Annotated in this window: 50 protein-coding genes, 1 tRNA gene and 2 pseudogenes; 25 read left to right on the top strand and 28 right to left on the bottom strand. The window is 73.0% G+C overall.

The window, feature by feature from the left end:
• Nucleotides 1-330: 330 nt before the first annotated feature.
• Entirely contained in the window at nt 331-1530 is a 1200-nt protein-coding gene (locus AB0C22_RS21655; RefSeq protein ID WP_219462295.1) for an RtcB family protein, read from the top strand.
• Between the two features lie 31 nt (nt 1531-1561).
• Nucleotides 1562-1634, top strand: a tRNA-Arg gene (locus AB0C22_RS21650).
• Between the two features lie 84 nt (nt 1635-1718).
• Here the strand turns inward: AB0C22_RS21650 and AB0C22_RS21645 are convergent.
• From AB0C22_RS21645 to AB0C22_RS21605, 9 genes are all read right to left on the bottom strand, one after another.
• The gene (locus AB0C22_RS21645) at nt 1719-3209 is read right to left on the bottom strand and encodes an MFS transporter (protein ID WP_219462292.1); all 1491 of its coding nucleotides are present in this window, start codon (nt 3207-3209) and stop codon (nt 1719-1721) included.
• 204 nt (nt 3210-3413) lie between these two features.
• Nucleotides 3414-4382, bottom strand: coding sequence for a Gmad2 immunoglobulin-like domain-containing protein (locus AB0C22_RS21640; protein WP_357536667.1), 969 nt, complete (start codon nt 4380-4382; stop codon nt 3414-3416).
• Nucleotides 4379-5779: an ATP-binding protein gene (locus tag AB0C22_RS21635; RefSeq protein ID WP_357536665.1), complete on the bottom strand. Its 1401-nt coding sequence runs from the start codon at nt 5777-5779 to the stop codon at nt 4379-4381. The genes AB0C22_RS21640 and AB0C22_RS21635 overlap by 4 nt, the downstream gene beginning before the upstream one ends.
• Nucleotides 5780-5791: 12 nt before the next feature.
• Complete coding sequence (locus AB0C22_RS21630) at nt 5792-6472, bottom strand: response regulator transcription factor (RefSeq protein WP_219462286.1); 681 nt, start codon at nt 6470-6472, stop codon at nt 5792-5794.
• A gap of 134 nt (nt 6473-6606) precedes the next feature.
• Nucleotides 6607-7275: a hypothetical protein gene (locus AB0C22_RS21625; RefSeq protein ID WP_357536663.1), complete on the bottom strand. Its 669-nt coding sequence runs from the start codon at nt 7273-7275 to the stop codon at nt 6607-6609.
• A gap of 26 nt (nt 7276-7301) precedes the next feature.
• A complete protein-coding gene (locus AB0C22_RS21620; protein ID WP_357536661.1) occupies nt 7302-7823 on the bottom strand; it encodes a hypothetical protein in 522 nt (173 codons plus the stop codon).
• A gap of 59 nt (nt 7824-7882) precedes the next feature.
• On the bottom strand, nt 7883-9046 hold the full coding sequence (locus AB0C22_RS21615) for a helix-turn-helix transcriptional regulator (RefSeq protein WP_357536659.1): 1164 nt from the start codon (nt 9044-9046) through the stop codon (nt 7883-7885).
• 50 nt (nt 9047-9096) lie between these two features.
• Nucleotides 9097-9243 (bottom strand): hypothetical protein, encoded by a 147-nt coding sequence (locus AB0C22_RS21610; RefSeq protein WP_219462280.1) that lies wholly within the window; start codon nt 9241-9243, stop codon nt 9097-9099.
• 232 nt (nt 9244-9475) lie between these two features.
• Nucleotides 9476-10267: a GntR family transcriptional regulator gene (locus tag AB0C22_RS21605; protein WP_357536657.1), complete on the bottom strand. Its 792-nt coding sequence runs from the start codon at nt 10265-10267 to the stop codon at nt 9476-9478.
• Between the two features lie 818 nt (nt 10268-11085).
• Here AB0C22_RS21605 and AB0C22_RS21600 point away from each other — a divergent pair.
• Both AB0C22_RS21600 and AB0C22_RS21595 read left to right on the top strand, forming a co-directional pair.
• Nucleotides 11086-11640, top strand: a complete 555-nt coding sequence (locus AB0C22_RS21600; RefSeq protein WP_219462275.1) for a hypothetical protein — start codon at nt 11086-11088, stop codon at nt 11638-11640.
• Between the two features lie 9 nt (nt 11641-11649).
• A pseudogene (locus tag AB0C22_RS21595) lies at nt 11650-12118 on the top strand (HD domain-containing protein); the annotation flags it as partial.
• Nucleotides 12119-12127: 9 nt separating this feature from the next.
• Here the strand turns inward: AB0C22_RS21595 and AB0C22_RS21590 are convergent.
• Nucleotides 12128-12574: an ArsI/CadI family heavy metal resistance metalloenzyme gene (locus AB0C22_RS21590; protein WP_357536654.1), complete on the bottom strand. Its 447-nt coding sequence runs from the start codon at nt 12572-12574 to the stop codon at nt 12128-12130.
• A gap of 130 nt (nt 12575-12704) precedes the next feature.
• On the opposite strand from AB0C22_RS21590, the gene AB0C22_RS21585 reads away from it, so the two are divergent.
• The 5 genes and pseudogenes from AB0C22_RS21585 to AB0C22_RS21565 all read left to right on the top strand — a co-directional run bounded on the left by AB0C22_RS21585 (nt 12705) and on the right by AB0C22_RS21565 (nt 16415).
• Nucleotides 12705-13031 carry a metalloregulator ArsR/SmtB family transcription factor gene (locus AB0C22_RS21585; RefSeq protein WP_219469989.1) on the top strand — a complete coding sequence of 109 codons (327 nt, stop codon included), beginning with the start codon at nt 12705-12707 and terminating at the stop codon, nt 13029-13031.
• A pseudogene (locus tag AB0C22_RS21580) lies at nt 13028-13711 on the top strand (aquaporin); the annotation flags it as partial. The gene AB0C22_RS21585 and the pseudogene AB0C22_RS21580, both read left to right, overlap by 4 nt.
• Before the next feature lie 104 nt (nt 13712-13815).
• Nucleotides 13816-14295, top strand: a complete 480-nt coding sequence (locus AB0C22_RS21575; RefSeq protein ID WP_219462270.1) for a GNAT family N-acetyltransferase — start codon at nt 13816-13818, stop codon at nt 14293-14295.
• 31 nt (nt 14296-14326) lie between these two features.
• Entirely contained in the window at nt 14327-14761 is a 435-nt protein-coding gene (locus AB0C22_RS21570) for an arsenate reductase ArsC (RefSeq protein WP_219462268.1), read from the top strand.
• Nucleotides 14762-14912: 151 nt separating this feature from the next.
• Nucleotides 14913-16415 (top strand): carboxylesterase family protein, encoded by a 1503-nt coding sequence (locus tag AB0C22_RS21565; RefSeq protein ID WP_357536652.1) that lies wholly within the window; start codon nt 14913-14915, stop codon nt 16413-16415.
• Here the strand turns inward: AB0C22_RS21565 and AB0C22_RS21560 are convergent.
• Entirely contained in the window at nt 16362-17429 is a 1068-nt protein-coding gene (locus AB0C22_RS21560; protein ID WP_357536650.1) for a WYL domain-containing protein, read from the bottom strand. The two genes, AB0C22_RS21565 and AB0C22_RS21560, sit on opposite strands and share 54 nt — an antisense overlap.
• 110 nt (nt 17430-17539) lie before the next feature.
• Between AB0C22_RS21560 and AB0C22_RS21555 the strand changes: the two genes are divergently transcribed.
• Nucleotides 17540-18001 carry a VOC family protein gene (locus AB0C22_RS21555; protein WP_219462260.1) on the top strand — a complete coding sequence of 154 codons (462 nt, stop codon included), beginning with the start codon at nt 17540-17542 and terminating at the stop codon, nt 17999-18001.
• A 50-nt stretch (nt 18002-18051) separates the two neighbouring features.
• Here the strand turns inward: AB0C22_RS21555 and AB0C22_RS21550 are convergent, their stop codons facing one another.
• From AB0C22_RS21550 to AB0C22_RS21540, 3 genes are read right to left on the bottom strand one after another with little or no spacing between them, the layout of a single operon-like run.
• Nucleotides 18052-20331: an ABC transporter permease gene (locus AB0C22_RS21550; protein ID WP_357536647.1), complete on the bottom strand. Its 2280-nt coding sequence runs from the start codon at nt 20329-20331 to the stop codon at nt 18052-18054.
• Entirely contained in the window at nt 20328-21008 is a 681-nt protein-coding gene (locus tag AB0C22_RS21545; RefSeq protein ID WP_219462254.1) for an ABC transporter ATP-binding protein, read from the bottom strand. Before AB0C22_RS21545 ends, AB0C22_RS21550 begins: the two co-directional genes overlap by 4 nt.
• Nucleotides 21005-21529, bottom strand: coding sequence for a PadR family transcriptional regulator (locus AB0C22_RS21540; protein WP_208570643.1), 525 nt, complete (start codon nt 21527-21529; stop codon nt 21005-21007). The genes AB0C22_RS21545 and AB0C22_RS21540 overlap by 4 nt, the downstream gene beginning before the upstream one ends.
• Before the next feature lie 277 nt (nt 21530-21806).
• Here AB0C22_RS21540 and AB0C22_RS21535 point away from each other — a divergent pair, with 277 nt between their 5' ends.
• Both AB0C22_RS21535 and AB0C22_RS21530 read left to right on the top strand, forming a co-directional pair.
• On the top strand, nt 21807-23543 hold the full coding sequence (locus AB0C22_RS21535) for a M28 family peptidase (RefSeq protein ID WP_357536645.1): 1737 nt from the start codon (nt 21807-21809) through the stop codon (nt 23541-23543).
• Between the two features lie 85 nt (nt 23544-23628).
• The gene (locus tag AB0C22_RS21530; protein WP_219462250.1) at nt 23629-24042 is read left to right on the top strand and encodes a type II toxin-antitoxin system Phd/YefM family antitoxin; all 414 of its coding nucleotides are present in this window, start codon (nt 23629-23631) and stop codon (nt 24040-24042) included.
• Between the two features lie 265 nt (nt 24043-24307).
• On the opposite strand, the gene AB0C22_RS21525 is transcribed toward AB0C22_RS21530, so the two are convergent.
• Together AB0C22_RS21525 and AB0C22_RS21520 are read right to left on the bottom strand one after the other, a co-directional pair.
• Nucleotides 24308-25570, bottom strand: coding sequence for an MFS transporter (locus AB0C22_RS21525; protein WP_308290757.1), 1263 nt, complete (start codon nt 25568-25570; stop codon nt 24308-24310).
• Nucleotides 25567-26139, bottom strand: a complete 573-nt coding sequence (locus AB0C22_RS21520; protein WP_219462249.1) for a helix-turn-helix domain-containing protein — start codon at nt 26137-26139, stop codon at nt 25567-25569. Before AB0C22_RS21520 ends, AB0C22_RS21525 begins: the two co-directional genes overlap by 4 nt.
• Before the next feature lie 211 nt (nt 26140-26350).
• Between AB0C22_RS21520 and AB0C22_RS21515 the strand changes: the two genes are divergently transcribed.
• Nucleotides 26351-27205, top strand: a complete 855-nt coding sequence (locus AB0C22_RS21515; RefSeq protein WP_357536642.1) for a hypothetical protein — start codon at nt 26351-26353, stop codon at nt 27203-27205.
• Between the two features lie 25 nt (nt 27206-27230).
• On the opposite strand, the gene smpB is transcribed toward AB0C22_RS21515, so the two are convergent.
• Nucleotides 27231-27734, bottom strand: coding sequence for an SsrA-binding protein SmpB (gene smpB / locus AB0C22_RS21510; RefSeq protein WP_219462247.1), 504 nt, complete (start codon nt 27732-27734; stop codon nt 27231-27233).
• Between the two features lie 83 nt (nt 27735-27817).
• On the opposite strand from smpB, the gene AB0C22_RS21505 reads away from it, so the two are divergent.
• The 5 genes from AB0C22_RS21505 (at nt 27818) to AB0C22_RS21485 (ending at nt 34115) form a co-directional block, all read left to right on the top strand.
• On the top strand, nt 27818-28357 hold the full coding sequence (locus AB0C22_RS21505; RefSeq protein ID WP_219462239.1) for a DinB family protein: 540 nt from the start codon (nt 27818-27820) through the stop codon (nt 28355-28357).
• Nucleotides 28358-28459: 102 nt separating this feature from the next.
• On the top strand, nt 28460-29122 hold the full coding sequence (locus AB0C22_RS21500; RefSeq protein ID WP_357536639.1) for a class I SAM-dependent methyltransferase: 663 nt from the start codon (nt 28460-28462) through the stop codon (nt 29120-29122).
• 64 nt (nt 29123-29186) lie between these two features.
• Entirely contained in the window at nt 29187-31088 is a 1902-nt protein-coding gene (htpG, locus tag AB0C22_RS21495; protein ID WP_357536637.1) for a molecular chaperone HtpG, read from the top strand.
• A gap of 297 nt (nt 31089-31385) precedes the next feature.
• The gene (gene nhaA / locus AB0C22_RS21490; RefSeq protein ID WP_219462234.1) at nt 31386-32714 is read left to right on the top strand and encodes a Na+/H+ antiporter NhaA; all 1329 of its coding nucleotides are present in this window, start codon (nt 31386-31388) and stop codon (nt 32712-32714) included.
• A gap of 90 nt (nt 32715-32804) precedes the next feature.
• Nucleotides 32805-34115, top strand: a complete 1311-nt coding sequence (locus tag AB0C22_RS21485; protein ID WP_357536635.1) for a cation:proton antiporter — start codon at nt 32805-32807, stop codon at nt 34113-34115.
• On the opposite strand, the gene AB0C22_RS21480 is transcribed toward AB0C22_RS21485, so the two are convergent.
• From AB0C22_RS21480 to AB0C22_RS21450, 7 genes are all read right to left on the bottom strand, one after another.
• Nucleotides 34097-35395, bottom strand: coding sequence for an ArsB/NhaD family transporter (locus AB0C22_RS21480; RefSeq protein ID WP_357536633.1), 1299 nt, complete (start codon nt 35393-35395; stop codon nt 34097-34099). The two genes, AB0C22_RS21485 and AB0C22_RS21480, sit on opposite strands and share 19 nt — an antisense overlap.
• Nucleotides 35392-35841 (bottom strand): CBS domain-containing protein, encoded by a 450-nt coding sequence (locus tag AB0C22_RS21475; RefSeq protein ID WP_357536631.1) that lies wholly within the window; start codon nt 35839-35841, stop codon nt 35392-35394. Before AB0C22_RS21475 ends, AB0C22_RS21480 begins: the two co-directional genes overlap by 4 nt.
• Nucleotides 35842-36062: 221 nt before the next feature.
• The gene (locus tag AB0C22_RS21470; protein WP_357536629.1) at nt 36063-37124 is read right to left on the bottom strand and encodes an ABC transporter ATP-binding protein; all 1062 of its coding nucleotides are present in this window, start codon (nt 37122-37124) and stop codon (nt 36063-36065) included.
• Nucleotides 37121-37930, bottom strand: a complete 810-nt coding sequence (gene modB, locus AB0C22_RS21465; protein WP_219462226.1) for a molybdate ABC transporter permease subunit — start codon at nt 37928-37930, stop codon at nt 37121-37123. Before modB ends, AB0C22_RS21470 begins: the two co-directional genes overlap by 4 nt.
• Nucleotides 37927-38661, bottom strand: coding sequence for a molybdate ABC transporter substrate-binding protein (gene modA / locus AB0C22_RS21460; RefSeq protein ID WP_357536815.1), 735 nt, complete (start codon nt 38659-38661; stop codon nt 37927-37929). The genes modB and modA overlap by 4 nt, the downstream gene beginning before the upstream one ends.
• Nucleotides 38662-38852: 191 nt before the next feature.
• A complete protein-coding gene (locus tag AB0C22_RS21455; protein WP_219462217.1) occupies nt 38853-39278 on the bottom strand; it encodes a helix-turn-helix domain-containing protein in 426 nt (141 codons plus the stop codon).
• A gap of 353 nt (nt 39279-39631) precedes the next feature.
• Complete coding sequence (locus tag AB0C22_RS21450) at nt 39632-41695, bottom strand: M4 family metallopeptidase (RefSeq protein ID WP_357536626.1); 2064 nt, start codon at nt 41693-41695, stop codon at nt 39632-39634.
• A gap of 450 nt (nt 41696-42145) precedes the next feature.
• On the opposite strand from AB0C22_RS21450, the gene AB0C22_RS21445 reads away from it, so the two are divergent.
• The 6 genes from AB0C22_RS21445 (at nt 42146) to fxsT (ending at nt 51566) form a co-directional block, all read left to right on the top strand.
• On the top strand, nt 42146-43048 hold the full coding sequence (locus AB0C22_RS21445; RefSeq protein WP_357536624.1) for a DUF4231 domain-containing protein: 903 nt from the start codon (nt 42146-42148) through the stop codon (nt 43046-43048).
• 96 nt (nt 43049-43144) lie between these two features.
• The gene (locus AB0C22_RS21440; protein ID WP_219462215.1) at nt 43145-43318 is read left to right on the top strand and encodes a hypothetical protein; all 174 of its coding nucleotides are present in this window, start codon (nt 43145-43147) and stop codon (nt 43316-43318) included.
• Between the two features lie 16 nt (nt 43319-43334).
• Entirely contained in the window at nt 43335-45614 is a 2280-nt protein-coding gene (locus AB0C22_RS21435; RefSeq protein WP_357536622.1) for an FxsB family cyclophane-forming radical SAM/SPASM peptide maturase, read from the top strand.
• A 213-nt stretch (nt 45615-45827) separates the two neighbouring features.
• Nucleotides 45828-46508: a TIR-like protein FxsC gene (locus tag AB0C22_RS21430; RefSeq protein WP_208570628.1), complete on the top strand. Its 681-nt coding sequence runs from the start codon at nt 45828-45830 to the stop codon at nt 46506-46508.
• Complete coding sequence (locus AB0C22_RS21425; protein ID WP_219462212.1) at nt 46495-47655, top strand: TIR-like protein FxsC; 1161 nt, start codon at nt 46495-46497, stop codon at nt 47653-47655. Before AB0C22_RS21430 ends, AB0C22_RS21425 begins: the two co-directional genes overlap by 14 nt.
• 2 nt (nt 47656-47657) lie before the next feature.
• A complete protein-coding gene (gene fxsT / locus AB0C22_RS21420; protein WP_357536620.1) occupies nt 47658-51566 on the top strand; it encodes an FxSxx-COOH system tetratricopeptide repeat protein in 3909 nt (1302 codons plus the stop codon).
• Here fxsT and AB0C22_RS21415 read toward each other — a convergent pair.
• Nucleotides 51560-52510, bottom strand: a complete 951-nt coding sequence (locus AB0C22_RS21415) for an alpha/beta hydrolase (protein WP_219462208.1) — start codon at nt 52508-52510, stop codon at nt 51560-51562. The genes fxsT and AB0C22_RS21415 overlap by 7 nt on opposite strands.
• A 237-nt stretch (nt 52511-52747) precedes the next feature.
• Entirely contained in the window at nt 52748-53719 is a 972-nt protein-coding gene (locus tag AB0C22_RS21410) for a helix-turn-helix transcriptional regulator (RefSeq protein ID WP_219462206.1), read from the bottom strand.
• A gap of 107 nt (nt 53720-53826) precedes the next feature.
• Here AB0C22_RS21410 and AB0C22_RS21405 point away from each other — a divergent pair, with 107 nt between their 5' ends.
• A complete protein-coding gene (locus tag AB0C22_RS21405) occupies nt 53827-54606 on the top strand; it encodes a nucleotidyltransferase domain-containing protein (protein WP_357536618.1) in 780 nt (259 codons plus the stop codon).
• Nucleotides 54607-54665: 59 nt separating this feature from the next.
• Here AB0C22_RS21405 and AB0C22_RS21400 read toward each other — a convergent pair whose 3' ends face one another.
• Nucleotides 54666-55412, bottom strand: coding sequence for a class I SAM-dependent methyltransferase (locus AB0C22_RS21400; protein ID WP_219462201.1), 747 nt, complete (start codon nt 55410-55412; stop codon nt 54666-54668).
• A 239-nt stretch (nt 55413-55651) separates the two neighbouring features.
• Entirely contained in the window at nt 55652-57001 is a 1350-nt protein-coding gene (locus AB0C22_RS21395; RefSeq protein WP_219462199.1) for a DivIVA domain-containing protein, read from the bottom strand.
• Between the last annotated feature and the right edge of the window lie 670 nt (nt 57002-57671).

The following is a 57671-nucleotide window of genomic DNA, read 5'->3' as shown; positions in this document are numbered from 1 at the left end:
AGGTTCGACGTCGACGCCACACCGACCAACCGGGGAGCACACCGTGTCGCCGTACCTCAGCACCGAGACCACGCGGTCCCAGCCGCGCGGCGGCGTGCTGTTGACAGCCGGCGAACGAGCCCGGGGTTGTCGGTGGCGATCGGGGTGGCGGCGCGGATAGCGCCAGCGCGACCTGCGCAGCCGCCCACCCCACCAGGGGAACGGGCGGCTTTTTCGATCCCCGACACCCGCCGAGGGGTGTAGCTCAACGGGTAGCGCACCGGATTCCACACCCGACGGTCGCAGGTGCGAATCCTGTCACCCCTGCTCCCAGGAACGAGGAGAACGATCATGGCATTCACCCCGCTGCCGGGCACGAAGGCGCCGGTACGGGTCTGGACCGACCCGTACGGCATCGAGCCGCAGGCGGCGCAGCAGTTGCGCAACATCGGCGCGCTGCCCTGGGTGCAGGGCGTCGCCGTGATGCCCGACGTGCACTACGGCAAGGGCGCCACCGTCGGCTCGGTGATCGCGATGCGGCAGGCCGTCTCGCCGGCCGCCGTCGGCGTGGACATCGGCTGCGGGATGAGCGCGGTCCGGACCTCGCTCACCGCCGCCGACCTGCCCGACAACCTGGCACCGCTGCGTAGCGCGATCGAGGCGGTGGTGCCGGTCGGCTTCGCCAAGCGGGACGACCCGGTCGACCCGCGCCGGGTCCGGGGCCTGGAGCAGCGTGGCTGGGACGACTTCTGGGGCCGGTTCTCGACCCTGGACCGGAAGGTGGCGCAGCTGGAGAGCCGGGCCCGGCACCAGCTCGGCACCCTCGGTGGGGGCAACCACTTCATCGAGGTCTGCGTCGAGCAGGACGGTCCGGACGCCGGGCAGGTCTGGTTGATGCTGCACTCCGGTTCCCGCAACATCGGTAAGGAGTTGGCCGAGCGGCACATCGGGGTGGCCCGTGCCCTGCCGCACAACGCCGACCTGCCCGACCGGGACCTGGCGGTGTTCCTCGCCGGCACCCCGGAGATGGACGCCTACCGGCGGGACCTGTGGTGGGCGCAGGAGTACGCGCGGCGCAACCGGGCGGTCATGCTGGCCCTGCTCTGCGGCGTGGTGCGGGACACGTTCCCGCAGGTCAGCTACGGGGAGCCGATCTCCTGCCACCACAACTACGTGGCCGAGGAGCACTACGACGGGGTGGACGTGCTGGTGACCCGCAAGGGGGCGATCCGGGCCGGCCGGGGGGACCTGGGCATCATCCCGGGGTCGATGGGCACCGGGTCGTACATCGTGCGGGGGCGGGGGAACGAGGACGCGTACTGCTCGGCGTCGCACGGGGCCGGGCGGCGGATGTCGCGGGGGCAGGCGAAGCGGACGTTCACCGTTGACGACCTGGCGGTGCAGACCGCCGGGGTGGAGTGCCGCAAGGACACCGGGGTGGTCGACGAGATCCCCGGCGCGTACAAGGACATCACCGAGGTGATGGCGCAGCAGGACGACCTGGTCGAGGTGGTGGCCCACCTCAAGCAGGTGGTGTGTGTGAAGGGTTAGACCGGCCGACGCCCCCGGGCGTCGGTCGTGAGCCCCGGTGGCGCAGCGGACAGCGCGCCGGTCTACGAAACCGGAGAGCCCAGGTTCGAATCCTGGTCGGGGCACGGTCTGCGGGGCCCGTCCGCGCCGCACGGTCTGCGGTGCACGGTCTGCGGTGCACGGGCCGGCGCTGCGCGGTCTGCGAGGGCTCAGCCCAGGTGCGTCATGCCCCCGGAGCCCAGGTCGTGGCGGCGTACCCTGATCAGCAGCAGGGTGCTGATCCCGGACAGCAGGATCAGCCCGGCACCCCAGGCGAAGGCGACGGTGTAGCCGTGCACCAACGCCCGGACCTGGGTGACCGGGTCCGGCACCCGGGTCGCCAGGTACGCGGTGACCGCGCTTGTGTACATGGTGTTGAGCAGGGCGGTGCCCAGTGACCCGCCGATCTGCTGGGTGGCGTTCAGGGTGGCGCTGGCCGCCCCGGCGTCGTGTTCCGGCACGCCGAAGAGGGCCAGGCTGGACAGGGGCACGAAGGTGAAGCCCAGGCCCAGGCCCATGACCACCTGCGCGGGCAGCAGGTGGGTGACGAAGGACGTGTCAACGTCGATCCGGGTGAGCAGCAGCATGCCGCCGGCGGCGAGGGCGGCCCCGGCCAGCATCAGCGGCTTCGCGCCGAGGCGGGGCAGCAGTTGGCTGGCCGCCCCGGCGGCGATCAGCACGCCCCCGGTGACCGGCAGCGACGCCAGGCCGGCCTCGACCGGGGTGTAGCGCAGCACCACCTGGAAATAGAAGGTCAGGAAGAGGAACGCGCCGAACAGGCCCGCGCCGATCAGGGTGGAGGCGAGGTAGGCGCCACCCCGGTTGCGGTCGAGCAGGATGCGCAGCGGCAGCAGCGGGTGGCGGGAGCGCCTCTCGATCACCACGAAGATCGCCAGCAGGACCACCCCCACGGCGATGAAACCGATGGTGGCGGGGGCGTCCCAACCGTCCTCGGCGGCCTTGGTGAAGCCGTAGACCAGGCTGACCAGCCCGGCGGTGACCGCGATGGCGCCGGGGACGTCGTACCGGGTGTCGCCGTGCGCCCGGCTCTCCGGCACCAGCGGGATCGTGGCGGCGAGGGCGACGGCGGCGATCGGGATGTTCACCAGCAGGCACCAGCGCCAGTCGGCGTACTCGGTGAGCACCCCGCCGAGGACCAGACCCACGGCCGCGCCGCCACCGGAGATGGCGCCGTAGACGGCGAACGCCTTGGCCCGCTCCGTCGTCTCGGTGAAGATCACCGTGAGCAGCGCCAACGCGGCGGGGGCGAGCAGCGCGCCGAAGACGCCCTGGAGGGCACGGGCGGCGAAGAGCAGGGTGCCGGTGGTGGCCAGGCCACCGATGGCGGAGGCGAGCGCAAAGCCCACCATGCCGGTGGCGAAGGTGCGCTTACGCCCCCAGAAGTCGGCGATCCGGCCGCCGAGCAGCAGCAGCCCGCCGAAGGTCAGGGTGTAGGCGGTGACGACCCACTGCCGGTCGGCGTCGGAGATGCCGAGTTCGGCCTGGGCCTGCGGGAGGGCGATGTTGACGATGGTGGCGTCGAGGACGACCATCAGCTGGGCGACGGCGATGACCGCCAGCACCAGCCAGCGTCGCGGGTGCGCCGCAGTCGACGCCCCGGCGTCGGATGCGCCCGGCCTGGCCGAGGAGGAACCGGGCATGACGCGCCTTCCGTGACGGTGGGAACCTGCCCGAGGTGGGGAAACCCGAGCCGATCTCGGCCTCACGTTATCGACGGGGTCGGTGACCCACAGCCGGATCTGGAGCCGGTCGCACTTTCGGGGCAACGACGCCGACGGCGCGGGGCCGGCCGGAGAACCTGGGTGCGGAGCCCCGGGCGGGCCCGGTGTGCCGGCGTCGGTGACTCAGGCGGCGGCGAGCCGGACGGGGATCCGGACCACGTGCTCCGGGACCCCGTCGCGCGGGGACACCTGGTAGACCTCGACCGCGCCGACGCCGTCCTCGGTCAGTCGGTAGCCGACGGTGCTCCGGTAGTCGCCGCGACAACCGGTGCCGCAGTCGGCCGTGGTGAAGCCGGTGCCGAGGATCCGCCCGGCGGCGTCGAGGATCCGCACGGTCACTGTCGCCTCGTACACGTCGGCGGTGCCGGCGACGGTGACCGGTGAGCTGACCCGCCGGCCGACGGTCGGCTCGGTGACCACGATCGGCGGCAGCAGGTCTGCCAGGTCCGCCCGGGTGAGCACCACGGCGTCGGCACCGGTGAAGACGACCCGGCGGACGGTGGGGAACTGGGTAAGCGTCCAGACCACCTGGGCGCGGCGCAGCCGCAGCAGCGGGGCGTCGGCGGCGGCGAAGGCGGTGGGCGTGACGACGGTCGCGGTGCCGCCGTCGATCCGGGTGACCGCCACCCCGGCCGGAACCCCGGTGCGCAGGCCGACGGCGGCCTCCTCGGCGGTGGGACCGGTCGCCAACTCGGCCAGTGCCAGCCGGGAGGTGGCGGGCGTCGCCGGGCGGGTCCGCCGGGTCGGCGTCAACGTCCCGTCCCTGGTGAACCACAGCTCGACGGTGACGGTCCCGGTCGGTTCCCCGCCGGTGGGGCCGGCCGGGGGCACCGGTGCCGGCCCGGTGTCGTCGGGAGCGGTCGGCCGGCCGGTCGGAGCCGACGGCAGGGGTGCGGCCGTGCCGGGGGCCGTGGCGGTGTGGGCCGGTGCGACGGCGGTGGGGGCCGGCCCGAGGGTGCCGGACCGGGCGTCGGCACAGCTGCCGGTCAGCACCGCGAGCGCGACGAACAGGACGACCGCCCGGCGGTGCCGGGGCCACCGCGCCCGGTGACGGTGACCCCGGCACCGCCCCCGCAGGTGACGGCCGTTCACGGGCCACCGTCGCCGGGTGGCCCGTGGTGCGGCAGCGTCAACCGGAACGTCGTGCCGACGCCGACGGTGCTGGTCACGGTGAGCTGCCCGCCCAGCAACCGGGCGTTCTCCCGGGCGATGGCCAGGCCCAGCCCGCTGCCCCGCCCCGACCGGGCCGGGTCGGCCTTGTAGAACCGGTCGAACAGGTGCGGCAGGTGCACCGGGTCGATGCCCGGCCCCTCGTCGGACACCTCGTACACCAGCTTCCCGCCGCTGGTCGAGGTGCTGGCGCGCAGCGTGCCCTCGCCGTGCGCGACGGCGTTGCCGACCAGGTTGGCCAGCACCCGTCGCAGCCGACGCGGGTCGGTCCGCACGGTGGCGGCGACCCCGTCGACGCGGACCCGGCCGGCCCAGCCGTGCCCGTCGACGAGGAGGCGCAGCAGGGCCAGCGCGTCCACCGACCGGACGGCCAACGGCTCGCCGCCGGCATCCAGGCGGGAGATCTCCATCAGCTCCTCGACCAGGGCCCGCAGCCGCACCACGTCCGAGGTCAGCAGCTCGGCGGCCCGCCGGGCGTCCCCGGGCAGCTCGTCGAGCTGGTCGGCCAGCAGCGAGGCCGCCGCCACCAGCGCGGTGACCGGGGTACGCAGCTCGTGCGCCACGTCGGCGGTGAACTGCCGCTCCCGGGCCTGGGCCTGGGACAGGTCGGCGATGGTCTCCTGGAGCGCCTGGGCCATCTCGTTGAACGCCGCCGCCCAGTCGCTGAACTCGTCGCGGCCCCGCACCGGCAGCCGGGTGGCGAGCATCCCCTCGGCGAGGGCCCGGGCGGCCCGGCTGGCCCGGCCCACCGGTTCCAGGGTGCGCCGGGCCAGGGTGTGGCCGACCAGCGCGGCGACGGTCACCACCGTCAACCAGCCGACCAGCAACGCGGTACGGAGTTGGGTCAGCTCCCCGACGACCTCGGTCTCGTCGGTGATCGCGTACAACTCGGCGGTGGCACCGGGAATCCGCCCGCCCACCACGAGCAGTTGTCGATGGTCACCGGCGGCGATCCGTTCGTAGCCGAGTTGACCGGCGGCGACGGCCGACCGCAGCGCGGGGCCGGGGGAGGGGGCGTACGACGGGTCGGAGGCGACGGTGTCGTCGGTCACCAGCAGCACGTGCCGGCCGGTGCCCTCGAAGCTGGCCAGCAGCTCGGCGCGGCGGGCCTCGGTCAGCGGCGTGAACTGGCCGGCCAGCACCAGTTGGTAGCGGGCGTCGGCGGCGGCGCGCTGCACGGAGGCGTCCAACCGGGCCTGCCGCAGCATCAGGTACGCCCCACCGGCCAGCGTCCCGGCGGAGACCCCGGCGACGAGCAGGAAAGCCACGGTCAGCCGGCGGCGCAACCGTCCCGGCGGTACGGCGTCCCGGGCGGCCACGGTGTCCTCCCGTCACGCCGGGTCGAGCTTGTAGCCGACCCCGCGTACGGTGCGGACCAACCGGGGTGCGGCCGGGTCGTGGTCGACCTTGGCCCGCAGCCGTTGCACCGCGACGTCGACCAGCCGGGAGTCGCCGAGGTGGGAGTGCCGCCAGACCCGGTCCAGCAGCAGTTCCCGGGTGAACACCTGACCGGGCCGGCGGGCCAGCTCCAGCAGCAGGCGGAACTCGGTGGCGGTGAGGGTCAGCTCCCGACCGTCGCGGCGGGCCACGAACCGGCCCGGGTCGACCTCCAGCGGCCCTACCGTCAGGACGGGCTCGGTGGGCCCGGCGTCGCCCCGGCGCAGCGCCACCCGGACCCGTGCCACCAGCTCCGGCAGGTCGAAGGGTTTACGCAGGTAGTCGTCGGCCCCGCACTCCAGGCCGACCACCACGTCGATGGTGTCGGCGCGCGCGGTGAGCATCAGGATCGGCACCTGGCTGCTGCGCCGGATCTCCCGGCAGACCTGGAGGCCGTCGAGGCCGGGCAGCATCACGTCCAGGACGATCAGGTCGACGGGTTGGGCCCGCCAGGCGGCCAGCGCGGCCCGACCGTCGACGGCGGTGCTCACCCGGAACCCGGCCCGACGCAGCCCGAGGGCGGTGACCTCCCGGATGGAGGCATCGTCCTCGACCAGCAGCACCCGGCCGTCCATGACGTCCTCAGCGTAGTGCCGGGACGGCCGGTCCCGCCCCGGCGCAACGGTCGGTGCCGGGGGGCCGGTCGGTGCCGGCCTCCCGGCCCGGTGGTCGCTTGCCACGAGCGCTCACTCCTGCGGCTGGCGGGTGGTCACTCCTGCCACTGGTGGGCGACGTCCAGCACGATCCGGCTGTGCGCGCCGGGGCCGGCGAGCAGCAGCACCCGGAACGGCAACTGGGCCCGGACGCCCACGGCGAAGGTGCTGTAACCCTCGAAGGTGCCGCCGTAGACGACGTCGCGCAGGGTGCGGTAGCCGAGCACCGTCGCCACGTGGTCGCCGGCCCGGTACGGGTAGCCCACGGCCGGCTCCCGCAACTGCACCCGCAGCACCGCCCCGCCCGCCGTGTACGGCGACATCGCCAACCCCTGCCCCTCGGTGAACACCTCGCCGTAGCCGACCGAGTAACCGTCGGCGTTCCCGTCGAACTCGAAGACCAGCCGGTCGTAGCAGTCCTGTTGGCCGGTGCGGGTGGTCAGCAGTGGGGCCGGGTTCAGGTCGCCCCCGGCCTTCCCGGTGCTGCCCCAGGTGATCCCGCAGTAGGGCGCGGTGGTGACGCCGGCGCGGAGCCGGCCGGCGGCGGTCGCCGTGCCGACGGTGGTGAGCAGCACGGCCAGCACGGCCGTGACCGCCATCAGGGTCCTCGTGGTACGCATGGTGTCCTCCCGGTCGACGGTGTCCGGCCACGGTGGCCGGTCGAGGTCGACGGTGCGCCACCCGTGCCACAGCGCCCGCACCGTGACGTAACAGCGGGGCAACAACCGCGCCAGGCTCCCTGTCGCGATTTCTAGCCGAGGTCGTGTACCTCCAGCCCTCGCATGATCAGCATCTGCATCGAGCCGAACCCGTGGAGATCCGCGTCGGATGACAGGTTCGCCACCTCGCGCAGCACCGGTTCGACGTCGATGGCGCACTCGCGGGCTCGGTTGCACAGCGACCAGATCGTCATCAGCTCGTCGCGCGGATCGGCACCCTGATCCATCGCGGAGACATGGACGAGTCGTCGGCGGAACTCTCCGACCGAATTCCACGCCACCGGTAGGTGGGCGGCCCAGCGGAAGGAGGGGTAGGCCCGAAAGATGTCTCGGACCTCCGCACGGGCCGGCGCTCCGCCGGTTTCGTACGCCTCCAACAGCGCATCGAGCGCGGCGGACGCCTCGGCCACCACCCCGGCTTCTTCCAGCGGCGGCGGCGCTTGCCGGAGCTCGGCCATCCAGTTCGGATCGTTGAGGTCGACCGGGCGCTCGGCGATGTACCGCAACAGATCGTCGATCACGGCGACATCCGCACGGACCGGAGAGAGATTCATGCCGTCATTGTGCTGCCCCACAGGAGATCCATGGCTGGTCCGGCGACCAGGTGCACAGGTCAGGGCCGGGTCAAGCCGATGGTGGCGGCGAGGCGGGTGACGTCGGCCGGGGTGGGGCCGGCGCGGAGCACGGCGGTCAGGGCGGCCCGGGCGGCTGGGCGGGCGCGGACTTCGGCGGGGGCGATGTGGTCGGCGGTGACCAGGGCCCGCCCGGCAGCGTCGTGGTCACCGAGGTCGAGGTGGGCCCGGGTGATGTCGATGAGGTGGGCGGCGCGGTGTTCGGCGGGGAGCCGCCGCCAACCCTCCTGGTCGGTGGCCCGGCGGTGCAGGGCGACGGCCCGATGGTGGTCGCCGAGGCGGGTCGCGGTCAGGGCACGGGCGAGGTCGACGCTGGTGGGGCCGAACGTCACGCCGTCCTGGTCGTACCGTTCGTGGTCGGCGGCGAGGTGGGCGGCGCGTTCGGTCAGGTCGTGGGCGGTGACGGCGTCGCCGTGACCGGCGGCGGCGAGGGCGGCCTCGACGAGCAGCGTCCCGGTCAGGGCCGCCGCCGGCGGGTGGCCGTGCGTCACCGCCGGGTCGAGTTGGCGTACGGCGGTGAGCGCGGCGTTCGTGGCAAGCCGGCCCCGCCGCAGCGCGCGGAGCGCCTGCGCGAGCGACACCGCCGCGAGCCCGATCCGCATCGGGTCACCGCGTGTAGCGGCCATCATGGCCCGGTCGGCGGCCAGCCAGGCCAGGTGCGCGTCGCCGAGCTTGACCAGTGTCTGGGCGGTGAGCCGATAGACCCGCACCAGCAGAGCGAGCACGGGCGGGTCCACCAGGCTGACGTGGCAGGCGTGGCGGCTGTCGACGAGGAGGTCGGGCAGCATCCGCAACACCTGGGGGTGCTGCCCGTTGCGGTACGCCGTCCACGCGTAGCCCGCCTGGTCGTCGAGCTGCCGTACCGCCGCCCCGACCGGGGCGGACGCCGGGGCGTCGTGCCGGGCGAGGGCGGCCCGGATCCGTTCCACGGCGGCACCGACGTCGGTGACCGGTGCCGGCGGGTGCCGACCGGTGAGCAGGAGCTGCGGCGCGACGCCGAGCGCCCCGGCCACCGTCTCGATGACGGAGAGCCGATCGAGGGTACGCACACCCCGTTCGACCTTGTCGACCCAGCTCTTCGACTTGCCGATCCGGTCGGCGAAGACCTGCTGGCTCATGCCCCGGCGGGCCCGTAACTCGGCCATCCTCCGTCCGATCGGCGGCTCGCTGCCGGTGCGCTGCCGGCCGGGGCCGGTCACCTGTCGTGCCCCGGCACGGGCAGGGCGTGGGTGGACTCGCCGCAGCGGGGACACCACCGGGACTTGACCCGGAAGGCGAGCAACCCGAGCAGGAAGCCCGGCACCAACCCCCCGAACAGGACCGACAGCACATTGGAGATCACGAGCGCCCCCGCTCTCCGGCCCCGGCGGCGGGACTGTCTGCCCGGGTGTGGTGATGGGACCAGGGGGTTACGACAGCATTGTGCTGCATGGGGCCGCTCCTACGTGGGGTCGATTCCGTGGCCCCTACCCCGTCCGTGCTCGCCAAGGAACCGGTCGGTGTAGGGGCCTTCCCTCGTAGGCAAGGATGGCAGATTGTCCGCAGACAATCAATGTGTCCTGGGTTGCCTGTGGCTACTTGCCGGCGGGGAGCTCGTATACCAGCTCGTACATCTCGGCATCGAGCACCATGAGGGACACCTCGACGCAGCGATCGTCCGCGTAGGCATACCTGGTGATCTCGAAGACCAGGCTGCCTTCTCGGCGCAGGCTCAGCCCCTCTCGCCCGTCGACCCCGTTGATCTCCTCGGGAGTCGGTGCACGGCTGATGACCCGTTCCACGAATCTCGTCGGTCGGAAGCCCTGCTCGGCGAGCCGGGCGAACGTGCCGCCGGGTCCGGTGTCCGTGTGTTCGATCCGCGTGCCACGGGTCAGATCCGTCGGTAGATAGGCGGTGGCGAGCTGGACTGAACGCCGGTCCCGGACGTAACGGCGATACCTCGACAGCACGACGTCGCCACGCGGCACCCCGAGGGCATCGGAAACCTCTGCCGGTGGTACGACATCGCCGACTGTGACGTCGACGGCCTTCGGTGGGTTCGCCGAGTCGTGTGCCTGGATCGACAGCCCGCGTCCCCACCGATCTGGCGAGAGCCTGCCCGGCGAGGTGCGCGGGATGCGGCTGGCCCGCACGAAGCTGCCGGAGCCCCGGCGCGACTCGATCAAGCCCTCAGCTCGCAGGCGATCGATGGCCTTCTCCGCAACGCCGCGTGCTACGGCCTCGTCGGGGTTCGCGGCGAACTCGCGAATGGTGGGAAGCTTCGCGCCGGCTTCGTAGCCCTTCATCCCTTCCTTGATCCTGCGCCTGAGCTCGGCAGCGAAGCTGTCGGCGCTGTGCTTCCGGCCGTGGCCGCTCGCGTCGTTCATCGGATTCTCCAACTGTCGTCTGACAGAAGGCTACTTGCGGGACGGTTCAGGTATCCGACCAACCCAATGGTCGGCCGCCAGAGATTTAACCTGGGTCGCATGGACTGTCATAAGACAATATCGATTACTTAACGTGTCTGTTTCGGTGCTTTCTGTCTAACGCTCCAACGCCACTCAGCCGAGGTGTCGAGGTCAAGCCCTTCGGCTCGACCTCGATCGCCCGGCGTCGGCTAATGCTGGACTACCTAAACCACGAACGTCGTCACCGCAGTGAGTACGGCCGCGATCGACAGCAGGAGAGTCTGTGTTTCCCTCAGTCGCACGACGGCGTGGGGCCGCCATGACGGGTAACCTCGGTTGATCCCTCCGCCTCCTTGGTGCGGTCATTGACAAGCTCCTACTGCTCATGCTTGGGCTGCCTCCCAGGCTTCTACCTACTACTCCGACAAAGACTTCTCGGAGTCACAGTGAAGTAGCTGTCCGCGATGGCGGCAAGGCGTGCCGCCCGGAATGAGTCCCCCTGAATGCCATATTCGACAGCACTGCAAGCCGTTCAACAGCTCAAACAACGGCTGGTCGCGGTCGGCATAAGCTGCACCGCCCCGGACCGGAAGTGGTTGGCCTACTCCACCACCACCGGCATAGCCACCAGGCACCAGGTGCTTCGTTCGGCTACGTAGGCGGCGTCACAGGTGTCGGGTCATTGTCCGCGTTGATGCTCCCCGGGCGTCGAGGCCGTGAGTCTCCTCACCGACCGGATCGTTATACCCGTAGTGTCCGAATGGTGCAGCTCGCCGTGCCCCGTAGGAGGTCCGACCGTGCACTGTCGTCTGACTACGCTGCTCGTTGCGCCGCTGCTCGCCGCGCTCGCCGCCTGCGGCACCGTCGCCGCGCAGGCCGCGCCGCAGCCGCCGCCCTCGTCGCCCGTGCCGGGGCAGTCGTACTGGCCAGGTCAGGAGGCGCTGATGGACGCTGGCGCTCGGGTGGGTGAGGTCGCCCCGGGCCGGTGGCCGGCCGCGTACGCCGGCGTGGCCGTGGACATGCCGGGCGGGCGCCTGCTGGTCTACCGCGTGCCGACCGCCGGTATGGACGCGGCGGTACGCGCCCTGGTGCCGGCGGTGCTGGTCGACTTCGTCGATGCCACGTACTCGGCGGCGAATCTTGAGGAATGGGCCGCCAAGGTTCGGGACGACCAGGCGTTCTGGCAGCAGCGTGGGGTGACGGTGCACAGTGTCGGCACCGATTTCGGCAGGTGCGTGACGGTGGGCCTGGCTGACCCGCAACGCGACGGCGGGAAGGTGCTCGCCCGCTACTCCAAGGCGGCGCTGTGCGTGGAGCAGGGGCACGCCTCAGAGCTGGCGACGGCGAACTGAGCCAGCGTCGAATCCATCGCCGACCACTCGTTCCGGACCGGCGCTGATCGGGATGATGCTCGCCGCCATGGAAGGTGCCGACCCGGCCCGGGTGTCGATGCTGTGCGTCCTGCACGACACCCAGGAAACCCGGATCACCGACATGCCGCACATCGCCAGGCGCTATCTCGCCGCCGCACCCAACACCACGGTCACCGCCGATCAGGTCGCCGCCTGCCCGCCGGCCGTCGCGGACCTCGTCAACGCCGCCGTCGCCGAGTACGAAGCGGGCGAGACACCGGAGGCCATCGTCGCCCGCGACGCCGACAAGCTGGAATGCCTCGTTCAGGCGGTCGAATACCGCCACCAGGGCATCGGCGACGTCCAACGCTGGATCGACAGCTCACGCGCGGCACTGAGGACCGCCGGCGCGCACCGCCTGGCCGACGCCGCCCTCAGCGGTCAACCCCTCGGCTGGCTCACCCCGCCCCCGGTGTAACCCCAGGCGTCAGCTGCGGGACGTGGTCTCGCAACACGTGCTTTCGTCGTCGGCTGCGGGCGGGGTCTGCGCGGAGGTGCCGTACTGGTCGGAGTCGCCCTTGACCACGTACACCTCCCAGCGCTCGTCGCCGGGGCCGCGAACCCAGACCTTGTCCTGGAGGGCGTAGCAGCAGGAGGTGTCGTTCTCGGTCAGGGTGATCAGCCCGGCCTCGGTGAGTCGGTCGGTGGCGGCGGTGACCTGCGCGCCGTCGAACACCTCGACCCCGAGGTGGTCGATCGCGGTGGCCTGGTCCGGGGTGCCTTCGAGCAGGACCAGCTTCAGCGGCGGCTCCTCGATGGCGAAGTTGGCGTAGCCGGGCCGCCGCTTGGCCGGCTCGGTGCCGAACAGCTTCGAGTAGAACGCGATCGACCCTTCCAGGTCGGAGACGCGCAGGGCGAGCTGGACGCGGGACATCCCACACCTCCGGTTGTTTAGATAACTATCTAGGCAGAGGATTGCACTCTGGTTTGATGCTTGTCAAACTAGACGGGTGTCGAGACAACAACTGCCGGTCCTCGCCGACCCGTCGGCCTGCTGCGCGCCGATGGTCACCGAGGCCCTGACGGAAGACGCCGCCGCCGGTCTGGCGCGCGGCTTCAAGGCCCTCGGTGATCCGGTACGGCTGCGGCTGCTGTCCCTGATCGCCGCGCGGGCCGGCGGCGAGGTGTGCGTGTGCGAGCTGACCGACGCGTTCACCCTGACCGGCCCGACGATCTCCCACCACCTGAAGGTGCTGCGCGAGGCCGGGCTGATCGACTGCCAGCGCCGGGGCACCTGGGTCTACTACTGGATCGTCCCGGCCCGCCTCGCCGTCCTGTCCCAGCTCCTGGACGTCTCGGCTGCCGTTGCGTCGACCGGGCCGACCCGGTGACGCCCGACCCGCCGCACGCCGTGCTGCGCCGGGCGTCGGCGGAACTGGTCGGCACCGGCCTGCTCGTCACCGCCGTGGTCGGCTCCGGGATCGCCGCCACCCGCCTGTCGCCGGGCGACGTGGGGCTGCAACTGCTGGAGAACAGCATCGCCACCGCGTTCGCCCTCGGCGCGCTGATCCTCATCTTCGGCCCGGTGTCCGGTGCCCACCTCAACCCCGTCGTGTCGCTCACCGACTGGTGGCAGGCCCGCCGTACGGGAGCGGGTCTGTCGACCCGTGATCTCGGCGCGTACGTCGTGGCGCAGGTGCTCGGTGCGATCGGCGGCACGGTGCTGGCACACCTGATGTTCGGGTTGCCCGCCGTCACGATCTCCACCCGTCAGCGGGACGGGGGCGGACTGTGGCTGGCCGAGGTCGTCGCGACCGCCGGGCTCCTCCTGCTGATCGCCGCTCTCACCCGTGCCCGCCGGACCGCGGTCGCTCCGGCGGCGGTCGGGGCGTGGATCGGTGGCGCCTACTGGTTCACCGCCTCCACCTCGTTCGCCAATCCGGCCGTCACGATCGGCCGCATGTTCACCGACACCTTCGCCGGCATCGCCCCCACCTCGGCGGCCGGGTTCGTCGCCGCACAGCTCGCCGCCGTCGGGATCTCGGTCGCCGCGATCACCTGGTGGTATCCGACGGTTCGACAGCCGGACGGCGTGGCGGTCGAGCTGGCACCGGCGCAGCCGGAACGGGCCGCCTCATGACCGGCGTCCGGCCGCCCCGCCCCGATCTCGTGCCGATGACCGACGAGCACGCCCCGGCGGTGCTCGACATCTACCGGCACGGGATCGCCACCGGCGACGCCACCTTCGAGACCGAACCACCCACCTGGGCCCGGTTCACCGGCACCCGCCTGCCCGAACACCGCTGGGTCGCCGTCGACCACCCGGCTGCCGACCGCGTACTCGGCTGGGTCGCGTGCACCCCGGTGTCCGACCGGTGCGTGTACGCCGGGGTCGTCGAGCACTCCGTCTACGTCCACCCCGACGCCCGAGGACGAGGCGTCGGCCGGCTCCTGCTCCACCGACTCATCGACTCCACCGAACAGGCCGGCATCTGGACCATCCAGTCCGGGGTCTTCCCCGAGAACACCGCCAGCCTCGCCCTGCACCACGCCTGCGGCTTCCGCACCATCGGCGTACGCGAACGCCTCGGCCGCCACCACGACCGATGGCGCGACGTCATCCTCATCGAACGCCGCAGCCCCACCATCACCTAGCCACGTCAGCACCGGAAGAGGTCCACCACCCATGAGCACCCCCGCCCGGCCCACCACGCCATCGGTGCTGTTCGTCTGCGTCCACAACGCCGGCCGCTCCCAGATGGCCGCCGGCTGGCTGCGCCACCTCGCCGGGAACACCGTCGAGGTCCGCTCCGCCGGCTCCGAACCCGCCGAACACGTCAACCCCGTCGCGGTCGACGCCATGCGTGAGGTCGGCATCGACATCACCGCCGAAGAGCCGAAGATCCTCGACTGGGACACCGCCGAGGCCAGCGACGTGATCATCACGATGGGCTGCGGCGACGCCTGTCCCGTCTTCCCCGGCAAACGCTACGAGGACTGGAAACTCACTGACCCCGCCGGCCAGCCGCTGTCCGTCGTCCGCGAGGTCCGCGACGAGATCCGCCAGTACGTCGCCCGGCTCCTCGACGACCTGACCCCTGACGCCAGGATCGAGGCCTGACCGGACACCGGTGGCTCCCGCGTCACGAGCGCAGTGGAGGCTCCCGCCGACAGGCCTGGTGACCGACCTCGTTCGAAGGCCCTAAATGGTTTGCCGGTGGTCGGCGGGCGCTGGGATGCTGCGGCCGACCGGGAGCGGGGGAGGGGCCAGCATGCCGTCGGAGTCCGAGCCGGAGGTCCGTACCGTGGCCGGTGTGCTGCGCGGCTGCCGGGAGGCGGGCCGCGCGGTGTTCCGGGGCATCCGGTACGCCGAGCCGCCCGTCGGTGCCCACCGGTTCGCCGCGCCGCAACCGGTATCCCGCTGGGAGGGCGTACGCCCGGCGGTCGCCTTCGGTCCGCCGCCTCCGCAGCCCGACGCGTTCGGGACGTCCCCGCAGGGCACCGACGACGACTGGCTGACGCTCAACGTGTGGACGCCGGAGCCGGACCCGGCGGCGGGGTTGCCGGTCCTGGTGTGGATTCCCGGTGGCGGTTACCTCGTCGGCTGTTCCGGCCTCCCGGAGTACGACGGCGGGCACCTGGCCGACGGCGGGACCGTCGTGGTGACGCTCAACTACCGCCTCGGTTTCGAGGGTTTCGGGCAGCTCGACGGAGTCCCGGCCAACCGGGGGCTGCTCGACCAGGTGGCGGCCCTGGAGTGGGTGCGGGACAACATCCGCGCCTTCGGTGGCGACCCGGGACGGGTGACGGTCTTCGGGCAGTCGGCCGGCGGCGGTTCGGTCGCCGCGCTGCTGGCCATGCCGCGCGCCGCCGGGCTGTTGCGGCGGGCGGTCGCGCAGAGCGTCCCGGGGACGTTCCTCTCGCCCGAGCTGGCCGCCGACGTCACCGCCGCCTGCGCCGCCGAGCTGGGGGTACGACCGACCCTGGCCGACCTGTCGGCGGTGGCTGCGGACCGGCTGCCGGCGGTGGGCGAGGCGATCTCGGCCGGGATCGTCAGGTGGCGGGAACGGTGGGGTCAGATCACCCACCGGCCGATCCCGTTCGCGCCGGTCGTCGACGGTGACGTGCTGCCGGCGACCCCGTGGCGGGCGCTGGCCGACGGTGCCGCCCGCGACGTCGACCTGCTCGTCGGGCACACCCGCGACGAGCACCGCCTGTTCAGCCTGCTCGACGGCGTGCTCGGCCAGGTCACGCCCGAGCAGACCGGGACCGCGCTGCGGATGCTGGCCCCGGGCCCGGACGGTGCCCACCGCTACCGGGAGGCGTTCCCGGCCGCGACCGACGAGCAGCTGTACGAGCTGGTCAACGCGGACTGGCTGTTCCGGATGCCGAGCCTGCACCTGGCCGAGGCGCAGGTCGCCGGTGGCGGCCGGGCCCACCTCTACGAGCTGACCTGGCCGGCGTCGGGCCTGGGCGGTGCCCTCGGTGCCTGTCACGGCCTGGACGTGCCGCTGGTCTTCGGCAACCTGACCAGCGGGCAGCCCGCGATGCTGATCGGTGATCCGCCTCCGCCGGCGGCGCACGAGCTGTCCAGGCAGTTCCGCCGGGCGTGGACGGCGTTCGCCGCGACCGGCGACCCCGGTTGGCCGCCGTACGACGCCGGTCGCCGTACCCGGATCTTCGACGAGCGGCCGACGGTCGTGGCGTACCCGGAGGAGACGTCACGGCTGCTGTGGCGGGACCACACCTTCGCCGCGCTCCCCCTGCTGGCCTGACCGCGTCCCGGCGGCGGAACCCGCTGACTTCCCGGCGGCGACACCACCGGTGGCGGTACGGGTGAACCGGCCGGCCAGCAGCGCGAACGCGTCGGTGAGCGGCGGCGGGCCGACGACGGTGATCTCGGCGTCGTAGCGGGCGACGGCGGCGGCGAGGCTCACCCAGGACCACGACCCGAGGGTGAGCCGGCACCGGTCGGGGGTGACCTCCTCGACGAGACCGTCGCGGGTGTACCGGGCGACGGTCGCCGCGGGCAGGTCGAGCAGCACGGTGCCCCGGCAGGGCCAGTCCGCCGACCCGCCGGCCGACCCCCGGAAGACCCCGGTGAGATAGGTGGCGACGTTCCCGCCGGGCAGCGGTCGGGGGGTGAAGCGCGGCCCGTGGGGTGGGCACGGGGTGATCCGGTCGATGCGGAAGGTCCGCCAGCCGGCCCGGTCGAGGTCCCAGGCGACGAGGTACCACCGGCCGCCCCAGGTGACGACGTGGTGCGGTTCGGCGTGCCGGGCCGGGCGCTCGGTGCTGTCGGGCCCGTAGTCGAAGCGCAGGATCTCGCGGGTCTGCACGGCGGCACTGAGCGCCAGCAGCACCCCGCCGTCGACCGGCGGGGTCGGCGTGGTGGCGGGTCGTGCGACGGCGGTCACGCTGAGCGCCCCGACCCGCTGCCGCAGCCGGGTCGGCAGCACCTGTCGTACGGTCTGCAGCGCCCGCGCGGCGGCGTCCGCCAGTGCGTCGTCCGCGCCGGTCGCCGCGACCTGGAGCGCGACGGTGAGGGCAACGGCCTGTTCGTCGTCGAACAGCAGCGGGGGCAGTTCGGTGCCGGCGTCGAGCCGGTAACCACCGTCGGGGCCCTTGGCGGCGGCGACGGGGTAGCCCAGTTCCCGCAGCCGGTCGACGTCGCGGCGCACGGTGCGCAGGCTGATGCCGAGGCGTTCGGCAAGCACGGTGCCGGACCAGTCCCGGCGGGTCTGCAACAGCGACAGCAGGGCGAGCAGTCGGGCGGACGTGGTCGGCATGGGACCGATTCTGCCCGCAGTAGGTGCCACATCCTGTCACCTACTGCTGCAAATCTTGCTCCTGACCAGCCCACTTCCGGGCGTCGAGCACCATCAGCAAGGAGTCGACCATGGCCATCTCCGCCACCACGCACCTCAACTTCCGGGGTGACGCCCGTGCGGCGCTGGAGTTCTACCAGGCCGTCTTCGGTGGCCGCAGCACCGTCGTCAGCTACGGCGACCTGGGGATGCCGAAGGACCTGCCGGACGCCGACAGGGTCGTCTTCGGCCAGGTCACCGCCGACAACGGCTTCGCCATCATGGCCTACGACGTGCCCGCCGGCGCCCCCGCCGCAGCCGCGCCGACCACCACCACCCGCAAGAACGGCACGACGCTGACCGGAGAGCGGTTCTTCGTCGCCGTCCGGGGGGACGACGCCGACGAGGTCGGCGCGCTCTGGCACCGGCTCGCCGAGGGCGCCGACCTGATCGAGGAGTACGGCCCGTCGCCATGGGCCCCCGGTTTCGGCATGCTCACCGACCGGTTCGGCGTCACCTGGGTCCTCGACGTCGCCACCCCGTACGCCGGCTGACCGCCCTGATCCGGTCCGGGTCGGCGACGTCGCCGACCCGGACCGGTCGGTCACTCGGTGCGCAGCCCGTCGGCGCGGGTGAGCCGCCACAGCAGCGGCATGCTCAGCCCGCTGATCGCCAGGACGGCCAGCGCGCCGAGACCGACGGCGAAGCCCACCACCGGCCAGGCGACCGTGACGGGGGCCTGCACCATCCGCAGCAGGGCCGCGCCGAGGCCGAGCCCGAAGCCGACCGCCAGCACCAGCCCGACCCCGACCGGCAGGGCGGTCTGCCACAGCACCGACCAGCCGAGGGTGCTGCGTCGGGTGCCCACCGCCACCAGCATGGCCAGCAGCCGGCGGCGTTCCCGCAGCTGCTCCAGCGTGCCGACCAGCATGCTGGTGGCGATCAGCAGCAGGGTGACGACCGTGCCGATGGCCAGGCCGCGCCGGATGTCGGCGAACCGGGGTGACTCGATGGTCGAGGACAACACGGACACGGGGGTGGCCAGGTCGATCGCGGCGACGGCGTTGCGGACGTGTTCGACCGCGTCCGGCTTGGCGGGGTCGAGCTTGAGGTAGACGGTCGAATGCAGCGGACCGAGGGTCCGAGTGGCGGCGGCTGCGGGGGTGAGCAGGACACCGTTCTGCATCCAGCCGGCCGGGTCGGGCCGGGCCTGCGCGGCACGGGCCGCCGTGGGCAGCCGCCACCGGGAGTTGTCGCGGACGACCAGCATCGCGTCGGCGGGGATGACCGTCGGGTCGTTCGGATCGTATGCCAGGAAGGTGTCCCCGTCCGCGCACCGGTCGAGACGGGCGAACTCGGCCAGCGCGGCGCAGTCGCCGACCCGGATCTCCACCGGTGGGCCGTCCGGCGAGCCGATGGTGGCCACGGAGACGAGGGTGCCGGTCGCAGCGGTTACCCCGTCGGCCCCGCCGAGCTGCCGCAGGACCCGGGCCAGGTCCGGCTGGTCCAGGAACTGCACCTGCACCTGCGCCCGGGAGGTGTCCTGCCCGCTGGCGGTGGTGAAGTCCCCGGCGATCCCGGCGAAGAGCATCTGCAGACCGATCGTGCCGGCGACGGCCACGGCGATGCCGTTGACCAGCCGGGCGGAGGTGGCGCTGTCCAGCTGCACCCGGCGGACCGCCAGCTGCCAGGACACCGGACCACCGCGCAGTCGTCGTACCAGCAGGTCGGTCAGCCAGGGCAGCACGGTGACCGTGCCGATCAGCAGCAGCACCGCGCCGGCCGGCACCACCCACCGGGTGACCCCGCCGTCGCCCTCGCGCAGACCGGCCACGGGCAGGAGCATGGCCAGGCCGACGGCGGGCAGCAGCAGCCGCCACCAGAGCCGACGGCGGACCGGGGTGCTACGCCGGGCCACTCCGAGCGGCTCGACCACGACCGCGCGCAACGCCAGCATCGCCACCAGCACGGCCAGCGCCGGCACGGCCAGCACGACGGCCAGCAGCAGCGCGGTGGGGGGCTGGATGTCGTCGGCGTACACACTGATGTCGTAGAGGGTGACCAGCGGGACCAGTTGGCGACCGGCGAGCAGGAACCCGATGCCGACGACGACCCCGAGCAGGGCACCGGCGGCGGCCTCCCCGGCGGCGATCCGCCGCACCATGGTGGTGTCCGCGCCGACCAGGCGCAGCGCGGCGAGTCGCCGGTCGCGTCGCTCACCGCCGTAGCGCACGGCGGAGCCGAGGAACACCGCGATGGGCAGCAGCAGCACCACGAAGATGACCGCCACCAGCAGCATCAGCACCGGGCCGAGACCCTCGCCGGGCAACCCGCCGCCGAACCTGTCCAGCCGGGTCGCCCCGGACGTGTCGGACAGCCGGTCGTCGCCCTGGTAGTAGGCCAGTTCGTTGGGGCCGGCGAGGCCCTCGTCGGCGATGGTCCCGGTGACCCGCGCGCCGCCCAGCCGGGGGGTGAACAGCGGGCCGTCGGGGGAGTCGAGCAGCCGGCGCAGGGCGGGGGAGACGACCACCTCCCCGGGGGCGGGCAGGGCGGTCAGCCCCGGCGGGACGGGGGCGGCCGGTCCCTCCGGCCGCAGCAGTCGGCCCCGCACCGGCCGGCCCCGGAACTCGGTGTCCAGCGCGTGCACCAGCAGGGTGCCGGGACCGGCCGCGATCTGTTCGCCGAACCGCAGGTCGTCGCGGGCGTCGCCGCGCGCCTGCCGGGCGTCGAGCGCCCCGGGCACGGCGGTGGCCAGCAGCAGCATGGCCACCCCGATGCCGACGCCGACGGCGGTGAGCAGCGCCCGGGTCCAACCCTCCCGGCCGCCGGTGACGGCCATCCGGGCACCCATCGCCAGGTCCGCGAGCGCGCCCCGACCGGTCACGCCGCCACCTCCAGGTTGCGGGTCCGCCCGTCGCGCACCACGATCTCCCGGTCGGAGTACGCGGCCACCCGTGCCTCGTGGGTGACCAGGACCACCGCCGCCCCGCTGTCCCGGGCGGCCTCGGTGAGCAGCCGCATGACCCGTTCGCCGTTGAGTGAGTCCAGCGCTCCGGTCGGCTCGTCGGCGAAGATCACCCGGGGGCGGGTGACCAGCGCGCGGGCCACGGCGACGCGTTGCCCCTGGCCGCCGGAGACCTCGCCGGGGCGCTTGCCGGCCACGTCGGTGACCTCCAGCCGTTCCAGCCACTGCCCGGCCCGCTGCTCGGCCGCACGCCGGGGGACCCGGGCCAGCCGCAGCGGCAGCGCGACGTTCTCCAGGCAGGTCAGCTCGGGCACCAGCTGGCCGAACTGGAAGACGAACCCGAAGGCCTCCCGGCGCAGGGCGCTGCGCCGGGCGTCACTCATCGTCACCAGGTCCTGGCCGTCGAAGACGACCCGGCCCCGGTCGGGGCGGACGATCCCGGCCAGGCAGTGCAGCAGGGTGGACTTGCCGGAGCCGGACGACCCGAGCACCGCGACCACCTCGCCCTCGTCGATGCGCAGCCCGGCGTCGACCAGTGCGGCCGTCTCGCCGAAGCTGCGGTGCAGGCCCTCGGCGACCAGCAGCGGGGCGCTCATGCGCGCACCCGCGCGGCCAGGTCGTCGAGGCGGGCGGTGGTCAGTTCCAGCCAGCGCAAGTCGGCCTCCAGGTGGAAGAGCGCGTGATCACAGATCAACTGTTCGGCGAGATCGCCGCCGCGCTTGCGCCGGGTCAGCTCCCGCATCAGCCGCAGGTGCTCGGCGCGCTGCACGTCGAGTAGTTCGGCGGCCTCGCGGCCGGTGAGCAGGGCGAGCACCACCTTGGTGTAGAGGATGCTCTGCAGATAGGGCTCGGGCTGTTCCGGGCGGGCCAGCCACTGCGCCACGTCGGCGACGCCGGCCTCGGTGATGGCGTACCGCTTGCGGTCGGGGCCCTCGCCGGGCTCGACCGCCTCCACCTCGACCAAGCCGCCGCGCAGCAGCCGGGACAGGGTCGCGTAGACCTGGCCGTAGGCGACCGGGCGGGAGTGGCCGAAGTGTTCGTCGTAGCGCCGTTTGATGTCGTAGCCGTGCCGGGGGGTCGCCTCCAGCAGGCCGAGGAAGGTCTGGCCGATGGACATGCCGGCGACTATACACACCGCGTATACGCGCGTTGTCTACACCCAGCGCCGACGTGGTCGTGGCCGGCTCCCGGTGACCCCCGCGGTGTCGCCCGCGAATGTGACACCGTCCGACGGATTGACCCGCAGATTGATACATGTCAGTGTTTGCTTCCCCGGCGTTTCCGCCGCGATCCCACCCCCGGATCGCGGGTCGCCCGTCCACCCCCGGTCACATCCGACAGACGGGACGGTGACGCCCGGGCGGATGCCCCGCCGACCCCCATGAGGAGCACGCATGAAGCGCAGAACCCTGGCGATCGCCGCCGTCACCGCGGTGACGCTCGCCCTGGCCGCGCCACCGGCCACGGCCGCCCCGACCGCCCGGCCGGCCACCGCCGCGCCGGCCGTCGCCGCGCTCGCCGCGCCGGACGTCCAGGTCGCCAACGTCCAGGCGCACCTGGCCCAGTTCCAGAGCATCGCCACCAGCAACGGCGGCAACCGGCGGGCCGGCTCGGCCGGCTACACCGCCTCGGTCGCCTACGTGAAGTCCAAGCTCCAGGCCGCCGGCTACACGGTCACCGAGCAGACCTGCACCAGCTGCACCTACCAGGGCAACAACGTGATCGCCGAGTGGCCGCAGGGCCCGACCACCGACGTGGTCATGTTCGGCGCGCACCTCGACGGCGTCGCCGCCGGACCGGGCATCAACGACAACGGCTCCGGCTCGTCGGTGCTGCTGGAGAACGCCCTGGTGCTCGCCCAGCAGAACCCGACCATGAGCAAGCGGGTCCGGTTCGCCTGGTGGAACGGCGAGGAGCAGGGCCTGCAGGGCTCCAAGTTCTACGTCAACTCCCTGACCACCGCCCAGAAGGGCTACATCAAGGGGTACTACAACTTCGACATGGTCGCCTCGACCAACGGCGGCTACTTCATCAACCGGGTCACCTCCACCACCGCCGCGCCGCTCAAGGCGTACTGGGACTCCCTCGGGTTGTCGCCGGAGGAGAACACCGAGGGCCAGGGCCGCTCCGACGACTACTCGTTCCAGCAGGCCGGCATCCCCACCTCGGGCTACGCGATGGGGGCCAGCGCCCGCAAGACCAGCGCCCAGGCCAGCAAGTGGGGCGGCACCGCCAACGCCGCGTACGACCCGTGCTACCACTCGTCCTGCGACACCACCAGCAACATCAACGCCACCGGGCTCAACCGCAGCGCCGACGGCGTCGCGTACGCCATCTGGGACCTCGCGGTCGGCGGCGGCACCCCGACCAACGACTTCTCCGTCGCGGTCAGCCCGACCTCGGGTGGCGTCACCCGGGGCGGCTCCACCACCGCCACGGTCAGCACCGCCACCACCAGCGGCAGCGCCCAGACCGTCGCCCTGTCGGCCTCCGGTGCACCCAGCGGCGTGAGCGTCTCGTTCAGCCCGTCGTCGGTCACCTCCGGCGGCTCGGCCACCATGACGGTCAGCGCCTCGTCGAGCGCCAGCCTCGGCAGCTTCACCCTCACCGTGACCGGCACCGGCTCGGCCACCCGCACGGCCAGCTACACCGTCACCGTCACCGTCACCGGTAGCTGCACCGGCGGGCAGGTCGTCGGCAACGGCAGCTTCGAGTCCGGCACCACGCCGTGGACGGCCACCTCCGGCGTCATCACCAACTCGTCCAGCCAGCCGGCCCGCACCGGCTCCTACAAGGCATGGCTCAACGGCAACGGCAGCACCAGCACCGACACCCTGTCCCAGTCGGTGACCGTGCCGGCCGGCTGCTCCTCCTACGCCCTCGCCTTCTACCTGCACATCGACACCGCCGAGCGGACCACCACCGTCGCGTACGACAAGCTGGTGGTGCAGGTCGGCAGCACCACGCTGGCGACGTACTCCAACCTCAACAAGGCCAGCGGCTACACGCTGCGCTCGTTCGACCTCGGCGCGTACGCCGGCCAGACGGTGACCCTGAAGTTCACCGGCACCGAGGACTCCTCGTTGCAGACCAGCTTCGTCATCGACGACGTGACGTTGCAGGTGAGCTGACCGACCCGGGTGGGGTGGACGCCTGGTCCACCCCACCCGGACCGTCATGGCGATAAATGTCATACCCCGGTCGGACCATGGGGACATGGCTGCCCCCGCGCTGTCCCACCACAGTGGTCAACCCCGATCCGTGCCGCTGCGCGAGCTGCGTACCCGGCTGACCCAGCTGATCGCGATGGCCGAGCTGACCGACACGGTCACCCTGGTCACCCGCGACGGCGACCCCCGGCCGGTCGCCGCGATCGTGCCGGCCTCCGCCGCCCGCAGCGCCGCCCAGGCCCGCGCCGACGACGAACGCCTGGGGACGGTGACCGCGGGTTGGGCCCGCCGGCTGGAGGAGTCACACCGGCAGGGCGCCCGCCGGCACGCCGCCGAGCTGCGGGCCATGACCGACGCCCTCGCCGAGGTCTGGGCCGAGCTGGACCGGCACGTCCCACCCGGCACCGACCCCGCCGTCGACCGGCTCCGCGCCGCCCAGGCCGACCTGCGCCGCGACTGACCCGGGCACACCCGACACCCAAGGCCACCGCGTCAACCCCGACGCCCGGGCCGCTCCCGACCCGTGCCACGACCGGCACGCCCGCCGGTAGACGCGTCATGCCCACCCGACTCCACTTCCCGCCCCGCTCGCCCCACCCCACCCCGGTGATCAAGAAGTTTGCGTCAAGTGATCAAGAGGTTTGCGTCAATCTGAAGATCGAAGCTGACGCAAACCTCTTGATCACCGAGAACGGGAAGGGGCACGGGGCCTGGGTGGGTGGGGTTCAGTTGACCGGTGTGGGGGCTCGTGTTGGGCGGGTGGGGGTGGTCGGGTGGTCCATCGTGCGCCAGGGGCCGCCCAGCAGTGGGGTGAGCACCACCAGCAGGTAGCAGCCGCCCACGGTGAGCAGGACGGGCGTGGTGCCGAAGCCGTCGACGGCCACCCCGGCGGCGAGCGCGCCCAGCGGGATGCCGGCCCAGCAGCCGGCCCCGATCACCCCGAAGACCCGGGCGCGCAGGTGGGCCGGCACCCGTTCCAGCTCCACCGCGCCGAGCAGCGGGTTGATCGCACCGGCGGCGAAGCCGGACAGGGCGAAGACCGCGACGATCCAGGGCAGCGGCGGCGCGGCGGCCAGCGCCCAGAAGGGCGGCGCACCGGCCAGGGCGAACGCGGTGACGAGGGTGGCCCGGCGGGGCAGCCGGTGGCCGACCCCGCTGAACAGCAGCGACCCGGCCAGCGCGCCGCCACCCATCGCGCCGACCAGCAGGCCGAACGCGGTGGGCCCGCCGAGTTCCCGGTCGGCCACCACCGGCAGCAGCACGTTGCTCTTGGTCGCGTCGAAGAAGTTGGTCACCAGCACCAGCAGCACCACCGCGCGCAGCAGCGGCTCCCGGCTCAGGAACCGCACCCCGGCGGCGAATTCCCGCCAGTAGCCGCCGCCGGCCGGATCGGTCGGCGTGGCCGGACGCAGCGACCGGGGCACCAGCACCGTCACGACCAGCGCGGAGACCGCGAAGGTGACGGCGTCCAGGGCCAGCACGGGGAGCGCACCGAGGGTGGCGACGAGCAGGCCGGCAATCGGGGCGCCGATCAGCCGGGCGCCCCGCTCGCTGGCCTCGTACCAGCCGACGGCCCGTTCCAGCGGCACCCCGGCGGCGGTGGCCGCCTCGGGCAGCAGGGCGTTGCGGGCGGTCTGCCCGGGGGTGTCGAGCAGGCCGCTGGCGAAGACCAGCCCGAGCAGCGCCCAGAACGGCAGGCCGACGGTGGCGTCGAGCAGCGGCACGGCGGCGACCGTCAGCCCTGACACCACGTCGGCCAGGACGCTGGCCCGGCGGTAGCCGATCCGGTCCACCAGCACCCCGCCGAGCGCCCCGCCGAGCACCACCGGCACGGCGGCGACCGCACCGGTGAGGCCGGTGGCGGCGGGCGAGCCGGTCTCGGCGAGCACGTAGAGCGGCAGCGCGATCAGGGTGAGCATGTTGCCGGTGAGCGAGACCGTGTGACCGACCAGCAGGCCGACCAACGGCCCACGGTGGCGCGGCGTCACCGCTGGTCCCGGAAGGCGTGGTACATCAGCGACACGGTCTCGGCTCCCGGCCGGGCCGGGTCGCTGCGGGCCTGCCAGCGGGCGGCCAGCGCCTCCAGGTCGGCCCGCAGCTCGATCAGCTCGTCGCTGGTCAGGTGCAGCCATGAGTCGCTGCTGGCGGTGCCGCGTACCCACTGCGGGTCGAGGGTCGCCTCGACGTCGAGGTAGTGGCCGAGCCGTTCGGTGTACCGGTCGAGGACCGCGCGGCGGAGCAGGTCGGAGGCGGCCCGGCGTTCCGGGTCGGCGAGCAGCTCGACCGGCTCCCAGGAGGTCCGGGTGTGCGTCGCCCGCCACCAGCGTTCGCGGCGGTCGCGGGCGTGCTCGGGGGCCTCCTCGACGAAGCCGTGCTCGGCCAGCTTGCCCAGGTGGTAACTGACCGAACCGACCGCCTCGTCGATGGCGTCGCTGAGCATGCCGACGCTCTGCGGACCCCGCACGCGCAGCTCGCCGAGCAGCCGCAACCGGGTCGGGTGGGCCAGCGCCCGCATCGCCCGGGGGTCGGTCAGGTGCCGGGGGTGTTCCTCCGTCATGCCGCCACGGTAAAAGAACAAGACATGAAGTACAAGAGTTCTTGTATAGCTGGTCCAGTGGGCCGCCGGTCGACGCGCTGCGGACCGCACGCGGGGCGGGGACAATCCGACGGGAGCATCGGCCGGGGGACCGGCCGGCCCGCGAGCCGGAGGCGGTGTCGATGAGCGGATCGGCGGTGGCGGCCGGATCCGACCGGGCCGGGAGCGGGCGGTGACGTCCGGGCTCGCGCTGACCTTCGCGCTCGGCGCGGCATTCGCCTACGGCGTCGGCTCGGTCCTCCAGGCCGTCGGGGCGCGGCGCGGCGCCAGCACCCTGCGTGCCCTCGGGCACCCGCTCTACCTCGCCGGCCTGGCCTGCGACACGCTGGCCTGGCTCGCCTCCCTGGTCGCCCTCCAGAAACTGCCCGTGTACGCGGTCCAGTCGGTGACCGCCGGCTCCCTCGCCGTCACCGTGGTCATCGCCCGGATCGTGCTCGGCGCGCGACTGCGCCGCCGCGACACCGCGGCGATCCTGCTCACCGTCGCCGCCCTGACCGTCATCTCGCTGGCCGCCGGCCCCGAACCGCCGGTCACCGCGTCGACGGCGCTCCGGGTCGGCCTGGCCGTCGCGGCGGTGCTGACCGCCGCCGCCGGGGCCGCCGCCCTGCGGGTGGCCCGACCGGTCGTCGCCGCCACCCTGGCCGGCCTCGCCTGGGGGATCACCGCGCTGTGCGCGCGGGCGCTCACCCCGCCCCCCGACCCGCTGGGCCACCCCGGCGCGGCGGCCTGGGACCTGCTGCGGGAGCCGGTCAGCTGGGGACTCGTCGTCTCCGGGGTGGCCGGGACGATCCTCTACGCGCACGCGCTGCGGCACGGGTCGGTCGGGCCGGTCACCGCCGTACTCTGGGCGGTCGAGATCGTCGTCCCGTCGGTCGCCGGGGTGCTGCTGCTCGGTGACGGGGTCCGGCCCGGTTGGCTGCCCTGGGCGGTCCTGGCCACCCTGACCACGGTGGCCGCCGCGATCGTGCTGGCCGGTGCCCCGGGCACCGCCGACACCGCCGCAGCCGACGACCGCGCCCCCGGCTGAGCCCGCAGGGCACTCCGGGAGAAGGTCAGCCCTGCCGGCGGCCCCCGCCAGCCGGGCGGCGACCCTTGAGCCGACGACCCAGCTCCCGGGCGATCTCCCGGTTGGCGTCGCGTTCGGCGAGGACCTGGCGCTTGTCGTACGAGCGGCGGCCCCGGGCGAGCGCGATCTCCACCTTGGCCCAGCCGTTGCTGAAGTACATCGACAGGGGCACCAGGGTCACCCCGCCGTCGCGCAGCTTCTCCAGGATCCGGTCGATCTCCACCCGACGCAGCAGCAGCTTGCGGGTCCGCCGGGGCTGGTGGTTGGTCCAGGTGCCGTAGCCGTACTCGGCGATGTGCAGGCCGTGCAGCAGCAGTTCGCCGTCGCTCTCCTGGGCGAACGCGTCGACCAGCGACACCCGCCCCTCGCGCAGCGACTTGACCTCGGTGCCGGCCAGCACGATGCCCGCCTCGTAGGTCTTCAGCACGGTGTAGTCGTGGCGGGCCTTCTTGTTGGCGGCGATGAGCTTGCGCTCCGCTTCCCGCGACACGACGACCACCTCCGCTCGGATCTGCCAGCGGCGTACACCCTACCGTCGGTTGCGGCCCGGACCCCGCGTGGCAGGATCGCCGCATGTCGGAATGGGCGGCGATCACACCGGAGGACCGGGACTGGACCGGCGTCATCGACGACGGCTGCGCCGAGTGCGGCTTCGTGCCGCAGCGGGCCGACGCCACCGGGGGCCGGCTGCGCGCCACCGTCCCGGTCTGGCGGGACGTGCTGTCCCGGCCCGACGCGACCCGGCGGCCCGCGCCGACCGTCTGGTCGCCGGTGGAGTACGCCTGCCACGTGCGGGACACCTGCCGGATCTTCCGGGGTCGGCTGGCGCTGATGCTCGACGAGGACGACCCGGTCTTCCCCAACTGGGACCAGGACGCCACCGCCGTCGAGGACGACTACTTCCACCAGTCACCGGCCCGGGTGGCCGGGGAACTCGCCGCGCAGGCCGAGTCGACCGCCGCCGCCTTCGACGCCGTCACGCCCGTGCAGTGGGACCGGCCGGGCCGGCGCAGCAACGGCTCGGTGTTCACCGTGCGCCGCTTCGCCGTCTACTTCCTGCACGACGTGGTGCACCACGTACACGACGTCACCCGCCCGACGACCACCCGCTGACCCCCCGGGGCGACGTCGCGGGCGGGGGCCGCCCGGGGCCGACGTCGAGGGGCGGTGTGGCGCAGCCCCCGGCGCAGCCGCCCGGCGGTAGGGTCCGCGGCCGTGACCGACTTCCTCGCCGAGACCCGCGCCTCCTACGACACGATGGCCGCCGAGTACACCACCCGCAACCGTGGTGAGTTGGCCGCCCGGCCGCTCGAACGGGCCGTGCTCGCCGCGTTCGCCGAGACCGTGCTGACCGGCGGGGGCGGCCCGGTGCTGGAGGTCGGCTGCGGCCCTGGCCGGATCACCGGTCACCTGCGCGACCTCGGGTTGGCCGTCACCGGGCTCGATCTGTCCCCGGGCATGCTGGCGCAGGCCCGGCTCGCCCACCCCGACCTGACCTTCGTCGAGGGGTCCATGCTGGACCTGCCGGTCGCCGACGGGGTGCTGGCCGGGCTGGTCGCCTGGTACAGCGTCATCCACGTGCCCGACGAGTGGCTGCCCCGGGTGTTCGCCGAATTCCGCCGGGTCCTCGCCCCCGGTGGGCACGCCCTGCTCGCGTTCCAGGTCGGCGACGAGACGGTCCGCTACACCGAGGCGTGGGGCCACCCGGTGGCGCTGGCGTTCCGTCGCCGCCGCCCGGACCACGTGGCCGCGCTGCTGAGCGCCGCCGGACTGCCGGAGCAGGCCCGGATGTGCCGGGCGCCGCAGGAGTTCGCCGGTGCCATGGAACGCACCCCGCAGGCCAGCCTGCTCGTTCGTCGGGACGACGACCGGGCGTGACCGGGCCGCCACGATACCTCGTATCCTGTTGCGCGGATCTGGCCCACCGTACGAGGAGGTTGGTGTGAGCAGTCGGACCGAGACGCTGGAATTCCAGGCGGAGACACGCCAGCTGTTGCAACTGATGGTGCACTCCATCTATTCGCACAAGGACATCTTCCTGCGCGAGTTGATCTCCAACGCCTCCGACGCGTTGGACAAGCTCCGGCTGGAGTCGCTTGTCGACTCCGACCTCGACGTGGACACCACCGACCTGCACATCGAGCTGGTGATCGACCCGGACGCCCGGACCCTGACCGTCCGGGACAACGGCGTCGGGATGTCCCGCGAGGATGTCGTGTCGCTGATCGGCACCATCGCCCGTTCCGGCACCGCCGAGTTGCTGCGCAAGCTCAAGGAGTCCAAGGACAACGCGGGCAACGAGCTGATCGGCCAGTTCGGCGTCGGGTTCTACTCGACGTTCATGGTCGCCGACCGGGTCACCCTGCTCACCCGGCGGGCCGGGCAGACCGAGGGCACCCGGTGGGAGTCCAGCGGCGAGGGCACGTACGTGGTGGAGACGGTCGACGACGCCCCGCAGGGCACCTCGGTCACCGTGCACCTCAAGCCCGCCGACGACGAGGACAACCTGCACGACTACGCCGATCTCGCCACGGTCCGGCAGATCGTCAAGCGGTACTCGGACTTCATCGCCTGGCCGATCCGCACCACCGTGCCGGGCGTCGACGGCGGCGAACCCACCGAGGAGACCCTCAACTCCCGCAAGGCGCTCTGGGCGCGTCCGCGCGACGAGGTCGCCGAGGAGGAGTACCGGGACTTCTACCGGCACGTCAGCCACGACTGGACCGACCCGCTGGAGACCATCCACATGCGGGGGGAGGGCACCTTCGAGTACGAGGCGCTGCTGTTCCTGCCCGCGCACGCACCGTACGACCTGTACCAGGCCGACGGCCGGCGCGGGGTGCAGCTCTACGTCAAGCGGGTCTTCGTGATGGACGACTGCGCCGCGCTGATGCCGAACTACCTGCGCTTCGTCAAGGGCGTGGTGGACGCGCACGATCTGTCGCTCAACATCTCCCGGGAGATCCTCCAGCAGGACCGGCAGATCCAGATCGTCCGTCGCCGGCTGGTCCGCAAGGTGCTCGCCACGGTCAAGGACATGCGCACCGGCAACCCGGAGCGTTTCGCCACCTTCTGGGGTGAGTTCGGCCGGGTGGTCAAGGAGGGCCTGCTGGAGGACGCGGACAACACCGAGACGATCCTGGAGCTGGTCTCGGTGGCCTCCACCCACCACGACAGCGACCCCACCACCCTGGGCGAGTACGTGGCGCGGATGAAGGACGGCCAGGGCGAGATCTACTACGCCACCGGCGAGAACCGCACCATGCTGGAGAACTCGCCGCACCTGGAGGCATTCCGGGCCAAGGGCTTCGAGGTGCTGCTGCTCACCGACCCGGTCGACGAGGTGTGGGTGGAGCGGGTCGGCCAGTTCGACGGCAAGCCGCTGCGCTCCATCGCCAAGGGCGAGGTCGACCTGGAGACCGAGGAGGAACGCAAGGACACCGAGGTCGCCCGGGAACAGCAGAACAAGGAGTACGCCGAGCTGCTCACCTTCCTCGGCGGGGCGCTCGCCGACACGGTCAAGGAGGTTCGGCTCTCGTCCCGGCTGACCACCTCGCCGGCGTGCATCGTCGGCGACGCCCACGACATCACCCCGACCCTGGAGAAGATGTACCGGGCGATGGGGCAGGAGTTGCCCCCGGTCAAGCGCATCCTCGAGCTCAACCCGACCCACCCGCTGGTCAGCGCCCTGCGCGTCGCCCACCAGCGGGGCGACGACACGTCGGGGCTGACCGAGACCGCCGAGTTGGTCTACGGCACGGCGCTGCTCGCCGAGGGGGGCGACCTGGCCGACCCGGCCCGGTTCGCCCGGCTGCTCGCCGACCGGTTGGCCCGTACCCTCTGATCCGGCACGGTCCCGGCCGGGAGGTGCCCGGCCGGGACCAGCGCACCGCGTCTCGTCGGACCGTGCCGAGCGCCCCTCCGACCGGGTGACCGGGCCACCCGGTCGGGGAAGCGGTACGGGAATTACCCGGCGCGCGGGAGCTTGTGCGGGCCGCCGCGGGTGCTGGCCGCGTCCGGGCCTCGTGCCCAGGTCGCGAACGTCGATGTGTTCGCCGCGTCGGCGGATAGGCTGGGTCCTGGTGTGCCGGGAAGTCTGGTCGGCGATGGATGACGCGACCCCTGCCGACGAGGAGTTTCCGTGACCGACGCCGACCGGCGCCGTACCAGCCTGTTCGCCCGCCGCTCGTGGGGCGAGACCAGCCGCATCTCCACCATTCTCCGCAAGGAGACCGTCGGCGGGGCACTCCTGCTCGTCGGGGCGTTGATCGCCCTCGTCTGGTCCAACACTCCCTGGTCGGAGCAGTACCAGGCGCTACGGGACCTCACCGTCGGCCCGGCGGCGCTGCACCTGGATCTCAGCCTCGCCACCTGGGCCGCCGACGGTCTGCTGGCCGTTTTCTTCTTCGTGGCCGGTCTGGAACTCAAGCGCGAGTTCGTCGCCGGTGACCTGCGGGATCCCCGCCGGGCTGCGGTGCCGGTGGCGGCGGCCGTCGGCGGGGTGGTCGTGCCCGCCGTCCTCTACTACGTGATCGCCGCCGGCGCGGGTACCGACGCCGGCCGGGGCTGGGCCATTCCGACCGCCACCGACATCGCCTTCGCCCTGGCGGTGCTCGCCGTGGTGGGCCGGTTCCTGCCGTCGGCGCTGCGGACCTTCCTGCTCACCCTGGCGGTGGTCGACGACCTGCTCGCCATCATGATCATCGCGGTCTTCTACACCTCGGACCTTTCCGTCGGCCCGCTGCTGGGCGCGCTGCTGCCGCTCGCCGCCTTCGCGTTCCTGGTGCAGCGCCGCGTCCGGTCCTGGTGGCTGCTGCTGCCCCTGGCGGCCCTCACCTGGGTGCTGGTGCACGAGTCGGGCGTGCACGCCACGGTGGCCGGCGTCATGCTCGCCTTCACCGTCCCGGTGGTCCGCAGCGCGGCGGCCGGTGGCCCGGACGCCGGCCCCGGCCTGGCCGAACACTTCGAGCACCGGGTCCGGCCCATCTCCGCCGGGATCGCCGTTCCGATCTTCGCGTTCCTCTCCGCTGGCGTCACCGTCGGCGGCCTCGCCGGCCTGGCCACCGCGTTGACCGACCGGGTCGCGATCGGCATCGTCGTCGGCCTGATCATCGGCAAGCCGGTCGGCATCCTGATCGCGACCTGGCTGGTGTCCCGGTTCACCCGCGCCGACCTCGACGAGGGCCTCAACTGGCTCGACGTGCTCGGTCTCGCACTGCTCGGCGGGATCGGTTTCACCGTCTCGCTGCTGATCGGGGAACTCGCCTTCGGCCTCGGCAGTGAGCGGGACGACCACGCCAAGATCGCCGTACTCGCCGGCTCACTGCTGTCTGCGCTGCTGGCCAGCGTCATCCTGCGCGCCCGGGGACGCGTCTACCGGCGGGTGCACGACGCGGAGAGCATCGACCTGGACCGCGACGGCGTACCGGACGTCTTCGAACCGGAGTCGGAGCGGCCCACCGGGCGGTGACCCGGCCATCGCAGCGGTGCCCCCACCCGGTCGCTATGATCACGGCGATCCGAGGAGCGCCGGGAAGTCTGGTCGGCACCGTGCTGGTCCGTGCCCCTGGAAGGTCTCGCCGTGCTGCTGCTCTGCTTCGCCGCCGTCCTGCTCGCCGCAGTGCTGGTTTCCGCGTTGGCCCACCGGACGATCCTGTCCACCGCGGCGCTGTTCCTGGTCGCCGGGTTCCTGCTCGGTGAGAACACCGGCGGGGTGCTGCACCTACGGGCCGACTCGCCGATCGTGGCGCAACTGGCCGAGCTGGCGTTGTTCGCGGTGCTGTTCACCGACGGGATGCGGGTCGGCTGGGCCGACCTGCGCGCGGCCTGGCGGCTGCCGGGCCGCGCGCTGGGCTGGGGCCTGCCACTGACCCTGCTGGTGACGGCGGTGCTGGCGCACTACGTGGCCGGGCTGGACTGGCCGGAGGCGTTGCTGATCGGCGCGATCCTGGCCCCCACCGACCCGGTGTTCGCCGCCGCGCTGGTCGGCAACGACAAGGTACCGTCCCGGCTGCGGCACCTGCTCAACGTCGAGTCCGGTGTCAACGACGGCCTGGCGCTGCCGTTCGTGGTGGTGCTGCTCGCGGTCGCGGCCGGCTCGGACGACCTGCACCTGGGGGAGTTGGGCACCGAGTTGGCGGTGGGGTTGCTGATCGGGGTGCTGGTGCCGCTGGCGGCGATCGCGTTGGAGCGGACCCGGTGGTTCGCCGCTTCGGCGGCGTACGCGCCGCTCAACGGGGTCGCCATCGGTCTGCTCGTGCTGGCGCTGGGCAAGGCCACCCACGGCAACCTGTTCCTGGCCGCTTTCGCCGCCGGCATCACGGTGGCCACGTTCGGGCCCCGGGAACGGGCCGCGTTCGAGCACTTCGGGGAGAACGTCGCCGAGTTGCTGAAGCTGGCCGCGCTGCTGGTGTTCGGCGCGTTGATCTCGGTGGAGTTCCTCGGCGAGATCTCGTGGGCCGGCTGGCTCTTCGCGGTGCTGGCGATCGTGGTGGCCCGCCCGCTCGCGTTGTGGATCTCCTTCCTGCGCTCGGGGCTGAGCCTGCGCGAGCAGGCCGCCGCGATGTGGTTCGGGCCCAAGGGGTTCGCCTCGGTCGTCTACGGACTGCTGGTCCTGGAGTCCGGTATCGCCGCCGGTGACGAGGTGTTCCACCTGGTCGCGCTGACCATCGTCATCTCGATCCTGGCGCACTCCTCCACCGACGTGGTGGTGGCGCGCGCCTTCGACGAGGCCCGGGAGGCACCGGCGTGGCACGGGGTGGTGCACCGGTGGCGGCGGGCCGCCCGCCCCGCGCCCGTCTCCCGGCCGGGACCGGGAGACGGGCCCGACCGGACCGGCGACACCGACGACGCTCAGGCCAGCACGAAGTAACGCAGCCACAGGTACGGCACGGCCAGCCCCACCGTGACCAGGGTCACGATCAGCCCGTACCGGGTGAACTGCCAGAAGGTGATCCGCTGCCCGGCGCGTTCGGCCAGTCCCAGCACCACGACGTTGGCGGAGGCGCCGACGGCGGTGGCGTTGCCACCCAGGTCGGCACCGAGGGCCAACGCCCACCAGAGCACCCGGGACTGGGCGGTGTCGCCGTTGGCGTTGACCATGTCGGCGACGACCGGGCTCATGGTGGCGACGTAGGGGATGTTGTCGACGATCGCCGACAACGCGGCCGATCCCCACAGCAGCACCATCGTGGCGGGCAGCAGCCGGTCGGCGGTGGCGTCGATCGCGGCCCGGGAGATCTGCTCGACCACCCCGGTGTTGACCAGCGCGCCGACCATGATGAACAGGCCGGCGAAGAAGACCAGGGTGGGCCACTCCACGTCCCGGCTGACCTCCCCGGCGTCGAGGCGGGACAACGCGAGCAGCAGCAGCCCGCCGAGCAGGGCGACCACCGCCGGTTCGAGGTGCAGGGTGGTGTGCAGGACGAATGCGGCGGTCACCGCGCCGAATACCGCCAGCCCGAGGATGAGCAGGCGAGGGTCCCGGATCGCGTCCTTCTCCCGCAGCGAGGCGATCTGCGCGGCACGGGTCGGGTCGTAGCGGAAAGCCCGCCGGAACAGCACCCGGCACAGGCCCAGGAAGACCACCAGCAGCAGCACCACCAGCGGGGCGAGGTGGATCAGGAAGTCGTTGTAGCTCAGCCCGCCCCGGCTGCCGATGATGATGTTCGGCGGGTCGCCGACCAGGGTGGAGGTGCCGCCGATGTTCGATGCCATCGCCTCGGCGATGAGGAACGGCACCGCCGGCACGTCCAGGCGTTCACACACCAGGAAAGTCACCGGGGCGATGAGCAGCACGGTGGTGACGTTGTCCAGGGCCGCCGAGGCGACGGCGGTGATCAGCACCAGGATCACCATCACCCGAAACGGTCGCCCCTGGGCGCGCTTGGCCGCCCACACGGCGACGTACTCGAAAGCACCGGTGCGTTTGAGCACCGCGACGATGAGCATCATGCCGATGAGCAGGAAGATGACGTTCCAGTCGATGCCGGACCGCTCGGAGAAGAAGGCGTGTTCGGTGTCGGTTGCCCCGATCAGGAACATCACCGCCGCGCCGCCGAGGGCGGCGGCCACCCGGTGGATCTTCTCGGTGGCGATCAGCATGTACGCGACGGTGAAGACGGCCACCGCCGTCCAGGCCAGGCCGCTCACGCCGTACCCAGCATCCGGTCGAGCAGGGCGTCCAGGGTGATGCCGCCCGTCACCGCCGCGCCCCGGGCCGCGACCGCGACCAGTGGGCTGCGTTTCTGGGCCATCACCGCAGCGACCTCCAGGACGGTGGCCTGCGGTTCGACCACGGGCGGTCCGGGCTGCTCATGGGGCAGCAGCTCAGCCACGGAACGACCCTCCGCCCCACGCAGGAAGACATCCGCCGACGGCTCGTCGATCATCCGGGCCAGCGTCGGATCCTCCCGGCAGTAGCCGGGGATGACCAGACGCAGCACCTGGGTGCCGGGCAGCACCGCGACGGGACGACCGGCGGCGTCGACGACGATCAGCCCGGGTAGGTTGTGCCCGGCGAGCAGCCGGGCAGCCTCCAGCACCGGGGCGTCGAGGGCGATCGTGGGAAACGGCACCGCCAGGTCCTTGGCGCGCACGGCGACTCCTCGAAGGTGTTTCGGGCATGGGCTACCGCACGCCGACCAGTCTTCCCGGCACACCTGCCGTCACCCTAGTACGAGATCCGTCGGTGGACAGGAGTCGGCATGTCGCCCGAGAAGCCGAAGCCCGGTCTTCTCCCGGGCACCGCCCGTCGCCGTGCCGGCCCGCTGTCGCACGCCCCGGCGGGAGAGGGCACGGTCGCCGACCGGGATGGCGCTCAGACCGGGTAGACGCGCGTCGCGGCGGTCTGGACGCTCGCCCAGACCTGCTGCCCGGGTAGGAGCCGCAGCCCGGCGGCGACGACCGGGGTGACGTCGGCGACGGTGCTGACCGTCCCGGTGAGCTGCACCCGCAGGTGGTCCCCGTGCCGGTGCACCCCGGCGACGGTGGCCGGCCAGGTGTGCGGGGCGTCGCCCTCGGGCCGCTCCGGGTGCAGGGTGACGGCGGTGGGCGGGAAGACCACGAAGGCGTCGCCGTCGAGCCGGTCGGTGGTCGGCACGGCGCACCCGTCGGCGAGGTGGACGAGCCGGCCCTCGGCCCGGCCCCGGTGCAGGTTGAGCCCGACCAGCCGGGCCACGTAGTCGGTGCGCGGCCGGGTGGTGACCGTGCCGGCGTCGCCCTCCTGGACCACCCGGCCGTCCTCGACGATGACCAGCCGGTCGGCCAGTGCCAGCGCGTCCAGTGGATCGTGGGTGACCAGCACGGCCGCCCCGGCGTGGTCGGTGAGGTGGCGGTGCAGTTCGGCCCGGGTGTCCAGCCGGGTGCGCGCGTCGAGCGCGGCCAGCGGCTCGTCGAGCAGCAGCAGGGTCGGTTGCACGGCGAGCGCCCGGGCCAGGGCGACCCGCTGGGCCTGCCCGCCGGAGAGCTGCCGGGGTCGGCGTCCGGCGTGCGCGGCCAGGCCGACCCGGTCCAGCCAGTCGGTGGCCCGCTCCCGGGCGGCCCGCCGGGGCAGCCCCTGCCGGCGGGGACCGAAGGCGACGTTGTCCCGGGCGGTCAGGTGCGGGAAGAGCAGGTAGTCCTGGAACACCACGCCGACCGGTCGATGCTCGGGCCGCACGAACCGCCGCGCGTCCGGGCGGTCCAGTTCCACCCCGTCCAGGCGCAGCCACCCGGCGCTGAGCGGGTGCAACCCGGCGAGGGTACGCAGCGCGGTGGTCTTGCCGGCGCCGTTCGGGCCGAGCAGCGCGACCACCTCACCGGCGGCGACGCGCAGCCGGACGTCCAGCCGGAAGCCGGCCCGGTCGACGACCAGGTGCCCGTCCAGCAGCGGGCCGGTCACGGGCCGGTGATCCAGCGGTCGCGCAGCCCGGCGAGGATCAGCACCGAGACGGTCAGCAGCACCAGGCTGAGCACGACGGCGGCTTCCACGTCGGTCTCCAGGGCCAGGTAGACCGCGAGCGGCATGGTCTGGGTGCGGCCCGGATAGTTGCCGGCGAAGGTGATGGTCGCGCCGAACTCGCCGAGCGCGCGGGCCCAGCACAGCACCGCCCCGGCGGCGACGCCGGGGGCGACCAACGGCAGGGTGACCCGGGTGAAGGTGGTCCATCGGCCCGCGCCGAGGGTGGCGGCGGCCTCCTCGTAGCGGTGGTCGGCGCCGCGCAGCGCCCCCTCCACCGCGATGATCAGGAACGGCATCGCCACGAACGCCTCGGCGAGCACCACACCGGTGGTGGTGAACGGCAGGGTGACGCCGAAGGTGGTGTCGAGCCAGCCGCCGACCGGTCCACGCCGGCCGAAGACCAGCAGGAGGGCCACCCCGCCGACCACCGGCGGCAGCACCAGCGGCACGGTGACCAGCGCCCGGACCCACCGCCGCCCGGGGAACTCGACCCGGGCCAACAACCAGGCCAGGGGTACGCCCAGCGCGAGGCAGAGCAGCGTGGCGAGGGTGGCGCACTGGACGGACAACCGCAGCGCGGTGAGCACGCCGGGCGCGGTGAGGCGCGGTCCCAGCGACGTCCACGGGGTGCGCAGCAGCAGGCCGCCCAGCGGCAGCACCAGGAACAGCAACCCGAGCGCAGCTGGTACGAGCAGCGCGACCGGCACCCGTTGACCGGTGCCGCGTCGGCGGGCGGGGGCGGTCACGGGCCCGACGGGGGCTGGAACCCGGCGTCGGTGAGGACCGTCCGGCCGGCCGCGGAACGGACCAGCGCGACGAAGGCGCGGGCGGCCGTCGGGTTCGGCGCGTCGGCCAGCACCACGATCGGGTAGTCGTTGACGGCCCGCGTGGCCTCGGGGAAATCGATACCGTCGATCTCCCGGTCGGCCGCGCGGGCGTCGGTGCGGTAGACCAGGGCGGCGTCGACCTCGCCGAGCTTCACCTTGGCCAGCGCGCCCTTGACGTCCTGTTCGAGGGTGACCGGGGTGACCCGGACGCCGGCCCGGTCCAGGGCGGTGGTCGCCGCCGCCCCGCATGGCACCTGGGTGGCGCAGAGGGCGACCTTCAGCCCGGGCCGGGTGAGGTCGGCCAGCCCGGCGAGCCGCTGCGGGTTGCCCTCGGGTACGGCGATGACCAGCTGGTTACGGGCGAAGACGGTGGGGGTGCCGGCGGCGTGGCCGGCGTCGGTGACGGTGGCCATGTTCCTCGGGGCGGCGGAGGCGAAGACGTCGGCGGGCGCACCCTGGGTGATCTGGGTGGCCAGCGCGGAGCTGCCGGCGAAGTTGAAGGTGACCGTGCTGCCCGGGTGGTCCGCCTCGAACCGTCGGCCGAGGGCGGTGAACGACTCGGTCAGCGACGCGGCGGCGAAGACGGTCACCGTGCCGGTCGGGCCGCCGTCGTCAGCCGGACCGGTGCGGTCCACGCCACATCCGGTCAGGGCGAGGGTGGCCGTGGCGAGCAGGCCGACGACGGCGCGGACCCGCCGGCCGACCGCGCCGCCGCCGAGCCGGTGCAAGCAAACGGCCGGGCCGGTCCCGGCAGTGCCGTCGGCGGGACCGGCGTTGGCAGGGCCGGCGGTGGCGGTGCCGTCGGTGGCGTGGCGGGGGGCCGGGCCGGCGGCGGGGTGGGTCACGGCTGGATCCTTCCCCTGGCCGGACCGGTGGGCGCGGGTCGCTCCACCACGACGGTGGTCGACTTGATCACCGCGACGGCCACCGAGCCGACCTGGAGTCCCAGCTCGTCGACCGCCTCGCGGCTCATCAGCGAGACGATCCGGAACGGCCCGGCCTGGATGTCGACCTGGGCCATCACGGTGTCCCGGACGACGGCGGTGACGATCCCGCGCAGCCGGTTGCGGGCCGAGGAGAACTCGGCCCCCTCGTCCGGGCCGGCGGACTGGGTGCGGACGAAGGCGGCCAGCTCCACGCCGTCGACGAGCCGGTGCCCGTGGGCGTCCCGGTGGGCGGGGAGCCGGCCGGCGTCGACCCAGCGCCGCACGGTGTCGGCGCTGACGCCGAGCAGCTCGGCGGCCTCACTGATCCGAAACACGCTCACCCGGTCACCCTAGCCACTCGCAGTTACCGGCGGAAGGCGGTCGTATCACTAGTAGAAGCCAAGTGCGATGCCGTCCTATCGTCGCATGTGCGGCCGGCTGTGGCAGGCGGCCGTGACGGCGGCGGCCAGCTCGACCTCGGTGGGCTCCGCCCCGGAGGCCGGAGAGCGGTTCGCCGTGCCGGGCCGGGCGGGGTCGGGCGAACGAGGCGATCGGAGATCAGCGAGCCGGATCGTGGGCCGCCGCAGGTGTCGCCGCGACCGGGCAGACACGTCGCGGACTGCCGGGTGGGGGCCGACACGCCGACGGCCGGCCGTCGCGGGTGCGACGACCGGCCGCTGCCGGCAGTGTGGGGTCAGCTCAGGGTAAGCGCGGTGTCGTCCACCACGAAGGACGTCTGGAGGCTGCTGTCCTCCACCCCGCTGAACGAGATGGTGACGGTGCTGCCGGCCGACGCCGACACGTCGAAGCTGCGCTGCACGTAGCCGCTGGCGGCGTTGACGTTGGAGTACGTCGCCAGGGTGGTGCTGCCGGCCTTGACGGTCAGCTTGTCGTACGCCGTGCTGCCCGACTCGGCCGTGTCGATGTGCAGCCAGAAGGACAGGGTGGCCCGGCAACCGGCCGGGATGCTCACCGACTGGGTGACGGTGTCGGTGTGGGTCGAGCCGTACCCGTTGAGCCACGCCTTGTACGAGCCACCGTGCGCGGCCTGGCTGGCCGACGAGGTGATCACGCCCGAGGTGGCGGTCCAGCCGGTGCCGCCGGACTCGAAGCCGGGGTTGGTCAGTTTCTGGCCCGAGCAGCCGCCCGAGGTCGGGGTCGGCGTCGGGGTGGAGGTCGCCGTCGGGGTGGGCGTCGGGGTGCCGCCGGTGCAGGTCGGGTCGGCGGACTGGGCGGGCACGCTCACCGCGTCCCAGGCGGCCTTGACCGTGTTGAACTCGGTGCAGCTGCCCGGGTAGAGGGTCTTGGCGGCCTGCAACGTCCAGGTGCGGTACTTCAGGTACGACGAGGTGGTCGTCTTGAGCAGCATCGCGTTGTACATGATCTTGATGGCCTTCTGGATGCCCAGACCGGTCACCGTGCTGCTGTTGCAGGTCGGGCTGGTCGGCTGCCCGTTGGTCGGGTTGCTGCCCATGGCCAGCAGGTAGAACCAGTGGTTGCCCGGACCGGCCGCCGCGTGCACCTCCTGGCTCGGGATGCTGCTGGAGTAGCAGTTGGCGTCGCCGAGCGCGGACGGGTTGTACATGTTGCGGATCGGCCCGCTGCCGACCAGGTTGATCTTCTCGCCGACGAGGAAGTCCGGCGCGTCGTAGCTGGCCGGCTCGTTGGCGAACCACTCGGTGGCCGCGCCGAAGGTGTCGGCGACGAACTCCTGGGTGTTGCCCCGGGAGATGCCGCCGGGGGTGGTGTCGTCGATGCCGTGGCCGATCTCGTGGGCCACCACGTCGAGCGAGCCGATCCACTGCCCGGCGGTGTTCTTGCCGATCTGCACCTGGCTGCCGTCGTAGTAGGCGTTCTGGTCGTTGAGGCCGACCCGGATGGGCCACGCGCCGCCGCTGCCGTTCGCGCCGTTGCGCCCCAGCCACTGCGACAGCATCTTGTGCTCGGTCTGCGCCGAGAACAGCGCGTCGACGCAGCCGGTCTCCTTGCTGGTGCCGGTGCCGTTGCCCCAGACGTCGTCCGGGCCGGAGAAGGTGGTGTTGTTCGCGGCGTCCTGGCAGCTCAGGTTGGTGGTGCCCGGGTCCTTCAGCGAGTAGGTGCTGCCGGACTGGGTGGTGGTCAGGGTGACCGGGCCGTTCCACGCCCCGGTGCCGGTGCCCCGGACGACGTGTTCCTGGGTGCCCAGCACCGCGCCGGTGACGGCGTCCACGTCGACGGTCAGCCGGCTGGGGCCGTCCGTGCCGGTGCCGGTGACGGTGGTCTCCCAGGCCAGCGCGGGCCGGGCGCCGAGGGTGTGCACGACCAGCGTGGTGCCCTCGACACCGGTGACCTTGCGCAGTTGGGCGCGGGCGATCCGCTCGGCCGCCGTGGTGGTGAGCTTCGGTGTGGTCGACAGGTCGCCGATGCTCTGCTGCTGGGCGACGGAGGCGTAGGTGACCTCCCCGGTGGCGGTGGTCGCCAGGACGAAGTCGCCGCCGACCACGGGCAGGCCCCGGTAGGTGCGTTCGTACGGCACGTACTGCATGCCCTCGGAGGAGATGACCGGCCGCTGCACGAACGCGTCGTCGGCGCTGGCGTGCAGGTAACCGGGGCGGCTGGCGACCAGCGAGCCGGCTGCGCCGACGGCGGCGGCGCGGGCCTGGGCGGGGTCGGGGGCGGGGTGGGAGGGCGCGGCCTGTACCGCTGCGGTGGTGCCCGCGGCGATCAGGCCGGCCGCGACCGCGCCGGAGAGCGCGACGAGGCGGGGTGAGAGCTTCAAGGGGGGTGCTCCTGTTCTCGGGCGGCGCTGCGAGACCCGGTGGGGTCGCGCGCCGATGCTGCGCTGAGGCGTGGTTGCGTCGGGCGGTCTCCGGGCTGCCGGCGGCCCGGTGGGGGTGACTGTCCGTCGCAGGTCGCCGGGGGTTGGCGACCACTGGAGGCACGATCACACGGGTAGGCACCCATATCAATGGGTTGACCGGGGCAACCATCGGACACTGTCGTCGGTACGACTGTTGCCGCTCGATGAACGACCGTCATGCACCCCGCCCTGAACAGGTCGTCCTCTCCGGATCCTGTCCGGTCGGCCGCCCCAGTTGATCGTTTTCGCCGGAACGCGCGGCCGATGCGCATACACCCGGTCGACCAGCAGTACGACAACGTCGTCATGTCCGTCGTGCTCGGCCCAGCGGGCACGAGTCGGATGCGCGGGTCACCTACCATTCGGGGCGTGCCGGACATCGACGGAACTCTCGCCGCCGCCGAGGTGTGGCGGGGACAGGGCATCTGGTCGCAGGCCGCCCAACGGGCCAAGCGACGGATCACCAGGGGACGACGGCTGGTCGCCGCGTTCACCGTCACCGCCGCCGTCGCCGGCACCGCGGCGGCCCGACTGGCCGAGCCCGCGCCCACCGCCGGGCGGGTGCTGGCACTCGTCGCCGCCACGTCGCTGCTGCTGGTGCCGGTGGCCGGCCGCGCGGCCTCCCGGGACGCGGTGGCGGCCTGGACCCGGTTCCGCGCGACCTCCGAGGCGATGAAGGCGGAACTGCACCGCTACCTCGCCCGCGTCGCCCCGTACGCCGACGCCGATGCCGACGCCGTCCTGCTGCGCCGCCACGACCTGCTCCTGGCCGACGGCGGCGACCTGGTCGGGCACACCCTCGACGTCGCGGCCAGGCGGCGTCCGCTACCGCCCGTCTCCGACGTGCCGAGCTACCTCGTCGAACGGGTGCAGCGGCAGGTCGAGGGCTACTACCTGCCGGCCGCCTGGCGGGCCGGCCGGTCCGCCGCGCGCATCGGCCGGGCCGCGACCGGGCTGACCGTGCTGGCCGCACTGCTCTCCGCCGCCGCCGGGGTGCTGGGTGACGGGTGGGGCCTGACCGCCTGGGTGGGGGTGGCCGCGGTGGTCACCACGGCGCTGGTCGGCTACGGGGCGGCCCAGCGTTTCGAGCAGCAGCACCTGGAGTACGCCCGGACAGCCGACCAGTTGACCCGGTTGCGGACGACCCGCGCGGCCGGCCTGGGCTGGACCGACGACGACGCGCTCGTGGCCGAGGCCGAGCGGATCATCGCCCAGTCCAACGCCGCCTGGATGGCCAAGATGATCGAGGAAGATGGCGCTGCGCAGCAGTGACATGACGCGCTGTGGCGGATAGCATCATCGATATCTGTGATTGGCCGTCGACGTGGACGGACCTCCGTCCACTCCCGACACGAAATGGGGCCCCACGTGGACCGCACCCAACGCCTGCCCGATCCGTTCCCGGCGCCGATGAGCGACGTGCGGCGTACGCCACTCGGCCAGATCCCGGTCGACCGGGCCGTCGCCGTGGCCCGCATCGACGACCGCCGGGCGGCCCACCCGACCCGGGTCGACGTCGCCTCCTTCGGCTCGACGGTCTGACCTGGTCGACCCGCCCGTGCCTCCGGTCGCCCCGCTCAGCCAGTACGTCCTCAAGCTGACCAGCCGATGCGACCTGTCCTGTGACCACTGCTACGTCTACGAACACCCCGACCAGTCGTGGCGTCGTCAGCCCCGGTTGATGACGCCCGACACGGTCGAGGCCACCGCGCGGCGGATCGCCGAACACGCCGCCGACCACCGGCTCGGCACCGTACGGGTGGTCCTGCACGGCGGAGAGCCGCTACTCGCCGGCGCGGCCCGGCTCGCCGCCACCGCCGACACCCTGCGCCGGACCATCACCCCGGTGGCCCGGCTCGACCTGCGGATGCAGTCCAACGGGGTGCTGCTCACCCCCGAGATCGCCGACGTCCTCGTCGCCCACGAGATCCGGGTCGGCGTCTCCCTGGACGGCGACCGTTCGGCCAACGACCGGCACCGCCGCTACGCCACGGGTGCGAGCAGTTACGACCAGGTGCGCCGGGGGCTGGCCCTGCTGCGCCGCCCCGACTACCGCAGCGCCTACGCCGGCCTGCTGTGCACCGTCGACCTGGCCAACGATCCGCTCCGGGTCTACCAGGCGCTGCTCGCCGAGCAACCACCCCGGATCGACTTCCTGCTGCCGCACGCCAACTGGGACCGGCCGCCCACCCGCCCCGACGGCGCGGCCACCCCCTACGCGGACTGGCTGCTGACGATCCACCGGCGTTGGCTGGCCGACGGGCGACCGGTGCCGATCCGGTTGCTGGAGTCCCTGCTGGCCACCGCCGCCGGGGGCAGCACCAGCACCGAGGCCGTCGGGCTCGCCCCGGCCGATCTGGTGGTGGTGGAGACCGACGGCACCTTCGAACAGGTCGACTCGCTCAAGTCCGCCTTCCACGGCGCGGCCGCCACCGGCCTGGACGTGTTCCGCCACCCGGTCGACGAGGCGGCCGCCCATCCCGGCATCGCGGTGCGGCAGACCGGCCTGGCCGGCCTCTGCGCCACCTGCCGGTCCTGCCCGTTGGTACGCCGGTGCGGCGGTGGCCTCTTCGCCCACCGGTACCGCTCCGGCAGCGGCTTCGACAACCCGTCCGTCTACTGTGCCGACCTGGCCGCGCTGGTCCGCGCGACCACGACGCCCGCCGGCCCGGTGCCGGACCGGTCGGCCGACGCGCTGCCGTCCGCCGTCCTGGACGACCTCGGCTCCGGGCGGGGCGGTGCGGAGTCGATGGGTCAGCTCGCCGCCGTGCACCACGGCATCGCCCGCGCCCTGACGGTCGCGCTCAGCCCCGCCGCCACCGCCGACCCGGTCGCGGCAGCCGGGTGGCGGCTCCTGGTGGACCTGGACGTGGCCGCGCCCGACGCCGTCCAGACCGTGCTGACCCACCCCTTCGTGCGGCGGTGGGCCCAGCGGTGCCGGGCCGGGGAGACCGGTGAGCTGCCCCACCTCGCCGCCGTCGCCGCCGCAGCAGCGGTCCGTGCCGGCGTCGACACCGACCTCGTGCTGCCGGTACGGGCCGGCACGGTGCACCTGCCGACGCTCGGCACGCTCGTCGTGGACACCCCCGTCGACACCATCGCCGTCGCCATCTGCGCCGGATCGGTCGAGCTGCGGGCCGGCCGGCGTCGGATCCGGGTCCGCCCACTGCGGGGGCCGAACCCGGACCGGTGGCAGCCGACCCGGACGGCGTACACCGGCGACGGGACCATCCTCCTGGAGGACACCGACCCGTACCGGGACTGCTTCGACCTGTCGGTGGCGGCCCGGCTCACCCCGGCGGTCGCCGACCGGTGGACGACGCAGGTCCGGCAGGCGGTGCACCGCCTCGACGCCGAGGCCGTCGGCTACGCCACCGGCGTCCGTGCCCTGCTGCGCGCCGTGGTGCCGCTGCGACCCGACCCGTCCGGCCGGTCCCGCAGCGCCGCCGCCCGGTCCGCGTTCGGCGCGGTCGCCGTCACCCCGACGGTCGACGCCGCCGCACTGGCGGTGCTGCTCGTCCACGAGGTGCAGCACCTCAAGCTCGACGCGATCCTCGACGTCTGCGACCTGTTCGACCCCGCCGACGCCCGGCGGCTGCGGGTGCCCTGGCGCGACGACCCGCGCCCGGTGGAGGGCGCGTTGCACGGCGTCTACGCCCACCTCGCCGTCGCCGACGTGTGGCGGCACCGCCCCGGGGCCGAGGCGGTGGCGCACCACCGGCGCTACCGGGAATGGACCGACGGCACGGTCGACGCGCTGCTCGACCTGGGCAGCCTCACCGCCGACGGCCAGCGCTTCGTCCAGCGGATGCGTGCCACCCTGGACGACTGGCGGTGACCCCCGCCGGAGCGGCCGGCGGGGATCGTCGTGGTGTGCAGCGTCGCGACCCGGTGCGCCGGCCACGGACCGTCCCGGGTGCCGGCCGACCCCGGCCCGGATGCCCGTCGCCGACGCCGCCGGACCCCGACCGGCAGGAACGGGACAGCGCGGAGTTGGCGGCGATCGATACTGTGGTCGGTCGGGAGTGGCGGCGCCGGGCGGGAGCGGTAGGTGGCGGAGGAACAGTTCCGGGAGGACGAGAGCGCCCCCGTGTTCTTCCTCAGCTACGCCCGTACCGGCAACCGGGTGGCGGCACCCCCACGGGACACCAACCAGAAGGTCTTCCAGCTCTTCGTCGACCTCTCCGACCACGTCGTCGAGCTGCTCGGCCTGGGCCCCGGACGAACGGCGGGTTTCATGGACCGGATGCTCGACGGGGGACAGCTGTGGACCGACGACCTGGCCTTCGCCGCCGGGCACTGCCAGGTGTTCATCCCGCTGATCTCACCGCAGTACCTGCGCAGCGCGTGGTGCGCCCGGGAGTGGAACGCCTTCACCCGGCGGCGGGTCGTACCCCGCCCGGACGCCGAACCGTCGGCGGGGGAGACCCCGGTCATCCCCGTCAACTGGTCGGTGGTGGAGCGTCGGCGGATGCCCCCACCCGTGTCGCAGCGGCAGATGTTCACCCCCACCCGGTTACCCTCGGACATCGCCCCGCAATATCACGAGGAGGGCATCTACGGACTGCTCAGCCTCGGCAGCAACGGCAAGGACGCCTACGACGCGGTGGTCTGGCGACTGGCCCAGCGGGTCGCCCGCGCGTACCGCACGCACTGGGTCGAGGCGGCGGTGCCGACCGATCTGCGGCAGCTGCCCGACCAGTTCGAGGAGGACGGGCATGACCTGGCCTGACCCCTCCTCCCCGGCGGGCGTCGTCGGGCAGGAGACCTACTTCTTCCTCAGCTATGCGCACTCCGTCCCGCTGTCCGACGCCGCCCGGCCGGACACCGACTACTGGGTCAGCCAGTTCTTCCATCAACTCGCCGACGCGGTGCGGGAACGCGCCACCCGGCTCGGCCCGCTCGACGCGGGATTCTTCGACGGCCAGGTCAGCCCCGGCGTCGACCTGAGGCGGACGCTGACCAACGCGTTGAGCCTCGCCCACGTCTTCGTGCCCCTCTACTCACCGAACTACTTCCGCAACGCCTGGGCGCTCGGTGAACGCGACTCCTTCCGCAGCCGGCTGGTCCGGCTGGCGGCCGGCCGGGCCGAGCGGCACGTGCTGCCGGTGCTCTGGATGCCGCTGCCGTCCTGGGGGGACCGTCCCGAGACCGTCCAGGCGTTGGACCTGGTGGGTGACCCCGGCGACCGCGCCGACTACGCCGACAACGGGCTGCGGGCGTTGTGCAAGCTGAGCGCCTACCGCACCCAGTACCGCACCCTGCTCGGTGCGTTGGCCGACCGGATCGTCACGGTGACCGAGAACGAGCCGCTGGCCCCGTCCCGGGCGACGACGCTGACCAGCAGCCCGGTCCCCGACGGGCCGGGCGCCGCGCTCGTGGTCACCACCCTCACCGCCGACCGGGCGCGCTGGCGGCCCTACGGCGACCAGCACCAACTGGCCGTCGCCGACTACGTGGCCGCGACCGCGGAACGGCTGGGCCTGCCCACCCGGGTCGTCGAGCTGGCCGAGGCCCGGGACCGGGCCGCCAGCAGCCCGGCGGTGGTGCTGGTCGACGCCGGCGTCGGGGTGGCCGCCGCCCGGTCCGCACTCGACGGGTTGCCGCGGTGGGCGGTCCCGCTCGTCATCGCCGCCGACCACGCGCGTGGCGAGCCGACGCCCGAGGCGATCGCCGGTAGTTTGCAGGACGCCCGGTTCCCCTGGGTGCTGCCGGTGCGCACCATCGACGAGTTTGAGCGCTGCGCCCCGCTGCTGGTCACCGAGGCGCGTAAACAGTTCCTCCGGCACGGTCCGGTCGATCCGCCGCAGGGCCCGCACGACCCGAAGCCGACCCTGGGGGCGACCGGACCGTTCGACGTACGGCGAGGGAAGGCATGACGATGACTCCACCCCACGACGGCCAGGTCGTCACCTTCTACTCGTACAAGGGCGGCACCGGGCGCACGATGGCGTTGGCGAACACCGCCTGGATCCTCGCCGCGAACGGCCACCGGGTGCTCGTCGCCGACTGGGACCTGGAATCCCCCGGCCTGCACCGGTTCTTCGCACCGTTCCTCGACCCGGAGCAGGTCGCCTCCACCGGCGGGGTGATGGACCTGATCCTGGAGTACGAGTGGGAGAACGCCCGCCGCCGGCAGGAGGGCGTCGACACCCGCCCCGGCGACTGGCACCGGCAGTACGCCCGGGTCCACAAGTACGCCTTCTCGGTGGGCTGGGAGTTCCCCGGCGGCGGCACCCTGGACCTGCTGCTCGCCGGCCGGCACAACCCCGACTACGCGACCAGCGTCACCGGACTCAACTGGGAGAACTTCTACAACCGGCTCGGCGGGGCGCAGTTCTTCGACGCGCTGCGCGCGGACATGAAGCGGCACTACGACTACGCCCTGATCGACAGCCGCACCGGCATCAGCGACGTCGCCGAGATCTGCACCATCCACCTGCCGGACCTGCTGGTCGACTGCTTCACCCTCAGCGACCAGGGCATCGACGGCGCCGCCACGGTCGCCGCCCGGGTCCGCAGCTACGAGGGGCGACGGGCCCGCCGGGTGCTGCCGGTGCCGATGCGCGTCGACGAGGGGGAGAAGACCAAGACCGACGCCGGCCGGGCGCTGGCCATGCAGCGGTTCGTCGGGTTGCCCAGCGGCATGACCGACCTGGAACGGCAGGACTACTGGCTCTCCGTCGAGGTGCCCTACCGGGCCTACTACGCGTACGAGGAGACCCTGGCGACCTTCGGCGACGTGCCGGGCAGCCGGGGCCTGCTGTCGGCGTACGAGGCGTTGACCCGGCACATCACCGGTGGTGCGGTCACCGGGCTGCCCCGGATGGACGACGGGCTGCGCCGGCAGACGATCCAGCGTTTCGAACGCAAACCGGTGATCGTCGACGAGTTGATCGTGCTGCGGTACGTGCCGGAGGACCAGGCGTGGGCGGAGTGGGTGCAGTCCACGTTGCACGCGGTCGACCTGCGGGTGTTGGCCACCCCGCTGGGTGTCCCGGCGTCGGTGCCGGCCGGCACGCCCTCGCGTGAGCTGCACCTGGTCTCCCGGTCCTACCTCGCCGCCCGCCGGGCGTTCGGCGGGGCCGCCCGGCAGGCGGGTTCTCCCGTGCTCGCGTTGCATCTGGACGACACCACCCCGTCGGTGGACACCCCGCCGGGAAGCTGGGCCACCGTGCACGAGCGCGGCGTCTCGGCCGCCGCCGAGCAGGTGTGGGAACTGGTCGGGCGGTCCGTCGACGGGCGGAACCGGCCGGTGCCGGCGACCCGCTACCCGGCCGTCGAGCCGATGGTCTTCTACGCCCCGGCGCGCAACGTCCGCTTCACCGGCCGGGAGGGCCTGCTGCTGGCCCTGCGGGAGGAGCTGAAGGCGGCGGCGCGCGAACGCGTCCCGGTGGCGCTGCGCGGTGGCGCGGGCATCGGCAAGACCCAGGTCGCCACCGAGTACGCCTACCGCTTCCACGGCGCGTACGACGTCGTGTGGTGGGTGGACGCGGACCCGGCGCAGTTCATCGACGTCCGCTTCGCCGACCTGGGGCGGCGGCTCAACCTGCCGGACCTGCAGCACGTGCCGGACAACACCCGGGCGGTCCGGGACTGGCTCAGCCGCGGCGGCGGCCGGGGTGCCGACGAGCCGCCGCTGCGCTGGCTGGTCGTCTTCGACAACGTCGACCAGTACGACCACGTCAAGGACTTCCTCCCCCAGGGCGAGGGGCACGTGCTGGTGACCACCCGTAACCCGGACTGGGGCGACCTGGCGCGGGCGGTCGACGTGGAAGCCTTCCAACGGGGCGAGAGCGTCAACCACCTGATCGGTCGTACCGGCCGTCGCGGCATGACGGCCGCCGAGGCGCAGCAGGTCGCCGAGGCGGTGGAGGACGTCCCGATCCTGGTGGCGCTGGCCGGGGCATGGCTGGCGGAGAGCCCCGACTCGGTCGCCACCTACCTGGCGGGCCTGGCGCGTACCGGCCCGGACAGCGACGTGTGGGGCCGGTCGCTGGAGGGCCTGCGGGAGCAGTCCCCGGGCGCCTACCGGCTGCTGCAACTCGGTTCGGTGCTGGCCCCCGACATCGCCCTCGACCTGCTCTTCAGCGACCAGGTGGCGAAGGTCATCGCCCCGCACGACCCGTCGGTCGCCGCGCAGGTCACCGACCGGGTCTCGGAACGCGACATCGCCGCGGCGCTGGTCCAACGGATCAACCGGCTCGCCCTGATCAAGGTGGACCTGCACGCCCAGCGGGTGCAGATCCACCGACTGCTCCAGGCGGCGCTGCGGGCCCGGATGTCCGAGCGGGAACTGGCCGAGGTCAAACACGACGTGCACCGCATCCTCGCCGGTTCCCGCCCCTCGGGTGAGGTGGACGACCCGGTCTTCCAGGTCCGGTACCGGCACCTGTGGCCGCACCTGGACGGCTCGGACGCGGTCTCCTGTCACGACGACACCGTCCGGCAGTTGGTCATCGACCGGGTCCGGTACATCTTCCTCAACGGCGGTTTCGCGCAGGGCGCGCAGTACGCCCGGGAGGTGGACACGACCTGGACGACGATGCTCGATGGGCTCTCCCCGGATACCGGCGCGCACCGGGCGCTGCGCGTGCAACTGCTCAACCTGCGCTTCAACCGGGCCAACCTGCTGCGCAGCCTCGGCCGCTTCGAGCAGGCCCTGGCGCTCGACGAGGACACCCTGCACCAGCAGGAGGAGCTGATCGGCCAGAGCCACCCCTACACCCTGATGACCGCCGGGGGGTACGCGGCGGACCTTCGGGCCCTCGGCCGTTACCGGCCGGCCCTGGAGCGCGACCTGCGTACCCACGGGGCCTGCGTGGAGGTGTTCGGCGAGGACCACCGGCGGACCCTCAACGCGGCCAACAACCTGGCCGCCTCCCACCGGTTGGCCGGCGACTTCACCCGGGCCCTGGACCTCGACGAGGCCACCTACCGTCGGCTGCGGGTGGTGCTCGGCCCCGACCACCCACGCACCCTGCTCTCAGCTGGCAACTACGCGCGCGACCTGCGGGAGACCGGCGACTACCAGGGTTCGGTGACCCTGCTGCAGGACGTGATCGAGGGCTACCGGCGGCTGTTCGGCGACCAGTTCCGGGAGCTGCTGATCAGCCAGGCCAACCTCGCCACGTCGCTGCGCAGCACCGGCCGGATCGCCGAAGCCGGCCGGCTGCTCGACGACGCCTACACGCGGCTGCGGGCCACCCTGGGGGCGACCAACCCGGACACCCTGCTCAGCCGGTTGAGCCGGACGGCCAACCTGATGCTCGAGGGGGACGGGGCGCAGGCCCGCGCGGAGCTGGAGGAGGTGCAGCAGACGCTCGCTGAGGTGTTCGGGGCGCGGCACCCCTACACGCTGGTGTGTGAACTGAACCGGGGGGTGGCGCTGTGGGACATCGGTGAGCAGGACGAGGCGTACGCGCTCACCGTGTCCGCGGCGGACGGGCTACGGGAGGTGCTGGGGCCCGAGCATCCGTTCAGCATGGGCGCGGACAACAACCTCGCCGTCTTCGCCATCCTCACCGGCCAGGACGAGGAGGGCTTTGCCCGGTTGCAGGCGGTGGTGGACCGGTTGACGGCGGCGTTGGGCGTCGACCACCCGGACACCCTGCGCAGCCTGGGCAACCTGGAGACGGCCCGACAGGCGGCTACCGGCGGGACGGTCAGCATCGGACGGATGCGACTGGCCGACCGGCTCGCCGACCGGATCGGGCAGGAACACCCGAGTGTGGTGGTGCTGCGCGCCGGACGGTACGTGCGTCGGGTCCTCGACCCGCACCCCTACTGACCGGGTCGGGCCCCGATGAGCACGTCGGTGCCCGTCGGGGCCTGCCCGTCGACGAGCCAGCGCAGCATGCGCGGGAGCTGCTGCATGGCGTCGAAGTGGGCCGCGCCGGGCTGCACCTCGATCTCGGCCCCGGGGATCCGGGCGGCCAGCCACCGGCCGTGGCTGGCCGGCGCGAAGGTGTCCTCCTCGCCGTGCCACAGGCGTACCGGGGTGACCGTGGTGTCGATCGCGTCGAGGTCGAACTTCCAGTCGCGGCGCAGCGCCAGCACGTCGTCGATCCAGCCGTACGGGCCGGCCCGCAACGCCTCCTGGTAGGTGTCGAAGATGATCCCGCGCAGTGCCGCGTCGTTGATCGCCCGGCGGTCCGGTGGCCCCATCTGGGTCATCAGCTCCCGCAGCAGGAACCGGGGGTCCTCGGCGGCCCGGGCGGCGCGCTGGCGGATCTCCTCGACCACGATCTCGGTGTCGTGCCGACCGTCACCGAAGCCGCGCTGGTTGTCGCGGTTCATGCCGTCGAACCAGTCCAGCCCGATGGCCTCCGACGGCGCGAAACTGACCAGCACCGCCACCCGGCTCACCCGGCCGCGTAGGCGCTCGTCGGCGGCACAGGCCAGCGCGTGCGGCCCGCCCCCGGAGCGGCCGGCCACCGCGAACCGGCCGAGCCGGAGCTGGTCGGCGATGGCTTCCACGTCCCGCGCGGCGTCGGCCACGTCCCGACCCTCGAACCGGTCGGAGTCGCCGTATCCGGGGCGGTCGTAGGCGATCAACCGGATCCCCATCCGATAGAGCACGATGCCCCGGGGCTTCGGCCCCCGCCGGCTGCCGGGTGTGCCGTGCATCAGGAAGACGGGGAACCCGTCGGGAGCACCGGACTCCTCGTACGCCACCCGCTTGTTGTCCGCACGGTGGGCGTATCGCGGCCCAGGCTCACCTTCTCGGGTCACTGCAGCCTGCCTTCCAGTGCCACTACCAGCCGTTACTCGCGATTTGCATCGAGCAGCTACGATGGTTTCCGTCGGCTCCGCTCAGCCTTCGAGCCTAACGGTCGAGCCCGCCGCACCGCTATGCCGAGCCCGACAACAGGCCGGATCTGTCGGAAGCGACACCTGTCGGCCAGGACGGGCCGGCCTTGCGGGCGGCCTCCGCCCGCCCGCGCCGCCGGGGCGCCCCGGCGGCGGTGCTCAGCAGGCCAACGGTCGGATATCCGTCGGCGCGTCGACCAGCGCGGCACGCGGGTCGGCGTAACGCCAGTCGACCCGGTACTGCGCGCGCAGCCGGGGCCGGGACACCACCCACCGGTACGCGACCCGCCCCTGCCCCTCCCGGCGGTCCGGGTGCACCTCGACGGTCGACTCCGAGGTGAACGAGGTCTCGGAGCCCCAGACCGTCGGGCCGGTCTCGACCGGAAAGTCGAGCCGGATCACCAGGTTGCGGGTGGGCAGCCGGATGTCACGCTGCAACCAGTCACCGAACTTCCACGCCGGCACCCGGTAGGCGTAGTCGACGACGGTGCGCTGCCCGGGATAGAGCGGCATCGGGGTGCCCCCACCGTCCAGCAACAACACGATCTTGAGAAAGGCGTCCCGGCTGCGACTCACCCGCCACCGCATCGGTTCGGCCTGCTCGGTGCCGATGGTCGCCCGGAAAGCCACCTCGTCGATGGTGAGCGGGTGGTGGCTGTGGAAAAGAGCGGACCGGGCCGGATCCTCGGGGAACCGGTCGATGTCGATCTGCACGGTGTGCCGGGTGATCGGCTCGGTGCCCACGCTGTGCAGCACCCGGCGGAACCGGCACTCGTACACCCCGTCCACCAGGGAGAGCATGGCCTGCTCGTCCTCGATCACCAGGTGCGAGCCGGCCGGCGGCGGCACCGCGGTCGGGCCGAGTGCCGAGCGGCGTCCCCCCGACCCCCGGGCGTCGGCGAAGGCGACGTACTGCTGCCAGATCCGGTTGCCGCTGTCCAGCACCAGCTCGACCCGACGGGCGAACTCCTCGGTGGGCTGGTGCCGCCCGTTCTCGATGTGACTGACGTACGACGGGTCGAAGCCGGTGCGCTCGGCCAGCTCCTTCTTGGACAATCCCCGCTGGCGTCGCCAGTGGGCCAGTTCCCGCACGAATTCCGCCGCCGCATCGTCCTGTGTGGAACCGCCCATGCCCCCGTCCTCGGTGTCGGGCCTCAAGTCTGTCCCACCGACGGCATCCGCGCCAGGGGTGCCCGCCGACCGACTCCGCCGCCGCCGGCCCCCCGGCAGTGGGCAGGATGACCACCATGGATCCCGCCGTACGCCGCTACCTCGCCGACCTGGTCACCAGTGCGCGGGACGTGCTCGGACCGGAGCTGGTCGGTGCCTACGCGGCCGGTTCGGTGGCGCTGGGCGCCTACCGGCCCGGCCGCAGCGACGTCGACGTGGCGCTGGTCTGCCGGGGCCCCCTGCCCCGACGGACCAGCCAGGCCCTGGTGGACCGGCTGCGGCACGAGACGCTGCCCTGCCCGGCGCGCGGCCTGGAACTGGTGACCTACTCGCGGGAGGTGGCCGCCTCGGGCACCCCGGAGCCCGGTTTCGAGGTGGAACTCAACACCGGGGCGCGGATGTCGTCGCGGGTCACCTTCACGCCGGCCGACCGGCCCGCCGCCGACGGCCACTTCTGGTACGGCCTGGACCGCAGCATCCTGCACCAGCGGGGGTTGCCGTTGGCCGGGCCGCCAGCCGGTGAGGTCTTCGCCGAGCTGGCTCCGGGTGACCTGCGACAGTTGCTGGTGGCGGCGCTGCGGTGGTGGCTGGCCCGGCCCGCCCCGCCCGGCGACGGCCCCACCCCCGGCGTCGAGGACGCGGTCCTGGCCGCCTGCCGCGCCCTGGTCCGGATCCGTGACGGCGCCTGGCTGTCGAAGGCCGCCGCCGGCCACCGGGTGATCGCCCTCGGCCGCGAACCGGAGCTGCTACGCCGCTGTGTCCGCGCCCGCGACGGCGGCCCACCGCCGACCGCCGCCGAAGCCCGCGCCTTCCAGCAGCAGATCCTGGCCGATATCACCGCCGGCTGACCGGTCACCGCGGCACCGGTCGCGGCCCGACGCTCGACGTCGGGCCGCCACCGCCGTGGTCACCGCCGCAGCAGGGCGAAGACTCCCCACCCCAGGTACTCCCGCCGGTACCGCACGTGCCGGACCGGGTCCTCGGTCAACTCCTGCCGGAACCCCTCGGCGAGGTCGTCGTCCGGATGGGCGTCCAGCCAGCGGCGCAGGGTGAGCCAGTGCGCCGCGGCGTACCGGTCCCAGCTGTCCTGGTCGGCGAGGACCATCTCGACCACGTCCCACCCGTGCGCCTGGACCCGGCGAATCAACCCGGGCAGGTCGTCGAAGTCGTCCCGGGCGGTGGCGTGACACGCGGCGACGGTCTCCTGGTCCGGCGGTTCCCGCCGCCAGTACGGCTCCCCGACCAGCAGCATCCCACCGGGCCGCAGCGCCCTGGCCAGGATGTCGATGGTGCCGACGACGCCCCCACCGATCCAGGTGGCACCGACGCAGGCGGCCACGTCCACCTTCTCGGGATGGACGTACCCGGCGGCGTCGTCGTGCACGAAACGGACCCGGTCGGCCACGGCGAGTTCGACCGCACGGCGCCGGGCGGCGGCCGTGAACACGGTGCTGAGGTCGACACCGGTGCCCCGGACCCCGTGTGTACGGGACCAGGTGCACAGCAGTTCACCCTTGCCGCTGCACAGGTCGAGCAGGGTGTCGTCGGGGCGGAGCCGGATCGCCCGGCCCAGGGCGGCGAGCTTGTCGTCGTCGAACGGGTTGAGGATGCGAAGGTCGCCTTCGCGGATGACGAAACTACGATCGAGGTCCATGTCGGTGACTCCAGGGGTGCGGCAACGGGCGCGGGGAGCGGACGGTCGGCACGCGGAGCACGGGCACGGAAAACACCTCGATCGGGGGACGTGGTGACGGGCCGTCAGGCTACGTCCCGACCGGCCCGGAGCCCAGTGATTTCGCCCCGGGCGGCCCGCCACCGGGCAGTTCCAGGGCCATGGCTGCCTGCGGGACACCACCGAGCCCAGCGATGTCATCCCGGGTCGCCCGCCACCTCTCAGACGTTGGTCGGCACCCGGTCGGCCGGCGGCTCGCTGACCGCTGCGTCGGCAGCTGGCTCCGCAGCCGGCCGGGCCGCCACCGTCGGATACTCGGCGGTCTCACCGCCCCCGGCGGCAGCCGCCATCACGGCGGCGGCAGCCAGGTCGGCGACCCGCTTGGCCTCCCGCTGCACCCGGGCCCGCACGTCCTTGGCGTGCCGCTCCACACTCTCGGCGGCCTGCCGGGCCTCGTCCAACCGTCGGTTCTCCGTGGTCAGGTCGCGTCGGACCTCCTCCAACAGCTGTCGGGTACGCACCAACTCCCGCTCGACGGTGTCGCCCTCCTGCTGGATCTCAGCCAATTGCGCACGGGCCGTGTCCAGCTCACCCTGTACCTCGGTGAGGGCCTTCTGCCGCTCGGCGATCTCCCGCTGCACCGTGGTCAGTTGCTCCTGGTGGCTGCTGGCCTGCTCGTCGGCCCGCTGCCGGACCTCCGTGGCGTACTGCTGCGCCTCGGCGATCAGCGCGGCGATCTGCTGCTCGGCGGCGCTGTGCTGGTTGGTCAGCTCCCGCTCCGCCGCCGCCCGCTGCTCGCCCAGTTCCTGCTCGACGGCGGCGCGTCGCTCGCCGACCTCCCGCTCCACGGTGGCCTGCCACTGCGCCAGCTCCTGCTGGCTCTGGGTCCGGGCCGCCTGGATCTCCTGCTGGATCTGGGTCCGGGCGGCCTTGGTCAACGCCTCGGCGGCGGCCCGGGTCTGGGTGATCTGCTTGGCGGTCTGTTCGCTGATCCGCTTCGCCTCCTGCTGGGCCCGCTCGTGGGCGGCTTCCCCTTCGGCCCGCAGCTTCTCGGCCCGCTCCCGGACCTCGGCCAGCTCGGCGTCAGCCGTCGACCGGCGCTGCTCGTACGCCTTGTCCTGCTCCTCGCGCCGGGCGGTCAACTCCTCCTCCAGGTCCCGCAGCGCCTGCGCGGTCCGGTCCCGGGCGTCGACCAGCGTCTTCTCCGCCTCGCCCTGGAGCTGGTTCGCCCGCTGGGTGGCCGAGTCGGTGATCACCGCAGCCTGCTTCTCGGCCAGGGCGAGGATCTGGTCCACCATCGGGCCGAGATCACGGAAGGACGCCCGGTCCACCTGGGCCGGCCGTTGGCGCAACTCGGTCAGCTCCGCCTGCAACCGTTGGATGTGCGTGGTCAGCCCCTGGATCTGGCCGGCGGCCCGGGCCCGGTCGGCGGTCAGCGTCGACAGTGCCCCGTCCATCTGCTCGACGTAGCGGTCCACCTGCCGCTTGTCGTAGCCCCGCAACGCGAGCTCGAAGCTCGGCCGTGACGTCCCGTCGTCACGCGACGCGTACGACTCCTCCCCGGTGGACATAGAGCCAACCTCCGTACTCCTCGGCGATCCAGGTCCGCGTGGGCGACTCCGCGGGCCACGACGGGGCGAAACACTACCGGCGACCGGTGCCGCGGGTGACCGGGCCCCGAGCGCGGTCCACGCACCGATCCGGGCGGGGACGGCCGCTCGTCCGCACGGTCGCGTTCCGGTCGGGTCCACCGGTGTCCGGGGGTTGCCCTGGCCGGTGCGTCCACCGTGCGCACCGGGTTTTGTCCATTCGGCCCACCTGGCCTCGTCCCCGTGGACTTTCCGCAGCTCAGCGCGGGTCACCAGTGGAGTCCCGCCGGCCGTCCCGGGTGGTGTCGGGGCACCCGGCCGCAGGTGACCGGGGGTGTGGCCGGGAACGCACCGGCTGGATTTGACGGTCAACTCGGCGAGCGCGTAACTTTCTCTCTGTCAGCGCGGAACGGACGCACCGGGGTGAAAGCCCCGAAGGCCGGAGCGCGACCACTGATCTCAGGAATGCCTCCCGATCGACCGTGGGTCGATTTGGTGGGCAGAGAGCAGTCGAGTAGGGTGAACAACCGGCAGGGCACCGGGCGAGCGTGCGGGATACCGCAGCGGCCGGCTTGTCGACAATCGCGGGGTTTCCGGTGTGAGCCGGGGTTTCGTGGTGTGTGGAATTGTGGTTGATGTGGTGTTGATCGTG

Origin of the sequence: Micromonospora sp. NPDC048894, from assembly GCF_040649765.1 — a bacterium.
GTDB classification, from domain to species: domain Bacteria; phylum Actinomycetota; class Actinomycetes; order Mycobacteriales; family Micromonosporaceae; genus Micromonospora; species Micromonospora antibiotica.
This window is presented reverse-complemented; position numbering and strand designations above follow the sequence as displayed.

Excerpts from the sequence above, each read along its gene's own strand:
- fxsT (WP_357536620.1), top strand. The coding sequence starts at position 47,658 with ATGACTCCACCCCACGACGGCCAGGTCGTCACCTTCTACTCGTACAAG.
- AB0C22_RS21560 (WP_357536650.1), bottom strand. The coding sequence starts at position 17,429 with ATGCCGACCACGTCCGCCCGACTGCTCGCCCTGCTGTCGCTGTTGCAG.
- AB0C22_RS21530 (WP_219462250.1), top strand. The coding sequence starts at position 23,629 with ATGGCTGCCCCCGCGCTGTCCCACCACAGTGGTCAACCCCGATCCGTG.
- AB0C22_RS21410 (WP_219462206.1), bottom strand. The coding sequence starts at position 53,719 with ATGGGCGGTTCCACACAGGACGATGCGGCGGCGGAATTCGTGCGGGAA.
- AB0C22_RS21535 (WP_357536645.1), top strand. The coding sequence starts at position 21,807 with ATGAAGCGCAGAACCCTGGCGATCGCCGCCGTCACCGCGGTGACGCTC.
- AB0C22_RS21505 (WP_219462239.1), top strand. The coding sequence starts at position 27,818 with ATGTCGGAATGGGCGGCGATCACACCGGAGGACCGGGACTGGACCGGC.
- AB0C22_RS21575 (WP_219462270.1), top strand. The coding sequence starts at position 13,816 with ATGACCGACGAGCACGCCCCGGCGGTGCTCGACATCTACCGGCACGGG.
- AB0C22_RS21545 (WP_219462254.1), bottom strand. The coding sequence starts at position 21,008 with ATGAGCGCCCCGCTGCTGGTCGCCGAGGGCCTGCACCGCAGCTTCGGC.
- AB0C22_RS21590 (WP_357536654.1), bottom strand. The coding sequence starts at position 12,574 with ATGTCCCGCGTCCAGCTCGCCCTGCGCGTCTCCGACCTGGAAGGGTCG.
- AB0C22_RS21655 (WP_219462295.1), top strand. The coding sequence starts at position 331 with ATGGCATTCACCCCGCTGCCGGGCACGAAGGCGCCGGTACGGGTCTGG.
- AB0C22_RS21520 (WP_219462249.1), bottom strand. The coding sequence starts at position 26,139 with ATGACGGAGGAACACCCCCGGCACCTGACCGACCCCCGGGCGATGCGG.
- AB0C22_RS21620 (WP_357536661.1), bottom strand. The coding sequence starts at position 7,823 with ATGAATCTCTCTCCGGTCCGTGCGGATGTCGCCGTGATCGACGATCTG.
- AB0C22_RS21645 (WP_219462292.1), bottom strand. The coding sequence starts at position 3,209 with ATGCCCGGTTCCTCCTCGGCCAGGCCGGGCGCATCCGACGCCGGGGCG.
- AB0C22_RS21605 (WP_357536657.1), bottom strand. The coding sequence starts at position 10,267 with ATGAACGACGCGAGCGGCCACGGCCGGAAGCACAGCGCCGACAGCTTC.
- AB0C22_RS21615 (WP_357536659.1), bottom strand. The coding sequence starts at position 9,046 with ATGGCCGAGTTACGGGCCCGCCGGGGCATGAGCCAGCAGGTCTTCGCC.
- AB0C22_RS21425 (WP_219462212.1), top strand. The coding sequence starts at position 46,495 with ATGACCTGGCCTGACCCCTCCTCCCCGGCGGGCGTCGTCGGGCAGGAG.
- AB0C22_RS21540 (WP_208570643.1), bottom strand. The coding sequence starts at position 21,529 with ATGTCCATCGGCCAGACCTTCCTCGGCCTGCTGGAGGCGACCCCCCGG.
- AB0C22_RS21630 (WP_219462286.1), bottom strand. The coding sequence starts at position 6,472 with ATGGACGGCCGGGTGCTGCTGGTCGAGGACGATGCCTCCATCCGGGAG.
- AB0C22_RS21565 (WP_357536652.1), top strand. The coding sequence starts at position 14,913 with ATGCCGTCGGAGTCCGAGCCGGAGGTCCGTACCGTGGCCGGTGTGCTG.
- AB0C22_RS21405 (WP_357536618.1), top strand. The coding sequence starts at position 53,827 with ATGACCACCATGGATCCCGCCGTACGCCGCTACCTCGCCGACCTGGTC.
- AB0C22_RS21395 (WP_219462199.1), bottom strand. The coding sequence starts at position 57,001 with ATGTCCACCGGGGAGGAGTCGTACGCGTCGCGTGACGACGGGACGTCA.
- AB0C22_RS21570 (WP_219462268.1), top strand. The coding sequence starts at position 14,327 with ATGAGCACCCCCGCCCGGCCCACCACGCCATCGGTGCTGTTCGTCTGC.
- AB0C22_RS21585 (WP_219469989.1), top strand. The coding sequence starts at position 12,705 with ATGGTCACCGAGGCCCTGACGGAAGACGCCGCCGCCGGTCTGGCGCGC.
- AB0C22_RS21400 (WP_219462201.1), bottom strand. The coding sequence starts at position 55,412 with ATGGACCTCGATCGTAGTTTCGTCATCCGCGAAGGCGACCTTCGCATC.
- AB0C22_RS21555 (WP_219462260.1), top strand. The coding sequence starts at position 17,540 with ATGGCCATCTCCGCCACCACGCACCTCAACTTCCGGGGTGACGCCCGT.